The organism is Croceibacterium selenioxidans, assembly GCF_018599195.1.
Lineage (GTDB): Bacteria > Pseudomonadota > Alphaproteobacteria > Sphingomonadales > Sphingomonadaceae > Croceibacterium_A > Croceibacterium_A selenioxidans.
This window is the reverse complement of sequence record NZ_JAHFVK010000002.1, coordinates 400833-451785: the sequence shown is the minus strand read 5'-3', so window position 1 is coordinate 451785 and position 50953 is coordinate 400833. Positions and strand designations below refer to the sequence as shown.

The window sequence follows — 50953 nt, the reverse complement described above, 5'->3', positions numbered from 1 at the left end:
TGTCGTGCCGGTCTCGATGGGTTGGTCGGACATCGGCAACTGGCATGCCTTGCGAGATGCACGCGAGGGGGATGCGGAGGGCAACCGTACGCGCGGCAATGTCGAACTGGTCGATTGCCGCAATGTCCTGGCCGAAACAGACGGACCGCGGATCTCGGTGATCGGGCTTGAGGATGTGGCCATTGTCGTCGATGGCAATGAAGTGCTGGTGACGACGATGGCGGGCGCGCAAAAGGTCGGCAAACTTACCGGCGCGGTCAATCAATAGAGCGCGAGGCTGAAGGGGGGAACGTATGGGCACTGGATCGGGCTTGATCGCCCAGACCATTCAGCTGGCGCTTGCGCCGGTCTTCGTGCTGGTGGCTATCGGCAATATCATGAACATCCTCTCCACCCGTCTCGGTCGCGTTGTCGACCGGTCACGAGTGCTGCAACAGATGCACGCTACGACGAACGGCGTGGAACACGACCGGGTCGTGCGCGAAATCCGGACGGTCGACCGGCGGATCGCGATGATCAGTCGCGCGATCCTGCTGCTGGTACTCAGCGGCCTGACGATTGGCCTATGTGTCGCGCTGTTGTTCGTCGAGGAACTGTTCAGCATCAACCTTCAGCAAGTGGCTGCGGCGGCGTTCATGGTCGCGATCGCCCTGCTTATGTCCGCGCTGACGCTGTTCATGCGCGAAACCCGGCACGCGACGGCCGTTCTGAGAATTCCGGAAACCTACCTTGAGCCGGATCGCAAGTTGTAAGGATTTGAGCTGTTTACACCGAAGGATCAGGCCGACGGAGGAGCCAGCAACTTGTGGCTCTGCTGCCGGATCGCCCCCTCGACGATCGGCTGGATGAAGCCGAGCGCGGGGGGAAGGTCGACGTGAAACAAAACCTGTTGATCCTCGATATCGATGTGGGCGCGCAGTTCCTGGCCCATAGCCGCGATCGCCATGGTCATGCGGTCTTCGCTGGGCCATTGCGTCACGACCTCGGCCATGCCCCCTGGGATGCTGTCGGCGATGCGGTGGCTATTAGCCTGCAGACGGCGGCGAACTTCTTCCCGGCCCAGGGAATGGGGAATGGCGACTTCCATCAGATATCCTGCTTGTTCGGTTCGGGAAGGGCTGCCGGCTCGCCATCCGCACCATAGCGGTAGTCGAGATAGCGGGTGCGGATGGCAAGATCGTCGAGCGCGCCGTCGGCCAATTGCCGGGTGACGCGATCGATCTCGTTGCTGATCTTGCCCAGACTTTCCACGAGCTGTTTGTCGGGCGTCGAGCCCGCGCGCTCTTCCCGGCGAAGGCTCGCCGGAATCTTGCGATAGGCGTCGACCATGCCGGGCAAGGTCTCACCCACGAGCTTGCGCGTTTCGACGGCGGCTGGATGAACCGGATCGACATTTTCGAGTTGCAGGCCGAGCGCGTCCAACTGGACGCCGATCTGGTCGACAAGCGTGACCGCCGGCGGGGGCAGGGCGGGGCGCTGGTGCTCGAGCCAAAGCTCGGTGCGCGCCACCATGTGCCGCACGTCGCCGGTGTTGAGATCGCTACGGTTCGGTACCCTGACCTTGGGGAAGTTCGAGAACAGGAACGTCGCCGCCACCACCGCGAGGAAGGCGACCATGATCCCGGTGAACCCGATCCCGTCGATAGCGATCCCGAGCGCCATAGCGGCAAAGACGATCGCCAACAGCGAGGCACCGATCAGCTTGATCCGGGTCATCAGGTTGCGCTGGCGCAGCTCGGCCGAACCCCGCCCAATGGACTGTGTACGCCGATGGCGGCCGCCGGCCTGGTTGTCGGCCAGCAGGGCGCGCCCTTCATGCAGGAGGCGGTCGCTGTCTGGGGTCAAGTCGTTCGACATCACTCGGCGGTTAGCAGCGAAGGCTCGTTGGCGACCTTGGACGCCTGCGCCTGGCCTTCGGCGCGGGCGATGTAGCCCTTCGACTTCTCAACCTCGGTCGAAAGGGTGTCGACGGTCTGCTTCATCGAGGCGAGCGCCTTGACCTTGAAGTTATCGACCTCGTCCATGGTGTCGTAGATGTTCTGGAAGGCGCGTTGCAGTGTCTCCAGCGGGATCGTGCTGGCGGCGGCTTGCTCGTGGATTTTGGCAGTGTTCTCGCGCAGGAGCTTGCCCGTGGAATCGATGATCCCGGCGGTGGTTTCGTTGAGCGAGGTAATCTGCTGCAGCACCAGGCGCTGGTTGGTCATGGCCTGCGCCACAGTCACCGCCGTGCGCAGAGCGCCCACGGTGGTGGTGCTGGCGCGGTCGACGCCCTTTACCAGCTCGACGTTGTTCTTCTTGACCAGATCGAGCGCGAGGTAGCCCTGCACGCTGACCGCCATCTGCGTCAGGAGGTCCTGCGTCCGCTGGCGGACATAGAACAGCGCCGTCTCGCGGATCGCCTTGGCCTTGGCCGGGTCCACCGAATCGAGATTGTCGGCCTCTTCCTCTAGCCTCTGGTCGAGGGTCTTGGCGATGTGGGCCATCTGCTCCAGCTTGCCCATCGCTTCCCACAGCTTCTGCCGCTCGACGTCGATCGCGGCGTTGTCCATCAACAGCTCGTCCTTGCCGCTGGCAAGGCGGGCGAGGATCGCCTGGATGTGCCCCTGCGCCGAGGTGTAGCTGTCGAAATAGCGCTTCAGGGAATTGCCGAACGGGATGATCCCGAACAGCTTCCGGCTTGTCATCTTACCCTTGCGGCCGGGATCGAGGTCTTCGACCGTGCGGCGCAGCTCGGCAAGGTCTTTGCCGACGCCGCTTTCCTGATCCATCGCGCGCACCGGGCGGTCGAGGAAGCGGTTGGACATGCCCGCCGCGGTGGTGATTTCCTTGCGGCCCATGCCGGTGATCTGATCGACCTTCTTGCCGAATTCGGGCGACTGGGCATCGAGTGCGATCAGCTCGGAGACGAAGCCCTCGACCTTTTCTTCGAGCTTGGACTTCTTCTCGGCATCGACGGGCACGAGCCCCGCGGCCCGATCAGGCGCAACCATCGGCACCGGATCGGGCGCAGTCAGCTCGAGATCCGTTGCCGTCTTGGTCGTGGTTTCGTTGGTCGTCGCCATTCACCTGTCCCCTTCCGGTATTTGCTTACTGTATTAGGTAGGCAAAACACGCTGTTCAAGAGCGCGTGTTTTTCCGGCGGCAAAAGGGTGCCGCAAGCGGTGCGATTGCGGAAGGGGAAATCACGGCACGATGCCGAAATCCTCCCTGTCCTTGAAGCGGATGGGGAGGGGGACCGCGCGAAGTGTGGTGGAGGGGCGGGCGTTGTGCCGCTAGCCCCTCCGTCAGCCCTGCGGGCTGCCACCTCCCCATGACTGCTCCGCAGCCACAGGGAGGATTAAGCTTGACTCAAGCCGCGAGGTCGAAGGGTTCGATCTCACCCGACAGGTACAGCCGCTTGGCCTTCGCCCGGCTGAGCTTGCCCGAACTGGTGCGCGGCAGAGTGCGCGGCGGAACGAGTTCCACTACGCAGTTCATGCCGGTGATCGAGCGGACCTTGTCGCGGATGGTGTCGCGCAGCTTGATGCGCTCGTCAGGATCCGAAACCCGGCAGTGAACCAGGACCGCGGGCGCTTCCTCACCGTTCTCAGTCTCGACGGAGAAGGCGGCGATGTCGCCGTGGTTGAAGCCGGGCAATTGCTCCACCGCCCACTCGATGTCCTGCGGCCAGTGGTTTTTGCCGTTGATGATGATCATGTCCTTCGCCCGACCGACGATGAACAGGTAGCCCTCGGCCATGTAACCCATGTCGCCGGTGTCGAGCCAACCGTTGACCAGGCAGTCGGCGGTCGCCTCCGGATTCCGAAAATAGGAGTGCATGACGCTGGGGCCACGGCACCAGACCTTGCCGATCTGGTGGTCCTTCTTGATCTCGCCCTTCTCGCCGCGGATCTCGACGTCCATGTCGGGCAGGGCTTTGCCGCAATTGACGATCGCGCGGTAACGCGCCGGGCGCGAGAGGTCGCGCGGGGTGCCGGATAGGCGCTCTTCCTCGACCAGCTCGACGCGAATGCCTTCGCCCGGCGGCATCACGGTGACGGCCAGAGTGGCTTCGGCGAGGCCATAGCTCGGGGTGAAGGCGCTGGCCTTGAACCCGGCATCGGCGAAAGCGTTGACGAAGCTCTGCATCACGTCGGGCCGGATCATGTCCGCACCGTTGCCGGCAAGGCGCCAGCGCGACAGGTCGAAGCGTTCGGCGACGTTCGACTGGCTCGAGATGCGGCGCGCACAGATGTCATAGCCGAAGGTCGGCGAATAGGACATCGAGTTGCCCTTGTTGCGGCTGATCAGGTCGAGCCACGCCAGCGGGCGGCGGGCGAAATGTTCGGTCTTGAGGTAGTCGACCGAAATCTGGTTGGCGATCATCGACAGCAGGCAACCGACCAAACCCATGTCGTGGTACCACGGCAGCCAGCTGACACCACGGTCGCCGGTACCTAGGTTCATCGTCGCCGCATGGCCGTACAGATTGTGCAGCAAGGCGCTATGCGTGACAGCGACGCCGGTCGGAAAGCGCGTCGAGCCGGACGAATACTGCAAGTAACAGATATCGTCAGACCGGGCTTCGGGCAGTTCGACCTCGGGGGCGTGACGCTGCCCAAAGCTCTCCCAGTCGATCCCCTCGCAGCCCTGACGCGCGGCTGCAATGGACACCATCTCGGCGATCTCCGCCGGATAGAGCAACAGCTTCGGCTCCGCGCTTTCGAGCTGCACGCCCAACTGTTCGATGTAGTTGTCCTTGCCCCCGAACGTCGTCGGAAGCGGCAGCGGAACGGGCCAGGCGCCGGCATAGACGGCACCGCAGAACAAAGCGGCGAATTCAGGACCGGTTTCCGCGATCAGCGCCACGCGATCGCCCTTGCCGATGCCGGCATCGATCAGTCGCTTGGCCATATCGAGGGCGTCGACGCGCAGTTCGCTGTAGGGGTAAACCCGTTCGAGCGTGCCGCGCGCGTCGTAGAAGTTGAAACCCTTCTCGCTCTTCGCGGCGTAGTCGATCGCTTCGTTGAAAGTCGCGAAATCCGCGCGGATACGCGGCAGCGCGCAATCATTGGGTGTGGGAGTGAGTTCGGTCATTGCCTGGATATTTGCCCGTCTTCTCTACGCTCTGTTGGCGCTTCCCCATTGCCTCATGGCAGCGGGATCCTAGCCGCCACGCGACAAACTTTCTCATTTGTCAACGACTGTGGCACGAATAAGGCGAAGGAACCCTTATGGATAGCGACCGAAGAGCGCCACATCGAGAGCGAAAAGCGCCAAAGCCGCTCAACAAGACGCGTCTCGAGGAGATGGCGCTCGCCTATGTCGCAAGATTCGCGACCAGCGCAGCCAAGCTCGAGCGCTATCTTCAACGCAAGCTGCGCGAGCGGGGATGGGAGGGCGAGGCTCAACCAGACTTGCGGGCGCTGGTGGAGCGATATCAAGGGCTCGGTTACGTCGATGACGTCGTCTATGCCCGTTCCAAGAGCGGCAGTTTGCTGCGCCGGGGCTATGGCGCCCGCCGGGTGAGCCAGGCGCTGGGCGAGGCGGGGATCGCGGAAGAGATTCGCGACGAGACTCGCGCAAGTCCAGCGGAAGAGCGGCGCGCGGCGCTGACTCTGGCGCGTCGGCGAGGGTTCGGGCCGTTCGGAAAGTCGCTTCCCGACAGGGAAAAGCGCGAAAAACAAGTGGCCGCCATGTTGAGAGCCGGGCACCCGCTCGACAGCGCGCGCAAAATGGTCGATGCCCCCGACCCGACGGTGGCCGAGGAATGGGCGGCCGAACTGGACGACGAAAGCTGATTCGATGCGCGCGCTGCTCCTTGCCTTCCTGATTCTCGTTTCGGCTTGTTCTCCGCAAGCGGCCGGGGGTGCCACTTCCAGCGCTACGGCCACAACGGCTGTTCATCCAGCCTCCGGCCTGGAAGTCATTCCGCTGAAGATCACCACGCCGACCGGGAAGGCCCATTCCTTCCGTGCGGAAGTCGCCCGGACACCGCAGGAACAGGCGAAGGGCTTGATGTTCCGGACCGAGATGGGGCCGAACGAAGGCATGTTGTTCCCCTATGCCAAGCCGCAGCTGCTGAGCTTCTGGATGAAGAACACCGTCCTCTCGCTCGACCTGATTTTCATCGGGGAAGACCGGCGGATCATCAATATCGCCGCCAACGCGACCCCCTATTCCGAAACGCCGATCCCGTCCGACGGACCCGGCATCGCCGTACTCGAACTCAACGGCGGACGCGCAGCCCAGCTGGGGCTCGTCCCCGGCAGCAAGGTCGAATGGTGAGGCGGGACGAGCTTGCACGAAAAAGGCACAAGCCCTAACGCGCGGCCCATGGGATTCTTCTCCAAGATATTCACCTGGTGGAACGGCGCCACCATCGGTACCTCGCTGTTCAGCGCGATGAACGGCCAGAAGGTCGGCACCGACGCGCAAGGCAACACCTATTTCCGGTCGAACAAGAAGACCGTCGATGGGCGGGAGCGCCGCTGGGTTATCTATAACGGAGCCAACGATGCCAGCCGGGTTCCGGCTGAATGGCACGGCTGGCTGCATGGTTCGCTCGACGATCTCCCCGAAAGCCGGCTGCCTCCGCCGAAGATCTGGGAAGTAGACTACACCCCTAACGCCACCGGGACGGTCGCGGCCTATCGCCCGCAAGGCGCGCTCGAGCGCGGCGGCCGTCGCGCCGCGGCCACGGGCGATTACGAATCGTGGACGCCCGACGCGTGAGGTTGGTGGCCGCTACGGCTGGCCTGCTCCTGCTTGCCGGATGCACCGGCAAGGCGCCTGAGCCTGAGGCCGAGGCTACCGAAGTCCCCAAGGAACTGGCCCAGGCCGACGCCGCGCGTGCGGCCGCCGGTATCGGCACTCCGATGGATCAACGGGTCGCCGTCATCGGGCTGCTGAACAAGCGCAACAACATTTCGCAGGATCTTGAGATGAAGCCCGGCGAAGCTCGCCGAGTGGGTGACGTGGTCGTCCGCCTGTCGGCCTGCGAGCGCACGGCACCATGGGAAGAGCCGCCCGAAACCGGGGCCTTCGTCCAGGTCATCGTCCTTGAACGAGCCGACGCCGACTCAGAGCCAGCCTGGCGCCGAATCTTTTCCGGGTGGCTGTTCAAGAATTCGCCCAGCCTCAACGTGGTCGAGCACCCGATCTACGACGTGTGGGTCAAGGACTGCAGAATGAGCTTCCCGGGCGAAGAAAGCCCGCTTTCCGAGAGCACCGGCCCAGCGGCTGCGCGAACGGCCCCCGCGACCGGAGCCGAAGCCTCGCCCGAGCCTACGACTCCCGAACCTTCGCCCGCACCTGTCGAGACGCCCGCGGCGAACGACGCGTAGACTTCGGGCAGCGGGGGGGCCGGCCCTGCCATCACCGCTTTCGTCAGCATTTCGAGATAGCGTTCCCGGGTGACGGGCACCGCGCCGAGCGAGGCGAGGTGATCGGTCATGAATTGGCAGTCGAGCAGCCCGTAACCGCCGCGACGCAACAGCGCGACCAGCCATGCCAGGGCGACCTTGGATGCATCGGTCGCCCGGCTGAACATGCTCTCGCCGCAGAAGGCGTGGTCGAAGCCTACGCCATAGAGGCCACCGACAAGGCGCTCCCCGTCCCAGCATTCGATTGAATGAGCGTAGCCGGCGAGGTGGAGCGCCCGGTAGCTGGCGGCGATGCGATCGCTGATCCAGCTCTCCGGATGGCCCTCTCTCGGGGCGGCGCAGGCATCGATCACGCCATCGAAGTCGTAATTGCAAGTGACGCGGAAGCGATCCTGCCGAATGACTTTGGCCAGCGATCGCGAGCAACGAAATCCTTCGAGAGGAATCACCGCCCTGTCGCGCGGCTCGACCCAGTAAATGTCTTCGTCGTCCCGGCTGTCGGCCATGGGAAAGATGCCGCTGCGGTAGGCCATCAGCAGCAGGTCTTCGGGAATGATCTTGGTCGCGGGGGCGTGCATGGCGTTTCCGGGAAGATGGGACTGACCTGGCCGCTTGCCAAGCCAGTGCGGCGGCTATAGAGGCGCAACCCGCCCGCAGGAGTGTAGCTCAGTTGGTAGAGCATCGGTCTCCAAAACCGAGGGCCGTGGGTTCGAGTCCCTCCACTCCTGCCAATCACCTGTCTCAGTTGATCTCATCCCCTCTCACGGGGACCCCCAAACCCGCATAAACGCTAGGGTTTGTGTCTCATACTGTCTCACGGCTTCTCAGTGCAGCTTGGCACGATTGTTGGGTAAGTGTTGGGTAACCTAACAATTGCGTCGCAGACTGTGGCCCCTCCGCCGACGGATTTTTCTCCTGGACGTGTGGAACGATTTTGTGTATATACGTTGTGTCTACAGCAGTAGGGGATACTCGCCGCACATTGCGGTAGGGGGCGTAGACTGGAGTAACAGAATGCAATTTTATGTCGCCAAGTGGGGTAATAGCTTGGCGCTGAGGCTTCCAAATCATTTGGTTAGAGCAGCGAACCTGACGGAGGGCACGCCGGTTGAATTCTCGACAAGAGACGGCACCGTCGTGATCACGCCAGTTCGAAAGAAGTATAAGCTGGACGAGCTGCTCGCCCAGATGACTGAGGACCAGCGTCATCCTGAAACCGACTGGGGAGATCCTAAGGGAGACGAAGTTTGGTAAAAGCCGTTTACCAACCTGACAGAGGGCACTTTGTCGAGTTGGATTTCACACCGAATGCCGGAACTGAACAGGGCGGGCATAGACCCGCCCTGGTTCTATCGCCCAAGAGGTTCAACATCGCGACTGGTCTTATGATCGCTGTCCCGGTGACAAACCAAGTCAAGGGGAGCCCTTTTGAGGTAAAAATACCTCGCGGATGCGGTGTGACCGGCGTCGTGCTCTCCGATCATGTGAAGAGCGTGGATTGGATTGCGCGGAACACTAGATTTAAATCAGAAGCATCTGATGAACTGATGTGCGAAGTTCTGGGTCGTATTGAGGCGATCCTGGAAATAGATTGCTGATTGGAAGGCAGAAGCACGACACCTCTCTCTGCTGGCTGATTGCACAGGCAGCCAGCCAAGAAAGGAGGTGATGTTAAGTGAACAAGTCTTCCAAAATTGGCCGGGATGCCCGAACTGGGCGCTATATTCCGGTCGCCGTCGCCGAACGCTGCAAAAGCACTGCGGTTGTTGAAACGCGACAAGCGCCGAAGAAGAAGGGCCGCTAAACTCTAGCTTCTTCGACCAACGAGAGCCGTGGGGGCCTTAGAATCCCCGCGGCTCTTTTCGTCAATAGGGCACATCACGATTTTGCTGCCTTGGGAGGGCATCGGATTACCGTGCTCTCTAGGTGAAAAATCTCAACGACTACAAATCGGATGGCGTGCCACGATATCAAGAAGCGGTGGGTCCCCCCTTAGGACTCGAAGGATCTGCTCGATGAGGCGGTTCCCATAACTCACCAATACATTGAATTATTTAGCACATTTATATGTTGGGTAAGTTATTGGGTAAGTCGAGGAAATTAGGCGAAAATCCTCCTAATATCCTGATAAACCTCAACATTATGTGGAGCTGTTTGTCCCTCCACTCCTGCCAATTCCCTTGGCGTAAATTGACACCAAACCCGCCCGACGTTCCGGGTGGGGTGGTTCGTGGCGCCTGCCTCCCACACTCGTACAGCGTCGCTTGGGACGGTTTGCCGTGTACGTAATATCCCACATCGCCAGAACCGTAGCGTCGCGCTAGTCAAGCGCATGGATGTGGCAGCCGGTCTTCTTTGCGTCGAGTCTTTGCTTGAATAGGCCCGAATGAGTATCTTTTGGCGAAGAATAAGATGAAAAAACAAGGGAATGTGACGATGGTCGATGGGCCGGAAGTTCGAGGCTGGGAACTGGCGCAGATCAATGTTGGGCGCTTGATTGCTCCCAGCGATGATCCTCGGGTTCGTCCCTTTTTCGATGCGCTGGACCGAGTGAATGCGCTCGCCGATGCGGCTCCCGGGTTCATTTGGCGGCTTCAAAGCGAATCAGGCAACGCCACCGATATACAGTCGACGGCTGATCCGCTTTTCCTCATCAACATATCAGTATGGCGCGATGCGGATGCTCTCTTCCAGTTCGTCTATCAGAGCGCGCACACGCCGGAGATGGCTCGGCGTCGTGAGTATTTTGATCGGTTTGACGGTGCCTATCAGGCGCTTTGGTGGGTTCCAGCAGGTCATCGACCGAGTATCGACGAAGGACTGTCGCGCCTGTGGCGGCTGGATCGGCACGGACCGTCAGTTCATTCTTTCACATTCAAAGCTCGTTTTGCAGAACCCGGATCGCTGACGCTACCAGTCGATATGAAGCCCGATCCATGGTGCGTGGGGCGCGCATAGCCCGGTTCGCTCCTACGATCTGGGGTGTCCGCTTGGGCAGCTCTAAGTCAGTTCGACGTTCCTCGTCGCAACCTGTGACCCAAGATCCACATCGAGCGATAATCCAGGCGCAGGGGCCTGTATGTTCGGAACCACTGCGACGAGCGGTTCATTTATAGCGGCGGACGGGAGTTCATGAGGAGCACCCTATGGCAAGCCTGAGTTACCGCAGCAGCAAGCCCGACGGTTGGATCATGCCGCGGCCCTATCATGACGCCAGCCTGCGCTACATGAAGCACGGACCAATTCAGCCGATGGAAGAGCCCGGCTTCTTCGCGCGCCTGTTCGGCCGGGGCTGACGTGAGTCCATTGCCCAAGTCCAGAAGGTGCTGAGCCGAGCCGACCGGCACCTTCGGACTTCCAACCCAACCAATCGCCTCCCGCGGCGGTCTTGCGTTTACGCGGGCGCCTCGCTACATCGCCAGCCGACTTCCGACATCGGAGCCAGCATGCCCCTCCCGGATCCCTCGAATCGACGAGACCGGGGCGGCGATGGACCTATGGCGGATGCAGAGTGTCATTTTTGCGAGGTCGATTGACGATGGCCAAGACCAGTCCGAACGAATTCTTCCGCCAGGTCCGTTCGGAAGCGGGCAAGGTAGTGTGGCCGACGCGCCAGGAAACGGTGCGTACCGCGATCTTCGTTGCGATCATGATGCTGCTGCTGTCGGTATTCTTCCTTGGCGTCGACCAGTTGTTCGGGTTCGCCGTGCGCGAACTGCTCGCACTGGTCTGATCCGCGTCAGACAGACTTTACGGAAAAGAGATCCATGGCCCGCTGGTACATCATCCACGCTTATTCCGGCTTCGAGAACAAGGTCCGCGACTCGATCATCTCGGAGGCCGAACGCCTCGGCCTCGCCGAAGCCGTGGAATCGGTCGAAGTGCCGACCGAGACCGTCACCGAAGTCAAGCGGGGCAAGAAGGTCCAAGTCGATCGCAAGTTCATGCCGGGCTACGTGCTCGCCAAGCTGACGCTGACCGACGACGTCTATCACTTGGTCAAGAACACCCCGAAGGTGACCGGATTCCTCGGCGCCGGCGGTAAGCCGCAGCCGATTTCGGAGCGCGAAGCCGCCCGCTATTTCGGCGGCGTGGCGGAAGCCAAGGCCACTCCGAAGCAGCATGTCAACGTCGACTACGAGATCGGCGATCAGGTCAAGGTGCTCGACGGTCCTTTCGCCAGCTTCAACGGCGTGGTGGAAGAGCTCGACTTCGACAAGAACAAGGTCAAGGTCAGCGTCTCCATCTTTGGCCGCGCAACCCCGGTCGAACTGGACTTCGAACAGGTCGAGCTGGTCAAGTAAGGTTTGCTTGAATTTTGTGCCCCTTTCCACTAGGGGCGCGCCTTCCCAAAGCGACAGCGTCGGGAATCCATGCGGGAGGTGGCCCAGGCTACCGCTTGAACCGCTTACCATGAGCTCTTTGCCTTCGGGCATCGGGCGACAGTGAGAAAGGAGGCCAGCAATGGCCAAGAAGATCGAAGGCTATATCAAGCTGCAGGTGCCTGCGGGCGCCGCCAATCCGTCTCCGCCGATCGGCCCTGCGCTCGGTCAGCGTGGCGTGAACATCATGGAATTCTGCAAGGCATTCAACGCCGCCACGCAGGAGCTCGAAAAGGGCATGCCGATCCCGACGGTCATTACCGTCTACGCCGATCGCAGCTTCACGTTCATCACCAAGACTCCGCCGGCCAGCTTCCTGATCAAGAAGGCGGCGAACCTGAAGTCGGGCTCGAAGGAGCCGGGCAAGGTTTCCGCGGGCAAGATCGCGCGCTCCAAGCTCGCCGAGATCGCTCAGGTGAAGATGGCTGACCTGAACGCCAACGACATCGAAGCGGCGACGAAGATCATTGAAGGCTCCGCTCGCGCGATGGGCCTCGAAGTGGTGGAGGGCTGATAGGATGGCCAAGCTGACCAAGAAGCAGAAGCTGCTCGCCGACAAGGTTGATTCCGAAAAGCTCTATGGCTTTGACGAAGCGCTCGCCGTGCTCAAGGAATTCGCCAGCAAGAAGTTCGACGAGACCGTCGAAGTGGCGATGAACCTCGGCGTCGATCCGCGCCACGCCGACCAGATGGTCCGTGGCATGGTTTCGCTGCCCTCGGGCACCGGCAAGGACATGAAGGTCGCCGTGTTCGCTCGTGGCGACAAGGCTGACGAAGCGCTCAAGGCCGGGGCCGACAAGGTCGGTGCCGAAGACCTCATGGAAGACATGCAGGCCGGCAACCTGAACTATGACCGTGTCATCGCGACCCCGGACATGATGGGCGTCGTCGGCCGTCTCGGCAAGGTGCTGGGTCCCAAGGGCCTGATGCCGAACCCGAAGCTCGGCACGGTGACCCCGAACGTCGCGCAGGCGGTCAAGGACGCTAAGGGCGGCCAGGTCGAATTCCGCGTCGAGAAGCAGGGCATCATCCACTCGGGCATCGGCAAGATCAGCTTCACCGAAGCGCAGCTGAAGGACAACTTCCGCGCGCTGACCGAGGCGGTGGTCAAGGCCAAGCCGGCTGGCGCGAAGGGCAAGTACGTCCAGAAGATCGCGCTGACCTCGTCGATGGGTCCGGGCCTCAAGATCGACGTCACGGAAGTCGAAGGCGCCTGATTTTTGGCGCCACCGCCCTTCGCGCTACCTGAGCGCGGGGGGCGACCAGATCCGAGAGATCACCAAGGGGCCGGCGGAGCGATCCGCCGGCCTTCTTTTTGGCCGACCGACGAACCCGGCCCTTTGAACCTATGGCCTTTGATACGTCTCCGCCTCGCCTTCGACGGGCTTGTGCCGCCGCATGCTTTTGCGAGCCGTGAGGGAAAGCCGCTTCTTCAGTTTCACGCTGTCCAGCCCCCAATCGCCCAAATGAACACCGCTTAGCAGGGTAAAGATGCCCAAGATGAACAGGGTAAGTGTGAGTGGGAGGGCGAGCAGCACGTCGAGGATTCGCTCGGTAGGCGTTTCGACCGGTCCGGTTCGGTCCACGCCGAACAGCGCCAGGCCGTCCTCGAGGGAGTGGCCGTCCCACTCGCGCTGCAGCCACCATTCGCCGACTTCGATGGCGAGGATCGCCGGGGCTAGCAGCGCGGCCGCAAGCCCGATGATGACCATGGTTTCGGCCAGGAGCTGAATGCCGATCCCGCGACGACGCCCCGCCGCTTGCCGGCCCGCGGGACCCGATTGGGTCGCGAGCAAGAGCGACGGCTCTGAAACCTTGGCTTTGGGCAGTGGCTGCGGGCTTGCACCCAGTTCATAGCGGGAGAGAAGCAACCTCGCAGTTGCGTTCAGCTGAGAGCTGCAGGTTTCTTCGATGAGGTGCTTTTGGGCGGGTGACAGTTCGTCCTCGAAGCTGCCGACTTTGCCGCGCCTCATGCGCAACGCACTGGGATCTGCCTTGTCGTACTGGTGGCCCGGAATGCCTTTGTCGAGCTCAAGGGCTCTGAGCCTGTCGAAGGACGAGAGTTCCACCGCATGCTCAAGCGCGGCGCCATCGACGGGCTGGTCCAGGAACCGCAGAGCGCCCGCCATAGTTGAAACCGGGTCGGAAGTGAGGTTTTCGTACGACAGGACATGATGACGCCGCCGCTTCAGCTCGCGGCCCCAGCTGTTCATAAACCGAATATAATCGGAAAGTCCCTGCTCGTTATCGGCAAGGTAGGCGTCCATATCTCCCACAAACGAATGCTTGTGCCGGGTCACGTGATGGTAGCTTGAGGTCATCACGTCACGCGGGTCCCGCACCACGAACAGGATCGGAAGTTCGGGAGGGATGCGAGCCACAAAGCGGGAGTGCGTCGACGGAATGAGCGGAATCGACGTCGCATCGGCGCGCCTGATGAAGGCCGGAATGCCACGCTTGGGATCGAGGTCGAAGTTGGGCGCGAAGCCGAACATGGTTTCGGTGTCGATATCCGGAGTTCGAGCCGTGGCCGCGAAGTAGTGGGCCAGGATGAACCGGACCCACGTCCGACCGGACTTGGGATAAGAGACCAGAACCGCCGAAGCAGCCGCTGACGCAATCCGCAAATTGCGGTTCAGGTGGATCCGTCGGGCAATGGCAGATGGGGCCCTGCCGATCGAGTTCATTAGCGTATTCTCCTCAGGGGAGGATATCGGTTAGCGAGCCGGCTCCCGAGTACTCTTCCGGATGAGACGCGGCGCTCAGGGAGTAGTGCTGCAGTGCGAAACGGTCAGATGCCGCCCGGCGTAAAGTCGAAACCCGCCTCTGCCAGCGCTTCGCACAGACTGTCGACACAGCTGCGCAGGTCATTCGCGTCGGTTGAGCGAATCACGAAATTCGCGCCCACCTGCCCCTCGCGGAAGAAGGGATAGCTACCGATCTGGCAATTGGGATGGGCCTGCTCGACCTCACGCAGGATGTCGGCGACCTCGCTTTCCTTGATAAAACCGCCGACCGTTTCGCTCAGCAAGGGGGCGCCGCCTTCGAGGGTACCAGTGAGCGCGTCGAGCATCTGGGCGGCGATGTGCGGTACGCCGGCCAGCATGTGCACGTTGCCGATCTTGATGCCCGGCGCGCCGGACATGCGGTTAGGGATCAAGTCCGCGCCTTCGGGTGTCCTGGCCATCCTCAGGCGAGCCTCACTCACTCCGCCGCGGGTGGCGTAGTAATCTTCGAGGATGCGCCGGGCTTCAGGGTGGACCACGACCGGCACGCCCAGCGCCGCGGCCACGGCGTCGACCGAGATGTCGTCGTGAGTCGGGCCGATCCCGCCAGTGGTGAAGAGGTAGTCGTGCGTGGTGCGCAGCGCGTTCACGGCTTGGACGATGCGGACCTCGATATCGGGGACAACCCGTACCTCCATCAGGCGTATGCCCTGGACTTGCAGCCAGCCGGCCACTTGGGCAATGTTCTTGTCGTGCGTGCGGCCCGAGAGGATCTCGTCCCCGATGACGACTAGCGCGGCGGTCCAGATGCGGTCGGGCGATGGCATGGCTTCCGGTACGGGATTTGCGGACGCCGCGCCACCGCCGGATTTTTCAGCGTATCCGGAATTTTCCTGATGTTGGAACCCGGAGCAGGCCATATCCTGTGGCGCATATGGTGAAGCCCTCTCTGTCTCTTCTCGTCGCACTCGGAATGTTGAGCGGGTGCTCCAGCCTCCCACCAGAAAGCTCTGTCGAGTGCCTTGACGCGACCAGACCTCACATCCGCCTCTCGGAGGATGGGAAGACCGCGTTCACCGAAATCGACGTGCTGACCTACAATATCGAAGGGTTGCCCTGGCCCGCCCGCACCAACCGGGGACCTTACCTCGAAGAGATCGGCAAACGCCTCGCGGCGTTCCGTTCCTCTGGTGAAGGCCCCGACATTATCGTCTTCCAGGAAGTCTTCAGTGGAGACGCCGCCGACGCAGTGCTGAGCGCGGGCTACCGAAGCATCGTCGTCGGCCCGCGCCGGCGGTCGGAACAGGCACCCAACACCCAGGGGGCCCTTCCCGGCAGGCGCAACATCTTCAAGGGCGAAATCGGTCTCAACGTCATGTCGGCGGGGCTGGTGATCGCGACCGACTTCCCGATAGTTGCCGCGAACTACGTCCCTTACGCCAGTCGCAGCTGCGCAGGATTCGACTGCCTGTCGAACAAGGGCGTGCTCTATGCCGAGGTCGCCATTCCAGGGGTTCCCGGCGTGGTCGACGTCTTTACCACGCACATGAATTCGCAGCGCGCCTCTGGCGTTTCGGAGGAGCGGCACGCGGCGGCCCATGCCCGGCAGACCAACGAGCTGGCGGCTTTTGTCAGCAGGAGCAGTCCGTTGACCGATCCGATCCTGATCGGCGGGGACTTCAACATGCGCAATTCCGACGTCCGCCACTACACGTTCGATCGCATCTCCCCCCTGGGCAATGTGCACCGCTATTGCAGCGAGAACCGGGACAAGTGCGATGTGCGGCAGGACTGGGAGCACGAGGATCAATGGCGGCGGGTGCAGAACCTGCACTTGTACCAATCGGGCAACGTGGTTCAGGTTCGGCCCCTCCGGGTGGAGGGCATGTTCGACGGCGGGCCGAGCGGGCCCGTGCTGTCGGACCACAATGGCTTCCGCGTGGTCTACGAACTGAGCTGGCCGGCCTCCGAGACCGACCTCCCGCCGACATGTGCGTGGTCGCCGACGACGGCTCTGGCACTGTAGAGAGAGCCCGGCGGCTCCGGTTATTGGCGATTGCCAGCCGCGGCGGCCTCTGCCACCAATCCGCGCCATGACGATCGTCGCAGCACGCCGATATCGCGATGGCAAAGTGGTGGAACACGACTTGCTGCCGTGCCGGGAAAAGCCCGGTGAGGGCGAATTCGACTGGATAGGCCTGGTCGAGCCGAGCGGCGAGGAACTCAAGCTCATCCAGGACGATTACGGCCTGCACCCGCTGGCTGTCGAAGATGCCCTGACCCACCGCCAGGATCCGAAGACCGAGGCCTACGGCTCGCAACTTTTCGTCCTCGCCCGGACCGCGGCGATGGTCGAAGGCGAGAAGATCACTTACGGCCAGACTTCGATCTTCCTCGGCGAGCGGTTCATCATCACCGTGCGCCAGGGCAGCGAACGCGCCCACCTGAAGCTGCGGGCCCAGCTGGAAGCGACACCGGAGCGGCTGGCCGAAGGGCCCGACTTCGTGCTCCATGCCGTGCTCGATTACATCGTCGACGGCTATGGACCGCTGCTCGACCAGGTCGAGAAGGATATCGGCGAGATCGAGGACGAGGCGATCGGAGATTTTCCCGACAGCGCCCGCATCCGCCGGATCTTCCGCTTGCGCCGGACCTTGCGGCACTTCGAAGGGATCGCCGAAGCGATGGAGGAAGTGGCAGGCAAGCTGTGGGAGGTCGAGCAGCCCTCGATCGATCCGCGCGCGCGTCCTTATTTCCGCGATGTGTTCGACCACGCCCAGCGCGCCGCCCGACGCACGCGCTGGCTTAACGATACCCTGGGCGGGATCCTGCAAGTGGCCAGCCTGCTCGAGCAGAAGCGCACCGGTGCGATCACCCGCCAACTAGCCGCCTGGGCTGCGATCCTGGCGGTACCGACGGCGATCGCGGGTATCTACGGGATGAACTTCAAGTTCATGCCCGAACTGGGATGGCGCTACGGCTATTTCATCATCCTGGCCGTGACCGCGCTGACCTGCGCCGGACTGTTCTATCGCTTCAAGCGCATCGGCTGGCTTTAGGCTAACCTGACACTTTAGGGGTGACGGGGTGACACGGTCGTGCGGTGTCGCCCGAAAAGTGTCAACTTGCTGAAATTCGGCAGAAAACCGGCACATTTTTGTGGCAACTTGGCTGTACGAAGTCTCATCTTCGATGCGAAAGTGTCAACTTGCGCAGTTTGCAAGATGACACTTTGGCGCGGTCAGTCGCGTCGAGCGGGTAAGCCAACGATGGGAAAGAGCCGGTCTCACGATGGCTCAAGCAAGCGCTTGTAGGAAAGCTGTTTTTTGCAATTCTATCAGCCAGTCGGGCGCGACGCCCATTGCTCGCGCGATTGCCGCCACATCTCAACCGGCAGGTTGTCGAGCGGGGCGGGCAGGCGGGTCGGCCCCACGTTCTCCGCGCCGAGCGCCCTAGCCAGACGTTGCGACGGCAGGTTGTCCGGATCGATGGTGTGGATGACCTCGCTCCAATCGAGAGCGTCGAAGGCCCAGTCAATCGCGGCCTGCGCGCTTTCGCGGGCATAGCCTTTCCCCCACGCAGTCGGGAGCAGCGCCCAGCCTACTTCCCGGCCCGGCCATCCTTCAGGCTGCCATGGGCCGACCCGGCCGATCCATTGCCCGCTCGCCTTTTCGATGACGCTGAACATGCCGAAGCCCTTGAGTGACCATGACCCGGCCATCGTCGCCATCGCCCGCCATGCCGCGGAGCGAGACAGCGGTCCGCCGATGAATTTCGCCGCATCCTCGTCCGCCATGAGCGCCGCCCAGCCATCGAGGTCTTCCTCGCGCGGGAGGCGCAGTGTCAGGCGTGATGTTTCGAGGGTAGGTCCCATAGTTACACTCCGATTCAGGCGAGCCTTAATATAGGGCAAGGTCGCAATGTCTGCCTGCCCATAGCGGCGCTGCTGCGCGAGCCCGGGCATGCCAATCGCTCTCGCCCAACGGGCCTGATCGATGCTATGGAGGGGCGTCAGGGGAGAGATAACTGTGATCCAACCCATTTGGACATCAGCCGTGTTGATCGCCGCAACCTCGGGCGTGGCAGCGCCTCTGGCAGCCGCGCACCACACCGAGGATCCCTGGAAGGCTTGCACGGAGACGGCGTTGCGAAACTATGCCCTTACCAGCAATGTGCCGGCCCCCGCTGTCGTTGAGGCAGCCCTGGGCGCCTGCCAGGACAAATTTCGCACAGGTGCCGAGACACCTCGCACGCAGGATCGCCAGCCCCTGATCGATGAGGCGAGTCGCGACACCGCCTACAAGACGATGGTGGACCAGTGGCGCCCGCAACTCGTCGAAGGTGTGCTGAAGATCCGGAAAGACGACCAGGCTCGCCAGTAGGGGACAGGCGGCCATGCGGACCGTCCGCTAACGACCCATTGCGGTCATGGAGCCCAACTGCCAAAATTCCTCGATGTTTGTCCCCCCGCGTATCATCGCCGCTGCAGCCGCGGCGCTCTTCATCCTGGCGTGCTTCTACGTCGGCTATATAAACGAACTGCTCAAAGGCTCGCTTTCGCCTTGGCACCGAGCAATCGTCCTGATCGGGTTCATCATCGGCGCGGGAGCAGCCTCGCGTTACGTCGCCAACCTCGCAAGCAATCGATTGGCTAGGGGCGGGCAAGTCCGCCGCTAACGTCCGCTTTCCACCCTTCGCAGCCTATTGCGGACAGTCGGTTAGCGACCCATTGCGGGCATTCGGCGGGCCTCAGTTCTACGCTAGACATTTCCCGTCAGGTGCTGCGAAGATCGGGGCGTGGAAACGGTCAAGACCCTCACTAGCCGCGACGACAAGCATCGCATCGACATCGAACGGAGCGAGGCTGGCCTATATCGTTACGTCACCTTCAACGACCGGTATCGGACGGATGAAGACTTTCAAAACCCGCCCTACTGGATGATTGAAGCCTTCTCGGGGCTATATCAAACGGCCGAGGCAGCTGAGGCCGACGCAAGAGCGGAATGTGCTTGGCTCGGGAGTGAGAGCGCCGCAGGTTAAAGGATGTTGCCAACGTCCGCTTTCCACTCTCCGCGGCCAATTGCGGACGGAGCGCTCCCGACCCATTGCGGACCTTGCCGGAGCGATGCAAGTTTGAGCGATGCAATGAAGCACTGTGATGAGCGTCGGGGCAAATCGGTGAAGGCGAAGCCAGACGGAGAGGTACAATGAGCTTCGCCCTCGCGTTCGTCGCGGCCGCTTCGATTTATGGCACTAGCATTGAGGATTTACGCAAGGAGTTCCCCAACTCGCCTTATGACGATGCCATCGTTGCCGACGCCATCAACAGGGAAGTGTCTTCGAACGGCCCAGCCGCTGAGGGTGAGAAGTCGCTTAGGGAAAACGTAATTCCGATCGTCGTGCGTTTCCCCGACAAGTGCTGCGTGGTGCTTCGTCATCCAGCGTTCTCGACTGGCGGGGCTCCGATCTATTGCTATCGCCTGGACCGCGACACGCTGATCGAACATTTCAGCGGCGGTCAGTGATCGCGAGATGTCCGCTATCCACCCATCTCGGTCATTCCGACCAGCAAAAGCGCAAATCGTCGCTCGCTCCAAAGCGGTCCGTCTGCAAACGACCCATTGCGGACCTTACGATGGCCGGCTCAAAGAGGCACTCGCGCTGCCGGTCTGACACCATTGCCGAAATCGTTCGTTAGCCCCTGATGCGCCGACGATTTCATCTCCTCTCGAACCATCGCTTTGAAAGCCGCGTCCTGCTTCTATTCGTCGCCTTGTTGGCGGGTGCGATGATCCTTGCGAAGGCGGCCTCCGAAATCGTGGAAGGCGATACGATGGCGGTCGATCGCGCGATCGTGCTCGCCCTTCGCGTTCCGGGGGACTCGGCCCTGCCCATCGGGCCACCGTGGCTCACCCACGCCATAATCGACCTGACCGCGCTCGGAAGCGTTGCTGTTCTCTCGTTGATCACATGTCTGGCGACAGGTTACCTGCTGGTGGAGCGGAAGCCGACAATTGCGGCCTATATGCTGGCAGCTGTGGCCAGCGGTTTCGCCGCTGGAACCCTGCTGAAATGGGTCTACGCCCGCGCGCGGCCCGACATTGTCACCCACTTGGTGGGCACGCATTCTGCGAGCTTCCCCAGCGGTCACGCCATGAACTCGGCGATCGTCTATCTTACCCTCGCCGTGCTGCTCGCGCGGAGCGCGCAGCGGCGCTCCGTTCGAATCTACCTCATTTCCGCGGCGATTTCGCTCACAGTCCTGGTGGGGTGCACGCGGATCTATCTTGGGGTGCACTGGCCAACCGATGTCCTCGCCGGTTGGGTGGTGGGCGGACTATGGGCCGTGGGCTGTTCCCTAGCCGCAAAGCAGCTCCAATCGCGGAAGTCGATTGAGGGCGCTGGAACGAGCCCTTAGTCTGGACAGGCCTGCAGGAGACCGCGAATGGTAATCGACGCTCGCGACACGCTGACCAAAGTCCCCGCGGTCACGTTGGGTTTCTGGATCATCAAGATCCTTGCCACGACGCTTGGTGAGACCGGCGGCGACAGCGTCTCGATGAGCTGGCTAGGCGAGACCACGCCCCACGCCGGACAAGGCGGACTTAATGGCTATTTGATCGGAACCTTGATCTTCGGCGCGCTGTTCGCCGCGCTGGTTTGGGCGCAAATCAAGGCGCGCCGGTTCAATGCCTGGCTCTACTGGGCAACGATAGTCGCCTCGACCACTGCCGGCACCACACTGGCTGACTTCGTCACACGCTCGCTCGGGATCGGCTATCCGGGCGGTTCGCTGTTGTTGTTCGCCTGTGTGCTGCTCTCGCTACTGGCCTGGCACAAAGCAACCGGGTCGGTGTCGGTCAACTCAATCGTCAGCCCCCGCGAAGAGCTGTTCTATTGGATCACGATCACCTTCTCGCAGACGCTGGGCACCGCGCTCGGCGATTGGATCGCCGATTCCAGCATGGGCTACGGAGGTGGCGCCCTGTTCTTCGGCGCCCTGCTCTTAATATTGGCCGCGCTCTACTACGCGACCTCGATCTCGCGCGTGCTGCTGTTCTGGGCGGCGTTCATCCTTACCCGACCCCTGGGCGCGACGATCGGCGACCTGCTCGACAAACCGATCGGCAGCGGAGGCTTTGAGGTCAGTCGTCCGCTTGCCTCGGTCGTGCTGGCGTTGGCAATAGTGCTGCTGGTCTGGGCGGTGCCGCAGCGAGCCGGACAGCATCCCGGCGACTAGCCAGCGAAGAGTATGACTCTGTGAACCGTCCGCTTTCCACCACAGCGGACCTTACCGCCGGGTGGAGAGCAAACCGCTAGTTCTCAATCGAGCGAGGCGCCCTCGCCGTAGATCAGCGACCGGTCGGGCGCGTCACGATAGTCGCTGTCGCCGTTTGGGGCCTTGGCTTCGCTGATGGTCTTGGCGGCCTGGACGGTGTTGTGCAGCAGGCAGGCAATGGTCATCGGACCAACGCCGCCCGGGACCGGCGTTACCGCCTTGGCGTGCTGGACTTCGTCGAACTTGACGTCGCCAACCAGCTTCTCCTTGCCGTCCTCACCCATGATGCGGGTGATGCCGACGTCGATCACGACCGCGCCCGGCTTGACCCACGAGCCCTTGACCAGTTCCGGAGCCCCAGCGGCGGCGACGATGATGTCGGCCTTGGCGGCGATCTCGGGCAGGTTCTCGGTGTAGATGTGGGTGACGGTCACGGTGCACTCGCGGTCGAGCAGCAGCAGCGCGACCGGCTTGCCCACGATGTTCGACTTGCCGATCACCACCGCGTCCTTGCCGACGAAATCGTCGACCACGCTCTCCAGCAGCAGCATGATGCCGAGCGGCGTGCAGGGCACGATGCCTCCGGTGCCGGTGGAGAGGCGGCCGACGTTGACCGGGTGGAAGCCGTCGACGTCCTTCTCCGGGCTGATCGCGCCGAGCACCGTGCGGGTGTCGATATGCGCGGGCAGCGGCACCTGGCAGAGGATGCCGTGCACGTCAGGGTCGTGGTTGAGCTGGTCGATGAGCGCCAGCAACTCGTCCTGAGTGGTGTCGGCCGGCAGGCGGTGTTCGGACGAACGGATGCCGACCTTTTCGCAACCCTTGATCTTGCGGCGGACGTAGACCTGGCTCGCGCCGTCGTCACCCACCAGGATCACGGTCAGGCCGGGGCGGGGACCCCCCGCCGCGACCAACGCGTCGACTTCTGCCTTTGTCTGCTCGTCCAGTTTGGCCGCTACCTTCCGGCCGTCGATCACCTCTGCCATGCCGGGTCTCAGTGCTTCGCGTCGTACTGGTTGATCCACTCGGCCGACGGGGTCAGCGCACCGAACGGATAGAAGTGCAGGCGCACGCGGCCATGCTCTTCGTCGTTGAGCTTCTTGTCGAGCGAGTTGACCAGCTTGTCCGGACCGGCGCTGCCGATGAGGTTGGTCAGCGAGATGCCGTACTTCTTCATCACGCTGGCCGAGGCGCCGACGCCGCAGCGCTTGGCGAAGCCGAGCAGGCGCTTGATGCCGGCCGGGCCGGGGACGCCGAGGCGCACCGGCACGTCGATGCCGCGCTTGCGCATTTCGCCGACCCATTCGACGATCGCGTCGTCGTCAAAGGCGAACTGGGTGACGACCAGGGGAGTCATGCCGCCGGCGCGGATGGCGGCGATCTTGCGCTCCATCCAATCCCACAGCTGTTCGGGGGTGTTGTTCGGGTGGCCTTCCGGGTGGCCGCCGATGCCGACGATCTGGATGCCGTGCTTCTGCAACAGGCCGGTCTCGATGATCTGCAGTGAGTCCGAATAGGGGCCTTCGGCCTCCGGCGGGTCGCCCGCGATGATGAAGACGCGCTTCACGCCCGCCTTGGTGGTGATGTCTTCGAGATACTTGTCGAGCTGCTCTTCCGACAGGATGCGGCGGGCCGACAGGTGGACGATCGGTTCGAACCCGAGCTCGCGGACCAGAACGGCGGCTTCGACGCGCTGTTCGATTTCCTCACCGGGAAGGAAGGTCACTGCGATCTGCGTGCCGGGGCGAATCAGCGGCGCGGCTTCGCGCAGGCCTTCGATTTCCTTGGCCGTCATTTCCAACGAATAGCCGTCGGCCATATTGCGACGGGGCTTCTCCCAATCGGGGTGGATTGAGGCATAGGACATCGATTCAGCTCCTCTCGTGTGCGCGGCGGCGCCATAAGCGTTTCGCGCGCGATGACAAAGCCCCTAGCGCGACTGATTGTTTTCGGATAGACGAAATTTTCACACCTGCGAACAACATGACGAGAGCGATGCTGCTGTTCCTCCCCGGGCTGATCTGCGATGCGCGCACCTTTGCGCCGCAAATTGCTGCGTTTCCCGGGTCTAAGGCCGTCAACAGCTATGGCCTCGCCAATACGCTTCCCGAGATGGCGCAGATTGCGCTGGATCAGGCGCCCGAGCGATTCGACCTGTTCGGCCATTCGATGGGCGGCCGAGTCGCGCTGGAGGTGTTCCGCCTTGCGCCGCACCGCGTCCGTCGCCTGGCCATTTCGAGCACCGGCGTTCACTCGCTTCGCCCGACGGAGCCGGCCAACCGCCACGCGCTGCAGGCGCTCGGTCACGAACAGGGCTTCGAAAAGCTGGTCGACACCTGGCTGCCGCCGATGGTCGCCGAAGTTAACCGCGACAAGCCCGGGCTCTACGCCCCGATGCGGCAGATGTGCCTGAGCATGGGCCAGGACGTTTTCGACGCCCAGATCAACGCGCTGCTGACCCGGCCGGAACAGGAAAGCCTGCTGGCGGAGATCGCTTGTCCGACGCTGGTCATGACTGGCGAGCTGGACGGATGGAGCCCGCCGCCGCAGCACGAGGCAATCGCCGACCGGATCGCCGATTCCACACTGGTAATCGTAGAGGGTGCGGGGCACATGCTGCCGCTCGAGGCGCCCGACGCGGTCAACCAAGCCATCGCCGCCTGGCTCAATGAGCCGGCGAACGAGAAGAACCCTTACCCGTCAACCCGCCTTTAGGAGAGGCATAGAATGACTGAACAAACGCTGCAGCAGAAGCTGGACCAGGCAGGCGACGTCGTCGACTTCCTGCGCAACCAGCAAGTCGGCCCGAACGTCTATCCGGGCGTGCCGGCTGAATACTCGAACTGGCGCAACGAACAGCGCGCCTGGGCGAAGAGCGCCGTGCTCTTCAACCAGTCCTACCACATGGTCGAGCTCTACGTCCGTGGTCCGGACGCTTTCGCGCTGCTCGAATACACCGCGATCAACAGCTTCAAGAACTTCACCGTCAACAAGGCGAAGCAGTACGTTCCGGTGACCCCGGACGGCTACGTCATCGGCGACGTGATCCTGTTCTACCTGGCCGAGAACGAATTCAGCCTCGTCGGCCGCGCCCCGGCGATCGAGTGGGTTGAATTCCACGCTCAGTATCCGAAGCCGGATGGCAGCAAGTGGAACGTCACCGTCGAGCGTGACGAGCGCACCGCGCTGCGCACCGATGGCAAGCGCAAGAACTATCGCTTCCAGCTCCAGGGTCCGAACGCGATGAAGATCCTCAGCCAGGCGATGGGCCAGACCGCGCCGGACCTGAAGTTCTTCAACATGGCTCACGTCGACATCAACGGTAAGGACGTCATCGCCCTCCGTCACGGCATGGCCGGTCAGCCGGGCTACGAGCTGTTCGGTCCGTGGGAAGACTACCAGGCGGTTCACTCGGCCCTGGTCGAAGCCGGCAAGAACGACGGCCTGACCCTGGTCGGCGGTCGCGCTTATTCGTCGAACACGCTGGAATCCGGCTGGCTGCCTTCCCCGCTGCCCGCGTTCTACACCGGCGACAGCCAGATGATGAAGGACTTCCGCGCCTGGGCTTCGGGCAAGTCCTACGCTGGCGTCTGCTCGATCGGCGGTTCCTACGTTCCCGACAGCATCGAGGGCTACTACCTCACGCCGTGGGACATCGGTTACGGCCACATCGTCAAGTTCGACCATGAGTTCGTCGGCCGCGAGGCTCTCGAGCGCATGGCGAACGAGACCCACAAGACCAAGGTCACCCTGGCTCTCAACACCGAAGACGTGATGGCCGCCATCTCGTCGAACTTCGCCAAGGGCGACCGCGCGAAGTACTTCGAGTTCCCGAGCGCCGTCTACGCGATGCACCCGTTCGACCAGGTCAAGGTCGACGGCAAGGTGATCGGCGTTTCGACCTGGATCGGCTACAGCTCGAACGAGGGCGCCATGCTCTCGCTCGCGATGATCGATCCGGCTCACGTCGAGTTCGGCAAGGAAGTGACGCTGGTTTGGGGCGAACCCAACGGCGGCACCAGCAAGCCGACCGTCGAGCCGCACGTCCAGTTCGAAATCCGCGCGACCGTATCGCCGGTTCCGTACTCGGCCGTGGCGCGTGACTCCTACGCTGACTCCTGGCGCCAGAAGGGCGTCGGCGCGAGCACGCTCGTCAACGCGTAAGCGAGACAACCGAACAAGGAAGGGGCGGCCACCGTTGGGTGACCGCCCCTTATTTGTGGGTTCGGATGGGGTTTGCACAGGCCCACCCCCAGCCCCTCCCGCAAGCGGGAGGGGAGTTTGAAGTTGCATCCTCCCGCAGGCGGGAAGGGAGTTTGACGTTGCTTCCTCTCGCCGGCGGGAGGGGAGGTACCAGCGCTGCCAGTTCCCCTCCCGCTTGCGGGAGGGGTTAGGGGTGGGCGAAGGGGGCGGAGGCTAACGCCCGCTCAGCAGGTTTCGAGCAAGCCCGCGGTGCGTTCGAGTAAGTCCATCGCCCGGCGCTTCATGGCGTCATCGAAGCGGGCCTTCGGAATACCGAAGGACAGCGAACCCACGACGTCGCCGCCCATTGTCACGACGCGGCCAATGCCGCGGATGCCGAGCGAATATTCCTCGTTGGTCACCGCGAATCCCGTGCGACGTACCTCCGCGAGGTCCTTGCGCAGCGCCTTCTCGCTGGTCACGGTCGTAGGCGTAAACCTCGACCGTTCGACCTCTGCAAAGTAGCGCTCGAGATCCTCCGCCGGCAGTGCGGCCAGAAGCGCCTTGCCAGAGGCGAGCGCGTGCATCGGCAGGCGCCGGCCGATGTCGATCGAATAGCGCAGGGCCTGCTCGCTGGTCTCGGTGACGATTGCCTCGACGTCCCAATCGATGCGGACGAAGAAGCTGGTCGTTTCGTTGAGCTGCACGCGCAGCGTTCGCACCAGCGGCGCGGCGCGGTCGGCGAGGGTGAAACCGCCGGGGCGGGCCTGCAGCCGCTCGAGGCCGGGGCCGGCGGAATAGCGGCGGCCGTCCCGCGCGAGATAGTCCCGCTCGACCAGGGTGCCTAGCAGGTAGGACAGACTCGAAACCGGAATGCCGAGCGCGACCGCAATCTCCTGCGCCACAAGAGGCCGGTCATGCGCGACGACGAATTCGATGATGTCGAGCGTACGGGTCGCCGATTTGACCTGGCTGGACTGCGCAGCGGCTACAGACCCGTTCTCGACCATCGCTATCCTATCCGGTTGTCGGCAATATCCGCGCCCTCGCGCAGCGCCTTGAGTTTCTTCCATGCAACCGCGGGGTCGATCTTGCCGTAACCGGCGAAGGTGCCGAACCCACAGTCGGAACTGGCGACGACCCTGTCCTTGCCGACGAAAGCGGCGAACCGTTCGATCCGCTGGGCGATCAGCTCAGCAGTCTCGATGTAGTTCGAACAGGAATCGATGAAGCCGGGAGCGAGAATCTTGCCGGTTGTGTCGGCCGCCTTCCACACGACCCACTCGTGCTCGTGGCGCGGGTTGGCGGCCTCGAACAGGATCGTGGCGGGGCGGGCCGAGAGCACCACGTCGATGATCTTCTCGAGCGGAATGTCGAAGTCGTGCGGGCCTTCGTAGTTGCCCCAGCACACGTGCATGCGCAGCTTTTCCGGCGCGATGTTCGCGGTGGCGGCGTTGAGCGCCTCCACATTGGCGGTGATCGTCTTGAGGAACTCCGCCTCGTCCATGTCCTGGTAGCCGGTGTGGCGGCTCATCGCGAGGTCGGGACAGTCGAGTTGCAGCTGGAAGCCGGCGTCGACGATCGCCTCGTATTCCGGACGCATCGCGTCGGCGAGATCCGCCAGGTAGGCTTCGTGGGTGGGGTAGAACTGGTTCGGCTGGAACGCCGTGATCAGGCCCGGGCTGGCCGAATTAAGGAAGCCTTCGACGCCCTGGCCGTGCTTCTCCATCGCCGACTTGAAGCGGCGGATATCGTCGTGAAGCGGCTGCAGGTTGACCAGCTCGACCTTGTCGATGGCCGAGGCGCGAGTGAATTCCTGAGCGCCCATGATGTGGGCGAGCTTCTTCGACAGCTCCGGCACTGCGGCGAGGTCGAGCGCTGGCTTGCGCGGGGAATGGCCGCCGAAGCCGCTGAGGCGTTCGATGATGTAGGTCGAATAGCCGACCTTGCCGAGTTCGCCGTCGCTCACGACGCTGACGCCGGCGTCGACCTGGTCCTTCACCGCCTGGTCGACAGCCGCTTGCACCAGCGTGTCGAACTCGGCTTCGTCGTAAGCCTCCCCCTTGTCACGGGCGAGGAGCAACGGAACGAGTTCTGGGCCACGAGGTAGGCTGCCGACATGTGTAGTCTTGATCATGTCGGCAGCTATTTCAGATATGCGAAATTGCCGCAAGGGTGAAGAAGTTAGGTGTCCCCGGGTTGAAAAGTCATTCCCGAGAGGATTCGCCCGCTTCGCCGTCGCGCCTTCGCCAACGCCAGGGCGTCAGACCAGTGCGCAACCCACGCTTTCGATCTTACCGTCCTTGAGATGGTAGTGAATATATTGCCGCATCTCCTGGACCTCGCCCTTGGCGATGGGGAAGAAGGCCTGCATCCCGTTGGCGTCGAGAGTTTCGCGTGTGAGGTCTTCGATCCCCTCGATGCGGATCACCCCTTCGACTGCCGCCAGCTCCTCTGATGAGGCGAACTTCTCGATGGTTATCGTCTCCCGCACGAAGCGGTGGAGGAAGGTGTAGAAGGCTCGCAACTGCTCGCGCGTGGTGATCTCGATGCCGAAGAACGCCATGCGCGGGTTCTCGGCATAGAAGTCGAACACCGCGTCATAGTCGCGGGCGTTGAAAGCAGCGGCGTAGCGCTCGTAATCGTTTCGGGTCATGGCCTCTCCTTGCCAGTGATCCTAACGATCGTTAGCAATGCGGCAAGGCCCCCTGCGACGGGGCTCAAGGAGAGTGGTGCGTGACTGAAGAGGCATTCGATTACATTGTCGTGGGCGCGGGGAGCACGGGCTGCGTCGTCGCGGCACGGCTGAGCGAAGACCCGGGCACCAACGTACTGCTGCTAGAGGCCGGCGGGCGGGACGAGCACCTCTACCTCAAGATGCCGCTCGCCTTCCTCAAAGCGATGCCCGACCCGCGCTTCAACTGGACCTACTGGACAGAGCCCGAACCTCATCTCGACGGACGTCGCATGCCGCTGCCGCGCGGGAAGGTGATCGGGGGCTCGGGCTCGATCAACGGGATGTTCGCGATGCGCGGGCATCCGGCGGACTATGACCAATGGGCGCAAATGGGCGCGAACGGATGGTCGTTTGCCGATGTGCTGCCCTACTTCAAGAAGTCGGAAGACTCCTGGCGCGGCGAGGGCACCTACCACGGCGCCGGCGGACCGGTGCAGGTGCGGCCGATCGATTCCCCCTACCTGCTACATGAAGAGATGATGGCGACGGCCGAGGCCGCCGGGTTCTCGACCAGCGACGACCTCGCCGGCGACCACCCAGAAGGCTTCGCCCGCGGCGAACAGACGGTCGACCGCAACGGCCGCCGCGTCAGCGCCGCCACCGCTTACCTCAAGCCCGCGATGGGCCGACAGAACCTCGACGTCCGCTCGGGCGTGCTGGTTCGCAAGCTCGTGTTCGAAGGCAAGCGCTGTGTCGGCGTGGAGATCGACAACGGTGGTGAGCCCAAGATCGTGCGCGCCCGGCGCGAGGTGATCCTCTCGGGCGGCGCCTACAACTCCCCGCACTTGTTGCTGCTGAGCGGGATCGGACCTTCCGCGCATCTCAAGGACCATGGCATCGCCGTGGTGCACGAGAGCCCCGGCGTGGGGCGCAATCTGCAGGAGCATCCGACGGCAAGCCTCGAGTTCAACGCCAAGTACCCGGTCACCTTCCTCAACCAGTTGCGGTGGGACAAGATCGCGCTCAACGCCGCGCGCTGGATGGTAACCGGCAAGGGGCCGATGGCGACGCAGGTCAATTCCTGCAACGTGGTGATCCGCACCGCGCCGCATCTCGAGCGGCCCGACCTGCAGATCATGGTCAACCCGATCCGCTTCGACGCCATGCCCTGGTTCCCTGGCATCCGTGCGGTGCAGGAGCACGTGTTCTGGGCGGGGCTGGTCCAGCTCCATCCCGACAGCCGCGGCTGGGTCGAACTCAAGAGCGCCGACCCACGCGAGGTCGCGGCAGTCACGCTCAACATCATGGCCGAGGAATCAGACCGCGAGCAGATGCGCCGGGCGATCCGCACCGCACGCAAGATCTACAACACTTCCCCGATGGGCGACCTGCTCTCGGGCGAGCGCACGCCCGGCGTGCAGGTCGACAGCGACGACGAGCTCGACGCCTACATCCGGGCCAGTTGCTATTGCGCCCAGCACCCGACCAGCACTTGCGCGATGGGCACGGGATCCAACGCGGTGGTCGATCCTGAGCTGCGGGTGATCGGAGTCGAGGGCCTGCGCGTGGCGGATGCGTCGGTCATGCCGACCGTCCCCGGCGGCAATACCAACCTTCCGTGCATCATGATCGGAGAGAAGGCCGCCGACCTGATCCGCGGCCGCAGCCTTGCGCGGGCCGAGCTTCCCGCCCCTATCGACAGGCTCAGGACGAACGGAAGGGCCGCATGAGCCGGACCCCGCAGGAAGAGGCCAACCTCAAACTCGTGCTCGACATGTTCGCGCAGGTGTTGAACCCGATGGATTCGGGCGCGGTCGACCGGTTCATCTCGCCCGGCTACATCCAGCATAACCAATCCGTCGAGCCGGGCGTGGCGAGCCTGAAGGCGTTCCTCGACATGATCCGCGAGCAGACGCCCAAGGCGGTGCACGACGTAAAGCGCGCCTTCGTCGATGGCGACCACGTGACCGTCCATTACCACGTGCGCCGCTGGCCCGATGACCTGGGCTGGGCGGTGATCGACATCTTCCGCGTCGAGAACGGCCTGATCGCCGAGCACTGGGATGTCATGCAGGATGTGATCGAGGGCGGGCCAAACCCGAACTCGCCGTTTTGAGGGTTTAGACAATGCGTTTCGAGAACAAGATCGTCCTGGTGCTGGGCGGCAACAGCGGGATGGGGCTCGCGACCGCCAAGGCCTTCGCCGCAGAGGGGGCCAAGGTCCATCTGACCGGACGCGACCAGGCAACCATCGATGCCGCCGTGGCGAGCATCCCCGGCAGCAAGGGTTACCGGTCCGACATTTCGGACATCGACTCGACCGAAGAGATCGTGGCGAAAGTCGAGGCCGAGGATGGCCGGGTCGATGTGCTCTATATCAACGCCGGAGTGGGCGGGTTCGCACCGTTGCGCGGGATCACCGAGGAGGCGTGGGACCACGTCCACTCGATCAACCTCAAAGGCTGTGTCTTCGCCTTGCAGAAGGCGCTGAGGATCATGGGCAAGGGCGGCTCGATCGTGGTCACCGGCTCGATCGGGGCCCACGGCGCGCTAGAGGGCAACGGCGCCTATGCCGCAGCCAAGGGCGGGCTCTACATGGCGATGAAGGTCTTCGCGAAAGAGCTGGTCAAGGAAGGCATCCGCCTGAACATGGTCAGCCCCGGCCCGATCGACACTCCGTTGCTCTACCGCAACCCGGGCATGACCGAAGAACAGGTGGCGGGCCTCAAGGAGATGATGATCGCCAACATCCCGATGCACCGCATGGGCGAAAGCGACGAGGTGGCCAAGGCCGTCCTGTTCCTCGCCAGCGACGACGCCTCGTTTATTACCGCCGCGAACCTGTTCGTCGACGGCGGCCTCCTGGAGCTGCGCTAATGCCCGAATTCAACGACACCACACCGTTCGCGGCGCCGTTTTCGACCATCGACAATCCGCGTCTGGAGTTCGTGATGGAGGTCCGCCTGACCTTCCCGGAGGTCTACACCATGGCTCCGGTTCCGGCCGGCGGGATGCGCAGCGCCGTGCTGGTCCAGGGCGGCACGTTCGAAGGCCCGCGCCTCAAGGGCCGCGCGATCCCCGGGTCTGGCGGCGATTATGCCTACTTCCGGCCCGACGACGTGGCCGTGTTCGACGCCCGTTATTTGTTGGAGGAGGACGACGGCACCGTAATCCTGCTCAACAACAAGGGCTTCCTCTGGGGCCGCAAGCCCGACACCATGCAGCGCCTGCGCGACTGGGCCTTCAACGGCGGCGATCCCGTTCCGCACGAGGATTACTATTTGCGCGGCAACCCGACTTTCGAATGCCCGGTCGGCAAGCACGACTGGCTGACCAAGCATGTCTTTATCGGCGTGGGTGAACGGCGGAGCGACGGGAATTTGTTGCGGTACTACGCGCTGGTTTGAGGGCGTCGGGGAGCCCTTTGCGAGGATTGCGGTGAGACGCGCATCATGACGCCCGCTGACTGTGGGCGCGATTGTGGCGCCTTGGGATGACGGCCTACGACCCCTTGCGGACATCTGCTTGTTTGTCCGATGACAGCGGCCAGTTGAGATCCTACGAATATCCAATGGACTGGTTCGGGGAAATGAAAGACCTTTATCGGGTCATGGGTCCGTCGCGGTTCATCGTCTTTTTTGGCGGACTGACAGCGATCATTCTCGCGTTCGTAGCCCCTGGCATCTGGCTGATGCACGAAACCAGTTGGCCGGAGGCCTACGGATCTAACTGCCACGGACGGGGATGCTGGCTAAACTACCTTTACCATAGCCCAAAGCTGTTAAGTAACGGCCAAACCTATGAGCTTTTGCTCTTCGCTTGGTTATGGTTCCTTCCTCTGGTTCTCGGTTTGCTCATTGGTACCGTGCTTTTGCGACGGTGGCTTAAGCGACGCCGTAGTCGGATTCGGCCACTTGAATATTGAGGGACGTAAGCGCCCGCGGCCAACTTCCGCTTTCCAGCCAAAGCAGGCCGTCGCCTATCTCAGCAACACATAGACGCGCCCGGTGCCTTGCTCGCCGCTTTGATGGGTCACCCGGTAGTCGAAGTAGGCCGTGCCCTTGAAGCCTGGAACGGCATTCACCGTGATGGTGTCCCCCGTTAGGGTTGCGGTGATGCGCGCCGCGTTGGCTGTGGAGACGCTGATGGAGTCGATTCCCTGGAGTTCCGGATTGCCGAGCCCCCCGCCATCGGCCGCCGCGCGCCAATAGAGATCCTCGCCCAGAATGCTTCCGTTGGCAGTGGGCGTCCACTTAGTGTTGATAGGGAGCGGCGTTCCACTGACGCCGATGAAGAAGTCCGTTGTCGGGAAGAAGTAGCCGGTGGTCGGAAACGGCAGGTGCTCCCGGAAGATTTTCGTCTCTTCGGTTATCAGGAACACATTGGCTTGCAGGGCCTCCGTGGCGGCTGCGGCGGTGTTGGCCTTGAGCAAGGAGACGAGCCGGGGCTCCAGGTAACCCCTGATGCCGAGCATGAACTGCGCGGCGCTCTCGGTGTCGGACACCTGGACGCCGATGGTGGCGGCATAGACGTCGATGAGATGGGCGGCGGCAGAGAGCACGTCCTGGCGATACTTCCCCGCCGGGATAAGGCTGGTCAGGAGGTCCGTCATCCGCGAATTCTCGAACAGGTAACCATCGTCCGCGGCGAGCATAGCGCCCAGGTCCGAGTAGTAGATCGTCTCGTTGTAATAGATGTTCTGGAGCGGCGTATCGTCTCCATAATGCACCGTGGCGAGCGCGGCCGCGGTCGCGATGACACGCAAGTTGGAGGCCGCGATGCGCGCCCCGTCCTGCCGCAGGGCGGTGTCGCTCGAAGCCAGGGCGGCCGCAGGATCGAAGGCGGTCAGGTCGCGATCGGAGCCCAGGGCGAATGGGCCGCTATTGAGGCCGAAAGCACGCTTGACGCGGGCTTGGCTCCCTGCGCCCTCGATAAGGGACGTGAGTGGGGAGTAGATCTGCGACCCGAGCGGCCCGGTATAGCGGTAGACGGTGGCCGACGCGCTATCGATGCCTATCACCAGGACATAGCTCTTGTCGTAGTTCGCAATGTGCTTGGTGCCGCCCTCGTATCCCCGCAGGTAACCCGCGCCGGGACCAAAAGTCCCTTCCCGCGAACAGTCACCCACCCCTTCGGGGGCGCCGTCCCTGGCGGTTGTAGGATGCAGATAGACGTAGCAGGGGCCCGTGCTTGCCCCGAAAGCTCGAGCGGTCGGCGCCACGGGAGTGGGGGTGGGTGTCGGCACAGGGGTGGGGGCTGGGGTAGGTGTTGGCGTGCCTCCCGAGCCGGAGCCTCCGCCACCGCACGACGCGGTCATCGCAAAAGCAAGCACGGCGGTGGCGCCAAGCAGTCGGCTGCGCAGCATCGAAGGCCCCCTCCAACGATTAGATACGGTGCGACTTATCGTTGACGCCAGACACCGCCTTCGAGGCTTCAGAGTCAACTGCGAGAGTCTGCGGCACGCAGTTTCCTGTGCAAATTCCCTACGGGCGGAAACGCCTCACTGCGCGTTAATGTCGTAATCCAGCCTCGGCTGATACGTGGCCGCATATCGCTCTGGCAGGGCGCTGTCGGCGATCACGACGCGCTTGGCGATGAGCCACTTGCCGTCTTGTTTTACGAGCTTGTCGTACTCACGGCCATGCTCCGCGACTTGAGGCGGGGCCTTGGGATCGGGGTTGGAAATGCCGGTCCACAAGAAGGTGGCGGTGGCCTTGTCGCCCTGGACGTCGATCACCGGGTTCGACAGGACCATGTGGAACACGCCCTCGTTGGTGACATTGTCGGGCTCATCCTGTGTGCCGGCGTAGAGAGCCTCGATCTCTTTCTTGCCGGTAGAGATGATGCCGTTGACGTCGAACACCGCATTCTCGGTGTAGTAGTCCCCGAACGCGCTGGCGTTCTTGGTGCCGAAGTGGGCGTAATAGCGGGTAACCAAGTCCTCGATGGCGATGCGATCGGCGAGGGCGCTCTCGGCGGCTTCCGTGTTGGTGGCTGCAAATCCCGGTACATGCGGAACGATCAGCGCGCCCACTGCTATGCCGCCCATAGCCGCGGCGGCCACTACCCAGTTCTTTGCCATAATCCCCTCCGCCTTATTATTTGAAGGGAGAGTGCCCTGCGCTCAGGTTCTTCGCAAGCCGGTTTGCGAGCGCACAAAAGAATGGAGGGCGACGGTTAACCGTCGCCCTCCGGGTGCGGGCCTGGGCTGTGGGGATGGGGTAGAGAAGGCCCGCTGGGGACGTGTTTAGTCGTGCGTGTCCGCGTGACCGCTGGTCTGGGCGCCAGCTTCGGCACTCGGAGCTCCGGTGTCGGTGCTGACGTGTGCGCCAGCATCGGCCTCGGCGTGGGTGTCGGTGGCGTCCTCGGCCGTCTGGCGGGCCTGGTCGGCGCGCTCCTTGGCTTCGTCCGTGGTGGCGTCCGCGCTGTCGCGGGTGCTGTCCACGGTCCGTTCGGTGGTCGTGCGCGCACCATCGACCGTCCGGTCTACAGTGTCGCCAACTCCAGGCGTGGCGCCTTCCGCAGAACCGCGGACACCGCCGGCGACAGGGCCAGCTTCGCCGCGGACTGCGCCCGTAACGTCGCCTGCAACCTGGGCTTGCGCCGCGCCTGCAGTGACAAGCAGGCCCAAGGCCATGGTGGAAATCAAGATCTTACGCATCGCAACCCTCCTTAATTTGGTAATCGACATGATGCCGGGTGGATATGCGCGAGGGGCCAAGCGGTGCCCGGGAACACGACCGCACGAGCCGACGATGGGGCGGAACGACGCGGAGCCGCAGGTGTTTATCTGAGGTTCAGGCTGGCGGCGGGTTTTGGCGGCGCGGCCCGGGCTTACAGGAGGATGTCATGGCCACTCTCTCGAGCGTTGCGAAATTCCTGTTTCCACTGGCCGCGACCTGCGCGCTTGCGGCTTGCGGACAGGACAAGACCGAACGGACCTTCACCACCGACACTCAAGACAAGAGCGGCGGCGAGCTGATCGTCACCGAGCAGGATCCCAACGCGGTGCAGGTCAACACGCCCGATACGCCGATGACGAATGTACCGCCTGGTGAGACACCGTCGCCCACCGGCACGGCCTCTCCAATGGCGACGGCCTCGCCGAGCCCCAGCCCGACGCCTTAAGGGCTGAGCGTCACTTACCCACGAACAGAAACGCGACCCCGGCCATGATGCAGGCGAACGCGGCTGCGTGACGCCAGGTGACGGCTTCGCCCAGCACGAAGACCATGAACACGCCGAAAACGGTCAAGGCTATGGCCTCCTGGGCGATCTTGAGCTGTCCGGCGCTCCATCCGCTGGCGTAGCCGATGCGGTTGGCTGGCACGGCCAAGGTGTATTCGACGCCAGCCAGCAGCCATGAGATCAGGATGACCCATCCGAGCGGGCGGGCATTGGCGACTTCGGGCCCGCCCTTCAGATGCCAATACCAGGCGGCGGTCATGAACAGGTTCGAGAGCGTGAGCAGGATCAGCGTGGGCATGGCCGTTTCTGCGCGAGCGGGCCGCTTCCGGGCAAGAGGAATCGAGCAACTCATCCCGTCGGTGAAGGTCGCCAGGGCGTGCGGCAGCACCGAGCCTCGCTTTTGCGCGCTCCGGTACTTCACGAAGTAGGTTGAACCCGCACGCACAGCGCCTAGCTTGTGACCATGAAGCTGGTTCGTTCCATGACGGCGTCATTGGGGCTGCTCGTTGGCTTGGCGGCGATCCCGGCGGCGGCTTGTACGCCACGGGCCGGGTACGAGGTTCCTACCAATCTGGAGCTTGTCCGCGATGCCGAAGCCATCGTGCTGGCGCAAGTCGTCGGCGGGAGCATGGACGCAGCCAATCCGGAAGGGAGTACGATTACCGTTCGTCCGGTCGCGACGCTCAAGGGCGATGTTCCCCCCGGTGACATCACTTTGCGCGGCATGCTGCTCGCCGGCGACGTCGGGCGGGAATCGAGTATGCTCAGCAATCCCTACGAGTTCGAGGCGGCCCATCCGGTAAGCTATTGGGGCGCCTGCATCCGCTACGTCTTTCCGGAGGGCACGACGGCGCTGTTCTTCCTGAAGCGGGGCGAGGGCGGCGCGTGGGCGCCCGCGGGCGGTCCGTTCAGCCGTTGGGCCGAGGACGTGCCAGGAGAGGACGCCCCATGGGTCGAACTCTCGCGCCTCTACATTCGGGCCGCGAGCCTTCCGGATGCCGATCGCGTCGCCCTGCTCGAAAGCGAGCGTGACAGCCAGCGGAGCCGGCGGGGTGATCCGCTGGCGCAGCTCGTGGCGGCCGATATCGACAGGGTGCTCAAGCCACAAACGGCGAGCTCCGGACTGTTCGAGGACTCCGCGCAGACCGAAAACACGGTCGCCGCGGCGCTGGAGAAGATGCGCAAGGCCGCGATCGAAGCGGGAAATTGACCGCGTTCGGAGACGGTTGGCTCTTTCATGCGTTGTCGAGGCATGCCTTCGACCGCGATCCGCTCCCTTCAGTACGAGCCCGCCGCGAGAGCGCTCGACATCGAGTTTATCAGCGGGCGGCGATATCGGTACTCCGGAGTGCCGGAAGAGACCGCCCGCGCGTTTCGCTCGGCGTTTTCTAAAGGACGCTTCTTCAACGCGCGCATTCGTGACAGGTTCGCGTGCGTCGAATTGACTGCAGAACCAGAGGAATGGGGTGTGGAATGGGTTGACCGACGCCTTCCCGACACCACCTCCTCAGCACCAAGGAAAGAGAAGGGAGCCTGATGCGCACCGAATCCGAAGTCGCCGCGATGTCTTGCCCGGTTTGCCGTGTTCCACTCGCGATGAGCGACCGGCAGGGGATCGAGATCGACTACTGCCCGCAGTGCCGCGGGGTGTGGCTCGACCGGGGCGAACTCGACAAGATTATCGAGCGCAGCATGGCCCAGGCGCAGCCTTCCGCCGCGTCGGCTCCGCAACCTTCTGCGCCCCTTCATTCCGGCAGCCGGGAGAGCCCCTGGGCCGCGGACAGCTTGAGCCATGGCGGATATGGGCACGGTGGTCACGGACACAGCGGCCCCGGGTATGGCGGCAAGCCTCCCAAGCGGCGCAAAAGCTGGCTGGAAGACATTTTCGACTGAGGAGAAGGCCATGATCGAAACCACGATCGAAGACCGCGAACGCGAACTGCGCAGCTTGCTTGACCGCATCGCTGCCTATCCGGAGCGGGCCTGGACCGACGAGCGGCAGCGCGTGGCGGTCTTACAGCGCTTGCTGGCGGCGGAAGAGGCGTCGGCCACGGTGGGCTGACGCGCGAGGCTACTCGTCGGTGGGCGGATCAATCAGACCTATCGCGCGGGCAGTGCCGTAGCTATCGAACAGTTCCAGGAAGTTGACGGCAAATCCGTCACGCACGGTCCAGATATCGACTTTGGGACCCTCGACGACGCGCAAGGTCTTGAGGTTGCGCCATGCCGCGTGGCCGATCCAAACATAGGTATCGCCGCGAACGACGAAGCGGTGAGTGCTGGCCGACAGCATTTCCCATTGTTCGGCAATGGCGGCGAAATAGGCGATCGCCGCCGCCTTGCCGATGAAGGGACCGCGCATCCGGGCATCGAAGACCGAGGCTTCCAGGATCGAGTGAAGCTCGATGGTATCGGCATAAAGCGCATAGAACCTGTCCGGGCGGCGGCCCAGGCTTTCGTGCCACCCGGCATAGGCGGCTGCGAGGCGAGCCTCGAAATCGTCCATTTGCGGAGTTCCGCTTTCTGCCCGTCGGAGCGACCCTGTCGTACCCGGATTAACACGATTTCCGAGCACTAGCTATGCAGCCCATGAACAACTCGCTAATGCGCCGCACCATGACTGCGTCTCAGGACAAGCAAATGCTCGCCAAGGCGGAGACGCTGATCGAAGCGCTCCCTTATTTTCAGCGCTATGCCGGCCGCAGCTTCGTCGTGAAGTACGGCGGCCACGCGATGGGAGATCCCGAAGCCGCGCGCGACTTCGCCGAAGACATTGTGCTGCTGAAGGCAGTCGGCATCAATCCCGTGGTGGTTCACGGCGGCGGGCCGCAGATCGGCGCCATGCTCAAGAAGCTCGGCGTCGAATCCCAGTTCGTCGACGGCTTGCGCGTAACGGACAAGGCGACGGCAGAAGTCGCCGAAATGGTCCTGTCCGGGGCGATCAACAAGGAACTGGTCGGCTGGATCGCCCAGGCGGGTGGCAAGGCGCTGGGCATTTCCGGCAAGGATGGCGGCCTCGTTACCGCCACCAAGGTGACCCGCACCACCAAGGACCCGGACAGCAATATCGAGCAGGCGATCGATCTTGGCTTCGTGGGCGAGCCCGAGATCGTCGACATCACGATCCTCGAAACCGCCAGCAAGGCCGGCATGATTCCGATCGTCGCGCCCATTGCGGCGGGGGCCGACGGCCACACCTACAACATCAACGCGGACACCATGGCCGGCGCCATTGCCGCCGCCCTGGGTGCCGCGCGTCTGTTCCTGCTGACGGACGTACCGGGCGTACTCGACAAGCAGGGTGAACTGATGACTGACCTGACCCCGGCAGACATCGGCCGCTTGCGTGAAAACGGCACGATCAGCGGGGGGATGATCCCCAAGCTCGCGACTTGCGTCCAGGCGGTGGAGGCTGGTTGCGAAGCGGCGGTGATTCTCGACGGGCGTGTCGGGCATGCGATGCTGCTGGAGTTCTTCACCAGCCGCGGCGCGGGCACTCTGGTTCGCGCGGGATGATCTTCCGCGGCCTCTCTCTCGCGGTGGCAGGCACGATCCTGCTCGCGGGTTGCGGAGGTCCCGGCGAGCCTGCTCCCCAGGCGAGCGCTACTGATCGGCCTTCCGTCACCGATACCCCGTCGGAGCCGACACCGGTCCCCGCGACGTCCCGAGCGCCGGTCGTGGCCGATTATCCCGTTTTGTCGAGCAAGGATTGCGAGCGAGTCGTCGAACTCTACTTCGACGCGATCACCGACGGCAAATATGCGCTCGCCGCTCTCGTCTGGAACGACCCCGCCATCGACGCGGCTCGGCTTGGAGCCGCCTATCGCTCGTACCAGATGGCCGATTTCGATTGGCAGGACCCGGAGGTCGAAGGCGCGGCGGGCTCGCTCTACTGCACGGTCAAGGCAACCCTGACCGACGCCGACGACCGGTCGCGCTCGCCGGAGGAAGGCACAATGGTGCTTCGGCGGGTCAACGACGTGCCCGGCGCGACGCCCGATCAGCTGCGCTGGACCATCCGTTCGAGCACGTTCGTCGAAAATCCGGAGGACGCCCAGCAGCGCCAGCCTTGATACATTGCCTCACGCTCGGCTAGGCGTGTCAAACCTAGATGGAGGCCTGCCCGCCCGTGTTCTTTCTCACTCTTTCGCAGATCGTCGGCTACCTGATCTCGATCATCATTATCCTGGTGATCGTTCAATTCGTCATTAGCCTGCTGGTCGCGTTCAACGTCGTCAGCATGCACAATCACTGGGTCGCCGCGATTTACCGCGCCGTCAACGCGCTGCTGGAGCCGATCCTCCGACCGATCCGGCGACTGATGCCCGATACCGGGGCGATCGACTTCTCGCCGCTGGTGCTCATCGTGCTGTTGAATATCGTCAACATCATCCTCCGGAACCTGGCGATAAGCACGTTCTGATGGGGAAGCGGACGCGCCCGGCTCTGTTCACGGTGCTGGCAGGGACGATGCTGGCGGTGTTGGCCGCCGGTCCGGGGCCCGTGTCAGCTCAACAGGGTGAGGCCTTTCGGCTCGATGACAGGGGCGGGCGCCGCGACAGGGACCGTTACCTCCGGGCCAACCCGAGCAAGGTCATCGCCACCGAGCTCGCTTTTGCTCGCACGGCGCAAGAGAAGGGGCAATGGACCGCATTCGCTCAATTCGCGGCGGACGATGCGGTGATGTTCGTGCCCCAGCCGGTCCTTGCGAAGGAATGGCTCAAGAAGCAGCAGAACCCCGCACAAGCCGTGCGCTGGCAGCCGCACCAGGTCTGGTCGAGTTGCGATGGCTCGCTCGCCGTGACCAAAGGCGCCTGGCAGCGGCCGGACGGTTCGGTCGGCTATTTTACCACGGTGTGGGCACGGCAGAAGAACCACGAGTACAAGTGGGTCATGGACCAGGGCGACGTTTTGCAGCAGCCCCTGGAAGTGCCGGAGCTGATCGGGGCGTCGTCAGCCGATTGCGGCAGGGTCGATCCGTTCGCCTTTCCTGCCGCCGAGGGGGGGAGCAGGCGTGAGGGACGCTCGAAGGACAATTCCCTGGTCTGGTCGGCAACGGTCGACGCGGCCGGAGCGCGGACGGTCAGCGTGCGAATGTGGCAAGGCGGCGAGATGAAGGAAGTGTTCTCGGGAAGGGTCGCGGCCGCGTCCTGACATGATCGAGCTATTTCTCTCTGCTTTCGTTACCTTGTTCGTGGTGCTCGACCCGCCGGGTTGCGCGCCGATCTATGCCGCGCTGACCACCGGGGCGAGCCCGGCGCAGAAGCGCTCGATGGCGATGCGCGCCTGCCTGATTGCCGGCGTGATCCTGGTGATCTTCGCGCTGTTCGGTCAGGACCTGCTCGGTGCGTTGCATATAGAGCTCGACGCCTTCCGCGCCGCGGGCGGGGTCATGCTGTTCCTGATCGCGCTCGACATGGTGTTCGAGAAGCGCACCCAACGCCGGGAGGCTCGTGCGGAGAAGATTCGCGAGACGCCCGAGATCGAGGACGTCGCGGTGTTCCCGATGGCCATGCCGATGCTCGCCGGCCCGGGCGCGATTGCTTCGATCATGCTGCTCACCAGCACCGCGCAGGGCGTGCAGGGTACGCTCGTCGTGCTGGCGGCCCTGGTTTCGGTGCTGGTTCTCGTGTTGCTCGCGCTGCTGGCGGCGAGCCCGCTGATGCGGTTGGTCGGGGCGCAAGTCGAGGCGGTGATCACGCGGTTGCTCGGTGTGCTGTTGGCGGCGCTGGCAGCGCAGTATGTGATCGACGGTGTAAGGGGCAGCTTCGGGCTCTAGATCCTCCCGAGACATGCTCGAGGAGGGTTACTGCAGGGTCACCTGGCTCTCATCGGGATCGCTGCGGCCGAAGAATTGCATCAGCTGGACCAGCAGCTCGCAGCGCTCGCGCAAGTCTCCCGCCTCCAGCAGGGCTTGCTTGGCGGCGAGATCGAACGGCGCAATCTGGCTGACGCCGTTGATCAGCAGGACATCATCGAGCCGCTCGACCGAATCCCAATCGACGCTGTAGCCCTGCCGGTCGGCGAAATCGCGCGCCTCGCGCTCGAAACTGGCGCGTTCGGCGCTGCTCAGGACTTCGTCATCGGTCTCGTGAATGAGTTCGGCTTCGATCTGACGGAACGGTGTCGCCGCGTCGATCTCGCGCAGCATGCGGAACCGGGATTCACCTTCGAGGACGATATTGTAGCGCCCGTCGTCCAGCGCCTCGACCTCGCCGATCTTGCCAACGCATCCGATCGCGAACAGCGGTGCGCCTTCTTCAGCACTCTGCGGCTGAATCATCGCTATGCGGCGATCTTTGGCCAGAGCCGACCCGACGAGGGCGCGGTAACGGGGCTCGAAAATGTGCAACGGCAGCTGCAATCCCGGGAACAGGATCGCGCCAGGCAAGGGGAAGATGGGGAGCCGGATCGCTGCCACAGTCCTTACCCGAACAACAGCAGCGACAGGCGGCGACGCTGCGCTGCGACCCAGGCGTCCTCCAGCCCGACGGCTTCGAATATCTGCAGCAACTTGGCCTTGGCGGCGCCTTCGTTCCATTCGGGGTCGGTGCGAATCATCTGCAGCAGCGACTCTGCCGCCTCGTCCCGCTGACCGGCGGCGAAGGCGGCCTGAGCGAAGGCAAATTGCGCTTCCATGTCGGCTGGCCGCTCGGCCGCCGCAGCGCGCAGGGCCTGAAGCTCGCCAGTGTCGACTCCGTTTCCGGCCAGTTCCAGCGCGCTGGCGGCCTGGGCGATCAGCGGATCGTTGCGCAGAGTTTCGGGAATGGCGTCCAGCGCGGCCTGAGCCTCTGCCGTCTGTCCGATCGCGAGCAGCGAGCGGACGAGGCCGGAGATCACGGCGGGGTTGTCTGGCGCCATATCGGCGATTTGCGCGAAGATCGACACGGCGCGCTCGCCATCGCCTTCGGCGAGGACTTGCTCGCCCATCGCGATCAAAGGTTCGATTTCGGCGAGCTTCTCGGTCTCGCCATTCTGCACCGGTAGTTTTTCGAGCAACTGGTCGAGCATCTGCTTGAGCTGCGATTCGGTCCGTGCGGGAGTCAGATCGGCGATCGGCTGGCCCTGGAAGATCGCATAGACCGTCGGGATCGAGCGCACCTGGAACTGCGCCGCAATGAACTGTTCTTCATCGACGTTGAGCTTGGCCAGAATCACGCCCTTGTCGGCGTATTCGGCGGCGACCTTTTCCAGAACCGGCGCCAGCGCCTTGCACGGCCCGCACCACTCAGCCCAGAAATCGAGAATCACGAGCTTGTTGCGTGAAGGATCGACGACGTCCTGCCGAAACCGCTCGACCGCCTTCTGCTCGTCCAGGTTGAGGCCCATGCTTGCCACGTTCTAATCCCTCTCAGTGCTCTGTGCGTACGCCTGCCGGCGTTCAATGTGGCCCTTGCGAGGGAATTTTGAAGGGCGCAAGCAAAGAGGCGAGATTGCGCTTGCGGGGCACGAGACCCTTTGCTAACCGCGCGCCTCCCACCGGGACGCAGTGATGTTCCGGACGCCAGTGAGCGGGCGTAGCTCAGGGGTAGAGCACAACCTTGCCAAGGTTGGGGTCGAGGGTTCGAATCCCTTCGCCCGCTCCATTAGCGTTCCAGGGGCAACCCTCGAATGTCCAGTCGGCTCTCCGCGCGACAGCGCCGAGAGCGCAGGCTCCAATCCTTTCTTCCTCCATCTCTCCCTTGATCGAGTATATCGACACCCGCCTCGCGGGGAGTTAGCCCTTGCGCAAAAGCAAGGAGAGGAAATGGGGATTCTCGAAGGTCAGGTGGCTCTGGTGACCGGCGCCGGGCGCGGGTTCGGGCGGGCTATCGCGGAGCGCTTGGCTCAGGAGGGCGCTTCGGTGGCGCTCCTTTCGCGCTCCTTGGCGGAACTCGACGAAGTGGCCGACGCGATCCGCAAGGCCGGGGGCACCGCTCTGGCGGTGCGGTGCGATGTCACGGATGTCCATGCGATCGAGGTCGCCGCGGCCAAGGTCAAGGACCTGCTCGGTCCCGTCGACCTGCTGGTCAACAACGCTGGCGTTCCCGGACCGTTCGGACCGATCTGGCATGTCGATCCCGACGATTGGTGGCGCGCTCAGGCAATTCATATTCGGGCGCCGATGCTCTTTATGCATGAGGTGCTGCCGGGGATGGTCGAGAGGAACAGGGGCCGGGTGATCTGCGTCTCCGCAATTGCCAGCCGGATCGTCGCACCGAATCTCTCTGCCTATTGTACGGGGAAGATCGCGCAGAATCGGCTGGTTGCAGAGGCGGCGGCGGAATTGGCCGAAACCAAGGTCGCGGTCTTTGCCATCGATCCGGGCTTTGCCGCGACGCAGCTCGCGCGCGACACGGCCGCCGACCCGGACGCGCGGCGGTATTTCAAACCGCTGATCGAACGGATCGAAATGCACCCGCATGCCTACGGCGAGGATCCCGACTTGGCGCGCTGCGCGCAGCGCTGCCTCGACCTGGCTTCGGGCCGCTACGATGCGCTGTCAGGCGGATACTTCGAGCTGCCGGACGACCTCGACGCCAAGCTGGCGGAAAAGGCGGCTTAGGCCCTCTTCCCTTGAGAGAGGGGATAAGGCTCAGTTCGCGTGGTTGTTCAACTCGTCACCCGCGAGCGTCACTACGTGCAGCAGGTTGGTTGCGCCACTGACGCCGAAGGGCACGCCGGCCATCACCACCAGCTTGCTGCCCGCGCCGCCGAAACCGTGCCGCAGGGCCATGCGCTTGCCCTTGGCGATCATCTCTTCAAAGCTGCCGATCTCGCGGATCGTCACCGCGTGGGCTCCCCACAGCAGCGCCATCTTGCGGGCGACCGCCGAGTTGGGGGTGAGCACCATCAGCGGCACCGAAGGCCGCTCGCGCGCCACTCTGCGCGCTGACGAACCGGTCGAGGTGAACACGGTGATCGCGTTGATCGCGACCGTGTCGGCAATGGTCATGCAAGCGTGGGCCAGCGCATCTGCCGTCGTCGGATCGGGTTGCGTATCGAGCAGGCGCACGCGCTGACGATAGGCGTCGTCGCGTTCGACCTGCCGCGCGATCGAATCCATCATCATGACCGCTTCCTCGGGCCACTGGCCCGCGGCCGTTTCTGCCGAGAGCATGACCGCGTCCGCGCCATCGTATACCGCGTTCGCGACGTCGGAGACTTCGGCGCGCGTCGGAGCGGGGCTCTCGATCATCGATTCGAGCATCTGCGTCGCGACGATGACCGGCTTGCCGGTGAGGCGAGTAGCGTTGACGATCTTTTTCTGCAGTGGGGGCACTTCTTCGGGATTGAGTTCGACGCCCAAATCCCCGCGCGCCACCATCACGCCGTCGGCCAGTTCGATGATCTCGTTGAGGCGGCGGATCGCCTGCGGCTTTTCGATCTTGGCGCAGAGTGCGGCCTTACCGTCCATCAGCTTGCGTGCTTCGGCGAGATCGTCAGGCCGCTGGACGAAGCTTAGCGCGATCCAGTCCGCCCCCTGCTCGATTGCGAAAGCGAGATCACGCCGGTCCTTGTCGGTCAGCGCGGGGATCGGCACTTCCGCATCGGGCACGTTGACGCCCTTGCGGTCGGAAATGACCCCACCGACTTCGGCGGTGCAGACGATCTTGTCGACGGTGGCCTCGGTCACCCGCAGGCGGATCTTGCCGTCGTTGATCAGCAGCCGGTGGCCCGGCTCGAGCAGGCCGAAAAGCTCCTTGTGCGGCAGGCACACGCGGGTGCCGTCACCCGGCGCGGGGTCGCGGTCGAGCGTGAACTTGTGGCCATGCGGTATGATTGCCTGTCCGCCGGCAAACGCTCCGACCCGGAGCTTCGGACCCTGCAAGTCGCACAGCACCGCGATCGGACGGTTGAACTCCTTCTCGAGCGCACGGATCGCCGTGATGGTTTCGGCGTGCCCTTCATGCTCCCCGTGGCTGAGATTGACCCGGAAGGCGTCGACGCCGGCCTTGAACAGGCGACGGAGCATGTCGGGGTCGCGGCTGGCGGGCCCCACGGTGGCGAGAATCTTGACCTTGCGGCCGCGTGGTTCGAACTTTGTCATGCAGCCGCGCGTATGGCAGAGCCGTACGACAACACAAGGACATGAAATGCCCGAAAGTACCGATCCGCTCGATCAATTGCCCGATGACGTCGCCGCCGCGGCCTTTCGCCGGTTGGTGCGGCATCTTCGCCACCGTCACGACGCGGAGAACATCGAGCTCATGGGCCTCGCTGGATTCTGCCGCAACTGCCTCGCCGACTGGATTCGCGATGGTGGGTACGAAGGCGACAAAGGTTCCGCGCGCGAGCTGATCCACGGCATGCCGATGGACGAATGGAAAGATCGCTTCCAGTCCGAGGCGACGCCCGAACAGATCGCGCGTATGGAAGCCAGTCTGGCGCGCAACCAGGGGACCTGACGGAAAAGTTATCCACCCGGTTCACCGCCGCGTTCCCGCTCGCTATCGAACCGTGAACTGATTCTCACACACCGGAGTTATTTAAGATGGCCGAAGCCGCCGACGACCGCCTGCGCCTCCTGATCGAACGCGTCGAGCGTCTCGAGGAAGAGAAGAAGGGCATCGCCGACGATATCCGCGACGTCTACATGGAGGCCAAGGCGGTCGGCTACGACGCCAAGATCATGCGCCAGATCGTGCGCCTGCGTAAGATGAAGCCGGACGACCGAGCCGAGATGGAAGCGATCCTCGACACTTATAAGGCGGCGCTCGGTCTCGGCTGAGGCTCGCGGGCGGGGGCGTTTCGGGCTAAGGCACCCTGGTGCTGACGCAGATCCGCCCCGCCGATCCCAGCCTTGACGCCGCGGCTTGCGCGGCGATTTACGCGCCGTATGTGGCTGACAGCTGGGTCAGCTTCGAGATCGATCCGCCCGATGCGCGGGAGATGGCGCGGCGGATGACGGACTATGGCGACAGCCACTCCTGGATAGTGGCGGAGATCGAAGGCAGCCTCGCCGGTTATGCCTATGGCTCGCCGCATCGCAGCCGGGCTGCTTATGCCAGCTCTTGCGACGTCGCGGTCTACGTCGATCCGACCCATGCCAGGCAGGGGATTGGCCGCGCGCTCTACGCCGAGCTGTTCCCTTTGCTGGCCGGCAGGGGCTGCCACGCGGCGTTTGCGGGAATCGCCCTGCCGAACGAGGCGAGTGTCGGCTTGCACGAGACGATGGGCTTCACGCCTGTCGGCATTTATCGCGAGGTCGGATGGAAGCTCGGCGGCTGGCGCGATGTTGGCTGGTGGCAGCGGTTGCTCTGAGGCTTGCGGCCGGTGTAAGGCGCCGCATCGATTCAGCCACGAGAAAAAACCACCCATGGCCGGCCATTCCAAATTCAAGAACATCATGCACCGCAAGGGTGCGCAGGATAAGAAGCGCTCCGCGGCTTTTTCCAAGCTCTCGCGAGAGATCACCGTCGCGGCGAAATCGGGCATGCCCGATCCCGACATGAACCCGCGCCTGCGCCTGGCGGTGAACAACGCCCGCGCGGCCTCGATGCCCAAGGATAATATCCAGCGCGCGATCGACAAGGCGAGCGCCAACGAAGGCGATGACTACGAAGAGATCCGCTACGAAGGCTACGGCCCGGGCGGCGTCGCGCTGATTGTCGAGGCCTTGACCGACAACCGCAATCGCACCGCCACCAATGTCCGCACGGCGTTCTCGAAGAACGGCGGCAACATGGCCGCGACCGGCGCCGTGAGCCACGGGTTCGAGCGCATGGGCATGATCGAGTACCCCGCGAGCGTCGGCGGCGAGGAAAAGGTCCTTGAGGCCGCGATCGAGGCGGGCGCCGACGACGTCGAAAGCGACGAGGACGGCCACACGATCTGGACCGGGATGGATGGTATGCACGAGGTCGCCAAGGCGCTCGAAGCCGCGCTGGGCCAGGCCGAAAGCGTGAAGCTGGCGTGGAAGCCCAACCTCACTGTCGACGTTGGCGAAGGCGATGCGCAGACCCTGATGAAGCTGGTCGATGCGCTCGAGGACGATGACGACGTGCAGACCGTGTGGGGCAACTACGAGGTCTCCGACGAGGTGATGGAGAAGCTCTCCTGATCCCTCTCCCCTCCCGCCTGCGGGAGGGGCTGGGGGTGGGCCTGTCGAAAGCTCGCACCCACCCCCCGGCCCCCTCCCGCAAGCGGGAGGGGGAGACATGCTGATCCTGGGCCTCGATCCCTCGCTGTCATGCACCGGCTGGGGGATCGTACGCAGCGACGGTGCGAGGCTTAGCCATGTGGCGCATGGTCAGGTTCCGACCGACCCCAAGGCCCCGATGGCCGAGCGCCTGCATCACTTGCACGATGCCATCGCCGCGGTGATCGGCGCGCATTCGCCCGACCGGGCGGCGGTCGAGGAAGTGTTCGTCAACAAGAACCCGCAATCGACGCTCAAGCTGGCCCAGGCGCGAGGGGCGGTGCTAGCGGCCTGCGGACAAGCCTCTCTGCCGGTCAGCGAACACGCGGCGCGGCTGGTCAAGAAGGCGGTGGTTGGCACTGGCGCAGCGGAGAAGCAGCAGGTCCAGGCCATGCTCAAGATCCTGCTGCCGGGAGTGAAGATCGAAGGCGCAGACGCCGCCGACGCGCTCGCCGTCGCCATTGCCGACGCGCATTTGGGAGGTCGTTGATGTTCCTCGTCGTATTTCGAAACCGCAAGCGCGCCGACATCGACTACGCCGCCTACGAGGCCGACGCCGAGCGGATGCTGCAACTGGCGCAGGCCCAGCCGGGCTACGTTTCCTTCAAAAGCTACGTCGCTGACGACGGCGAGGTGATTGCGATGTCGGAATGGGCCGACGAAGCTGCCGCCCGCGACTGGCGGCGGCAGGTCGAACATCTCGAAGTCCAGGGCCGCGGCCGCAACGAATACTACGAAAGTTACACCCTGTTCGCCTGCGATAACCCGCGCATTCACGAATTCCAGCACAAGGCCTAGCAATGAGCATCGAGTTCTACGGGATCCCCAACTGCGACACCGTCAAGAAGGCGCGCGTCTGGCTCGACGCGCAGGGGATCGCCTACACCTTTCACGACTACAAGAAGGAAGGCGCCGATCCCGCCAGGTTGGCAAAGTGGGTCGAACAGGCGGGCTGGGAGAAAGTGCTCAACCGTGCTGGGACCACTTTCAAGAAGCTGCCCGAGAGCGATAAGCAAGACCTCGATGCCGCCAAGGCGGTGGCGCTGATGACGGCCAACCCGAGCTGCATCAAGCGGCCGGTGGTCGAGTATCCGGGCGGCTTGTTGATTGGCTTCAAGGAAGCCGATTGGGCGGCGGCGCTGGGTTAGTCCAGATAACGGGCAATCAGGTCGGCTTCGTTGCGCAAGCGCTTGGCCGGCTCATCTTGCCCGTGCCGTTCATAGTCCTCGGCCGCGCCAAGGCGCTCTTGTCGCTCCTTCGTGAGGATCACCTGCGTCGCGGAAGCGTCGAGCTCCAGCCGGGCGACCTCGCCGCTTGGGTCGCCGAACGCGCGTGAGCTGGTGTTGTCCTGCAAGCCGGGCACAGCCTCGGCGTTGTCGAGCGCTGCGATCAGCACGCGCAGCAACTTGGCCTCATCGGAGGCACGTGCTTGCATCGCCAGCTTCAGATCCGCGCGGAGGCGGTGCTTCAGGTCGGTCGCGTTCATCGTCTCAGCTCAGGTAGAACTCTTTGGCCTCCAGCGGCTGCGGTGCCTTTTCGCCCAAGTGCGGGGCGAGGCTGATCTCCACCAGGCGGCAGATTGCGTCGAGCGGTAGGGCATTGGGCGTGGTGCCGAAGGGGTGGCTCAAGTCTTCGGTCACTTCGGCGAGGCCGAGGAAGACATAGGCGACGATGCCGACGAACAGCGGCGTCATCCAACCCGCAGGACCGACCAGCGCCAGCGGAAACAGCAGGCAATAGAGGTAGGTCGTGCGGTAGATCAGCAGCGAATAGACGTAAGGCAACGGCGTGGTGGCGATGCGCTCGCAGGCGGTTTGTTGCTGCGTGATGCTGCCCAGCCGCTCCTGCAGGGCCTTGGCGCCAAAGCCATCGACCTGAGCGGCGCGATAGGCCCAGGCGGCTTCCTCCGCGATCGCGTCCAGCGCGGCGTTGGGCGGGTGGGGCGCGTTGGCCAGGGCGCCGCCCAAGGCCTTCGCCTGCGGGTCGTTGGGCAGCTGGCGCAAGTTGGCGCGGTGCAGGTGGATAAAGGCCAGCGAGAGCCGGATCATCTTCTCCTGGCTCGCCCGATCGCTGACGAACAGCTGCACTTCGCGCGCGAAGCTGCGCAAGTCCGCCAAGAGACCGCCGAGCAGCTTGCGGGCTTCCCACCAGCGGTCATAGGCGGCGTTATTGCGGAAACCGAGGAACAGCGAGAGCGCGATACCGAACACGGTGAAGCCGATCGCGTCGATTTCGGGAAAGGTCGGGAGAGTGTTGTGCAGCAGGACCATCACCGCCGAAAATACCATCAGCACGGCGATGCGCGGGGCGATTGCGGGAACGATTGAGCCGCGGACGGCGAAGGCAAGTTCGAGCTTGGTGGGTTTGTCACGGACGATCATGGTGGACGGCCTTTAGGGGCGGATTGGCCGATAGGGGAAGGCCTGTTTTCCCCTCCCCTTGCGGGAGGGGAGCTAAGGCTATCAATCGACGAGCTTGCCGCCTTTCACCACGGCCGAGACGTTGGTCAGCACTGTGACGTCCGCCAGGGGATCGCCGTCGACCGCCACCAGGTCCGCCCAGGCACCGGGCGCCAGCGTGCCCACTTCACCCTTCTGGCCCAGGGCATCGGCGGCGTTGAGAGTCGCGGCGCGGATCGCTTCGAGCGGGGTCATGCCGTAATCGACCATGATCCGAAACTGCCCCGCTGCACTCTCGTGCGGCATCACTCCGGCATCGGTCCCGAAGAGCATCTTTACCCCCGCCTGGTGCGCCCGGCGGAAGTTGTCGCGCTGGATCTGCGCGACCTGACGATCCTTGGCGAGGTTCTCTTCAAGCACGCCGTTCCGCTGGCCCTCGGCCTGGGTGTACTCGGTGTTAAAGATATCCATAGTGAGCCAGGTGCCGTGCTGCAGGGCGAGACGAATGCCCTCGTCATCGATCAGGCTGGCGTGCTCGATCGTATCGATCCCCGCGCGGATAGCGGCCTTGATCCCGGCGGCGCCATGGGCGTGGGCGGCGACCCGCAGGCCCCAGAAGTGCGCTTCGTCGGCGA

71 protein-coding genes, 2 tRNA genes and 1 pseudogene (2 of these 74 only partly in view) are annotated in these 50953 nt (G+C 63.5%); 49 read left to right on the top strand and 25 right to left on the bottom strand.

The genetic code is table 11. The features are described from left to right. Both KK137_RS11035 and KK137_RS11030 read left to right on the top strand, forming a co-directional pair. Positions 1-268, top strand: partial view of a mannose-1-phosphate guanylyltransferase gene (locus KK137_RS11035; protein WP_214536480.1) — the 3' end only. Its footprint begins 767 nt before the window's first position; only the last 268 of its 1035 coding nucleotides appear in the window; the start codon falls outside the window, past its left edge; it ends in the stop codon at positions 266-268. A 25-nt stretch (positions 269-293) separates the two neighbouring features. Continuing rightward, a complete protein-coding gene (locus tag KK137_RS11030; RefSeq protein WP_250893827.1) occupies positions 294-752 on the top strand; it encodes a DUF2721 domain-containing protein in 459 nt (152 codons plus the stop codon). A 26-nt stretch (positions 753-778) separates the two neighbouring features. Here the strand turns inward: KK137_RS11030 and KK137_RS11025 are convergent, their stop codons facing one another. From KK137_RS11025 to KK137_RS11010, 4 genes are all read right to left on the bottom strand, one after another. Then, a complete protein-coding gene (locus tag KK137_RS11025) occupies positions 779-1087 on the bottom strand; it encodes a polyhydroxyalkanoic acid system family protein (protein WP_214536479.1) in 309 nt (102 codons plus the stop codon). Next, entirely contained in the window at positions 1087-1857 is a 771-nt protein-coding gene (locus tag KK137_RS11020) for a hypothetical protein (protein ID WP_214536478.1), read from the bottom strand. Before KK137_RS11020 ends, KK137_RS11025 begins: the two co-directional genes overlap by 1 nt. After that, on the bottom strand, positions 1857-3062 hold the full coding sequence (locus tag KK137_RS11015; RefSeq protein WP_214536477.1) for a toxic anion resistance protein: 1206 nt from the start codon (positions 3060-3062) through the stop codon (positions 1857-1859). Before KK137_RS11015 ends, KK137_RS11020 begins: the two co-directional genes overlap by 1 nt. A gap of 286 nt (positions 3063-3348) precedes the next feature. Further along, a complete protein-coding gene (locus tag KK137_RS11010; protein WP_214536476.1) occupies positions 3349-5076 on the bottom strand; it encodes a fatty acyl-AMP ligase in 1728 nt (575 codons plus the stop codon). 212 nt (positions 5077-5288) lie between these two features. On the opposite strand from KK137_RS11010, the gene KK137_RS11005 reads away from it, so the two are divergent. From KK137_RS11005 to KK137_RS10995, 3 genes are read left to right on the top strand one after another with little or no spacing between them, the layout of a single operon-like run. Then, positions 5289-5780 (top strand): regulatory protein RecX, encoded by a 492-nt coding sequence (locus KK137_RS11005; protein WP_250893826.1) that lies wholly within the window; start codon positions 5289-5291, stop codon positions 5778-5780. Between the two features lie 4 nt (positions 5781-5784). Further along, the gene (locus KK137_RS11000; RefSeq protein WP_214536474.1) at positions 5785-6267 is read left to right on the top strand and encodes a DUF192 domain-containing protein; all 483 of its coding nucleotides are present in this window, start codon (positions 5785-5787) and stop codon (positions 6265-6267) included. A 48-nt stretch (positions 6268-6315) separates the two neighbouring features. After that, positions 6316-6714: an NADH:ubiquinone oxidoreductase subunit NDUFA12 gene (locus KK137_RS10995; RefSeq protein WP_214536473.1), complete on the top strand. Its 399-nt coding sequence runs from the start codon at positions 6316-6318 to the stop codon at positions 6712-6714. Here KK137_RS10995 and KK137_RS10990 read toward each other — a convergent pair. After that, complete coding sequence (locus KK137_RS10990) at positions 6687-6866, bottom strand: hypothetical protein (RefSeq protein ID WP_214537590.1); 180 nt, start codon at positions 6864-6866, stop codon at positions 6687-6689. The genes KK137_RS10995 and KK137_RS10990 overlap by 28 nt on opposite strands. On the opposite strand from KK137_RS10990, the pseudogene KK137_RS16625 reads away from it, so the two are divergent. Then, a pseudogene (locus tag KK137_RS16625) lies at positions 6858-7106 on the top strand (DUF2155 domain-containing protein); the annotation flags it as partial. The gene KK137_RS10990 and the pseudogene KK137_RS16625 overlap by 9 nt on opposite strands. 35 nt (positions 7107-7141) lie before the next feature. Here KK137_RS16625 and aat read toward each other — a convergent pair. Continuing rightward, the gene (aat, locus tag KK137_RS10980) at positions 7142-7942 is read right to left on the bottom strand and encodes a leucyl/phenylalanyl-tRNA--protein transferase (protein ID WP_214536472.1); all 801 of its coding nucleotides are present in this window, start codon (positions 7940-7942) and stop codon (positions 7142-7144) included. 77 nt (positions 7943-8019) lie between these two features. Here aat and KK137_RS10975 point away from each other — a divergent pair. From KK137_RS10975 to rplA, 10 genes are all read left to right on the top strand, one after another. Further along, positions 8020-8095: transfer RNA gene (locus KK137_RS10975), tRNA-Trp, on the top strand. Between the two features lie 283 nt (positions 8096-8378). After that, positions 8379-8618 (top strand): AbrB/MazE/SpoVT family DNA-binding domain-containing protein, encoded by a 240-nt coding sequence (locus KK137_RS10970; protein ID WP_214536471.1) that lies wholly within the window; start codon positions 8379-8381, stop codon positions 8616-8618. Next, complete coding sequence (locus KK137_RS16890) at positions 8612-8962, top strand: type II toxin-antitoxin system PemK/MazF family toxin (RefSeq protein WP_214536470.1); 351 nt, start codon at positions 8612-8614, stop codon at positions 8960-8962. Before KK137_RS10970 ends, KK137_RS16890 begins: the two co-directional genes overlap by 7 nt. Positions 8963-9039: 77 nt before the next feature. Continuing rightward, complete coding sequence (locus tag KK137_RS16765) at positions 9040-9168, top strand: hypothetical protein (RefSeq protein ID WP_275950702.1); 129 nt, start codon at positions 9040-9042, stop codon at positions 9166-9168. A gap of 593 nt (positions 9169-9761) precedes the next feature. After that, positions 9762-10322, top strand: a complete 561-nt coding sequence (locus KK137_RS10960; RefSeq protein WP_250893825.1) for a DUF3291 domain-containing protein — start codon at positions 9762-9764, stop codon at positions 10320-10322. Between the two features lie 188 nt (positions 10323-10510). After that, entirely contained in the window at positions 10511-10660 is a 150-nt protein-coding gene (locus KK137_RS10955) for a hypothetical protein (RefSeq protein ID WP_214536469.1), read from the top strand. A 242-nt stretch (positions 10661-10902) separates the two neighbouring features. Continuing rightward, the gene (gene secE / locus KK137_RS10950) at positions 10903-11097 is read left to right on the top strand and encodes a preprotein translocase subunit SecE (protein ID WP_214536468.1); all 195 of its coding nucleotides are present in this window, start codon (positions 10903-10905) and stop codon (positions 11095-11097) included. A 34-nt stretch (positions 11098-11131) separates the two neighbouring features. Continuing rightward, positions 11132-11668 (top strand): transcription termination/antitermination protein NusG, encoded by a 537-nt coding sequence (gene nusG / locus KK137_RS10945; protein WP_214536467.1) that lies wholly within the window; start codon positions 11132-11134, stop codon positions 11666-11668. Positions 11669-11828: 160 nt separating this feature from the next. Next, the gene (gene rplK / locus KK137_RS10940; RefSeq protein ID WP_214536466.1) at positions 11829-12260 is read left to right on the top strand and encodes a 50S ribosomal protein L11; all 432 of its coding nucleotides are present in this window, start codon (positions 11829-11831) and stop codon (positions 12258-12260) included. A gap of 4 nt (positions 12261-12264) precedes the next feature. Next, the gene (gene rplA / locus KK137_RS10935) at positions 12265-12963 is read left to right on the top strand and encodes a 50S ribosomal protein L1 (RefSeq protein WP_214536465.1); all 699 of its coding nucleotides are present in this window, start codon (positions 12265-12267) and stop codon (positions 12961-12963) included. A gap of 129 nt (positions 12964-13092) precedes the next feature. Here rplA and KK137_RS10930 read toward each other — a convergent pair whose 3' ends face one another. Together KK137_RS10930 and KK137_RS10925 are read right to left on the bottom strand one after the other, a co-directional pair. Next, positions 13093-14433: a sulfotransferase domain-containing protein gene (locus tag KK137_RS10930; RefSeq protein WP_214536464.1), complete on the bottom strand. Its 1341-nt coding sequence runs from the start codon at positions 14431-14433 to the stop codon at positions 13093-13095. 104 nt (positions 14434-14537) lie between these two features. Continuing rightward, positions 14538-15299, bottom strand: coding sequence for a competence/damage-inducible protein A (locus tag KK137_RS10925; protein ID WP_214536463.1), 762 nt, complete (start codon positions 15297-15299; stop codon positions 14538-14540). Between the two features lie 107 nt (positions 15300-15406). Here KK137_RS10925 and KK137_RS10920 point away from each other — a divergent pair, with 107 nt between their 5' ends. Beyond that, positions 15407-16498 carry an endonuclease/exonuclease/phosphatase family protein gene (locus KK137_RS10920; RefSeq protein ID WP_214536462.1) on the top strand — a complete coding sequence of 364 codons (1092 nt, stop codon included), beginning with the start codon at positions 15407-15409 and terminating at the stop codon, positions 16496-16498. A gap of 67 nt (positions 16499-16565) precedes the next feature. Further along, the gene (locus KK137_RS10915; protein WP_214536461.1) at positions 16566-17531 is read left to right on the top strand and encodes a magnesium and cobalt transport protein CorA; all 966 of its coding nucleotides are present in this window, start codon (positions 16566-16568) and stop codon (positions 17529-17531) included. Between the two features lie 278 nt (positions 17532-17809). Here the strand turns inward: KK137_RS10915 and KK137_RS10910 are convergent, their stop codons facing one another. Continuing rightward, a complete protein-coding gene (locus KK137_RS10910) occupies positions 17810-18346 on the bottom strand; it encodes a GNAT family N-acetyltransferase (RefSeq protein WP_214536460.1) in 537 nt (178 codons plus the stop codon). 154 nt (positions 18347-18500) lie between these two features. Between KK137_RS10910 and KK137_RS10905 the strand changes: the two genes are divergently transcribed. The 6 genes from KK137_RS10905 (at position 18501) to KK137_RS10880 (ending at position 21712) form a co-directional block, all read left to right on the top strand. After that, a complete protein-coding gene (locus tag KK137_RS10905) occupies positions 18501-18854 on the top strand; it encodes a hypothetical protein (protein ID WP_214536459.1) in 354 nt (117 codons plus the stop codon). Between the two features lie 73 nt (positions 18855-18927). Next, positions 18928-19149, top strand: coding sequence for a hypothetical protein (locus KK137_RS10900; protein ID WP_214536458.1), 222 nt, complete (start codon positions 18928-18930; stop codon positions 19147-19149). Between the two features lie 120 nt (positions 19150-19269). Beyond that, entirely contained in the window at positions 19270-19512 is a 243-nt protein-coding gene (locus tag KK137_RS10895; protein ID WP_214536457.1) for a hypothetical protein, read from the top strand. Between the two features lie 167 nt (positions 19513-19679). After that, complete coding sequence (locus KK137_RS10890; RefSeq protein ID WP_214536456.1) at positions 19680-19997, top strand: hypothetical protein; 318 nt, start codon at positions 19680-19682, stop codon at positions 19995-19997. Positions 19998-20176: 179 nt separating this feature from the next. Beyond that, on the top strand, positions 20177-20890 hold the full coding sequence (locus KK137_RS10885; RefSeq protein WP_214536455.1) for a phosphatase PAP2 family protein: 714 nt from the start codon (positions 20177-20179) through the stop codon (positions 20888-20890). Between the two features lie 27 nt (positions 20891-20917). Continuing rightward, the gene (locus KK137_RS10880; protein ID WP_214536454.1) at positions 20918-21712 is read left to right on the top strand and encodes a COG4705 family protein; all 795 of its coding nucleotides are present in this window, start codon (positions 20918-20920) and stop codon (positions 21710-21712) included. 83 nt (positions 21713-21795) lie between these two features. Here KK137_RS10880 and folD read toward each other — a convergent pair whose 3' ends face one another. Continuing rightward, positions 21796-22737, bottom strand: coding sequence for a bifunctional methylenetetrahydrofolate dehydrogenase/methenyltetrahydrofolate cyclohydrolase FolD (gene folD / locus KK137_RS10875; protein ID WP_214536453.1), 942 nt, complete (start codon positions 22735-22737; stop codon positions 21796-21798). Between the two features lie 8 nt (positions 22738-22745). Then, positions 22746-23618, bottom strand: coding sequence for a methylenetetrahydrofolate reductase (locus KK137_RS10870; RefSeq protein WP_214536452.1), 873 nt, complete (start codon positions 23616-23618; stop codon positions 22746-22748). Between the two features lie 116 nt (positions 23619-23734). Between KK137_RS10870 and KK137_RS10865 the strand changes: the two genes are divergently transcribed. Next, positions 23735-24466, top strand: a complete 732-nt coding sequence (locus KK137_RS10865) for an alpha/beta fold hydrolase (RefSeq protein ID WP_214536451.1) — start codon at positions 23735-23737, stop codon at positions 24464-24466. A 12-nt stretch (positions 24467-24478) separates the two neighbouring features. After that, entirely contained in the window at positions 24479-25915 is a 1437-nt protein-coding gene (desA, locus tag KK137_RS10860; RefSeq protein WP_214536450.1) for a syringate O-demethylase, read from the top strand. 263 nt (positions 25916-26178) lie between these two features. Here desA and KK137_RS10855 read toward each other — a convergent pair whose 3' ends face one another. From KK137_RS10855 to KK137_RS10845, 3 genes are all read right to left on the bottom strand, one after another. After that, positions 26179-26943, bottom strand: a complete 765-nt coding sequence (locus KK137_RS10855; RefSeq protein ID WP_214536449.1) for an IclR family transcriptional regulator — start codon at positions 26941-26943, stop codon at positions 26179-26181. Between the two features lie 2 nt (positions 26944-26945). After that, positions 26946-28070: a cobalamin-independent methionine synthase II family protein gene (locus KK137_RS10850; RefSeq protein WP_214536448.1), complete on the bottom strand. Its 1125-nt coding sequence runs from the start codon at positions 28068-28070 to the stop codon at positions 26946-26948. Positions 28071-28196: 126 nt separating this feature from the next. Continuing rightward, positions 28197-28589: a nuclear transport factor 2 family protein gene (locus tag KK137_RS10845; protein WP_214536447.1), complete on the bottom strand. Its 393-nt coding sequence runs from the start codon at positions 28587-28589 to the stop codon at positions 28197-28199. An 80-nt stretch (positions 28590-28669) separates the two neighbouring features. Here KK137_RS10845 and KK137_RS16835 point away from each other — a divergent pair, with 80 nt between their 5' ends. Genes KK137_RS16835 through KK137_RS10825 form a run of 4 tightly spaced genes read left to right on the top strand, consistent with a single transcriptional unit; the run spans position 28670 to position 32017 of the window. Continuing rightward, positions 28670-30340: a GMC family oxidoreductase gene (locus KK137_RS16835; RefSeq protein WP_214536446.1), complete on the top strand. Its 1671-nt coding sequence runs from the start codon at positions 28670-28672 to the stop codon at positions 30338-30340. After that, positions 30337-30726 (top strand): nuclear transport factor 2 family protein, encoded by a 390-nt coding sequence (locus KK137_RS10835; RefSeq protein ID WP_214536445.1) that lies wholly within the window; start codon positions 30337-30339, stop codon positions 30724-30726. Before KK137_RS16835 ends, KK137_RS10835 begins: the two co-directional genes overlap by 4 nt. A gap of 11 nt (positions 30727-30737) precedes the next feature. After that, positions 30738-31487, top strand: coding sequence for an SDR family NAD(P)-dependent oxidoreductase (locus tag KK137_RS10830; RefSeq protein WP_214536444.1), 750 nt, complete (start codon positions 30738-30740; stop codon positions 31485-31487). Continuing rightward, the gene (locus tag KK137_RS10825; protein WP_214536443.1) at positions 31487-32017 is read left to right on the top strand and encodes a DUF3237 domain-containing protein; all 531 of its coding nucleotides are present in this window, start codon (positions 31487-31489) and stop codon (positions 32015-32017) included. The genes KK137_RS10830 and KK137_RS10825 overlap by 1 nt, the downstream gene beginning before the upstream one ends. A gap of 572 nt (positions 32018-32589) precedes the next feature. Here the strand turns inward: KK137_RS10825 and KK137_RS16620 are convergent. The 3 genes from KK137_RS16620 to KK137_RS10810 form a co-directional block, all read right to left on the bottom strand. Then, positions 32590-33975: a hypothetical protein gene (locus KK137_RS16620; protein ID WP_250893824.1), complete on the bottom strand. Its 1386-nt coding sequence runs from the start codon at positions 33973-33975 to the stop codon at positions 32590-32592. Between the two features lie 135 nt (positions 33976-34110). After that, positions 34111-34692, bottom strand: a complete 582-nt coding sequence (locus KK137_RS10815) for a nuclear transport factor 2 family protein (protein ID WP_214536442.1) — start codon at positions 34690-34692, stop codon at positions 34111-34113. 165 nt (positions 34693-34857) lie between these two features. Further along, positions 34858-35271 (bottom strand): hypothetical protein, encoded by a 414-nt coding sequence (locus tag KK137_RS10810; RefSeq protein WP_214536441.1) that lies wholly within the window; start codon positions 35269-35271, stop codon positions 34858-34860. Between the two features lie 188 nt (positions 35272-35459). Here KK137_RS10810 and KK137_RS10805 point away from each other — a divergent pair, with 188 nt between their 5' ends. Continuing rightward, positions 35460-35738 (top strand): hypothetical protein, encoded by a 279-nt coding sequence (locus KK137_RS10805; RefSeq protein ID WP_214536440.1) that lies wholly within the window; start codon positions 35460-35462, stop codon positions 35736-35738. A gap of 10 nt (positions 35739-35748) precedes the next feature. Here KK137_RS10805 and KK137_RS10800 read toward each other — a convergent pair whose 3' ends face one another. Continuing rightward, complete coding sequence (locus KK137_RS10800; protein WP_214536439.1) at positions 35749-36096, bottom strand: DMT family protein; 348 nt, start codon at positions 36094-36096, stop codon at positions 35749-35751. 165 nt (positions 36097-36261) lie between these two features. On the opposite strand from KK137_RS10800, the gene KK137_RS10795 reads away from it, so the two are divergent. The 4 genes from KK137_RS10795 to KK137_RS10780 are packed head-to-tail and all read left to right on the top strand — an operon-like array spanning position 36262 to position 37860. Continuing rightward, positions 36262-37008 carry a hypothetical protein gene (locus tag KK137_RS10795; RefSeq protein WP_214536438.1) on the top strand — a complete coding sequence of 249 codons (747 nt, stop codon included), beginning with the start codon at positions 36262-36264 and terminating at the stop codon, positions 37006-37008. Positions 37009-37035: 27 nt separating this feature from the next. Next, positions 37036-37335: a KTSC domain-containing protein gene (locus tag KK137_RS10790; protein WP_338028048.1), complete on the top strand. Its 300-nt coding sequence runs from the start codon at positions 37036-37038 to the stop codon at positions 37333-37335. Then, positions 37335-37691, top strand: coding sequence for a TFIIB-type zinc ribbon-containing protein (locus tag KK137_RS10785; RefSeq protein ID WP_214536436.1), 357 nt, complete (start codon positions 37335-37337; stop codon positions 37689-37691). Before KK137_RS10790 ends, KK137_RS10785 begins: the two co-directional genes overlap by 1 nt. Positions 37692-37701: 10 nt before the next feature. After that, on the top strand, positions 37702-37860 hold the full coding sequence (locus KK137_RS10780) for a hypothetical protein (RefSeq protein ID WP_214536435.1): 159 nt from the start codon (positions 37702-37704) through the stop codon (positions 37858-37860). Between the two features lie 9 nt (positions 37861-37869). Here KK137_RS10780 and KK137_RS10775 read toward each other — a convergent pair whose 3' ends face one another. Continuing rightward, the gene (locus tag KK137_RS10775) at positions 37870-38304 is read right to left on the bottom strand and encodes a nuclear transport factor 2 family protein (RefSeq protein WP_214536434.1); all 435 of its coding nucleotides are present in this window, start codon (positions 38302-38304) and stop codon (positions 37870-37872) included. 110 nt (positions 38305-38414) lie between these two features. Here KK137_RS10775 and argB point away from each other — a divergent pair, with 110 nt between their 5' ends. From argB to KK137_RS10750, 5 genes are read left to right on the top strand one after another with little or no spacing between them, the layout of a single operon-like run. After that, positions 38415-39314 (top strand): acetylglutamate kinase, encoded by a 900-nt coding sequence (argB, locus tag KK137_RS10770; RefSeq protein ID WP_214537476.1) that lies wholly within the window; start codon positions 38415-38417, stop codon positions 39312-39314. A 23-nt stretch (positions 39315-39337) separates the two neighbouring features. After that, positions 39338-39871, top strand: a complete 534-nt coding sequence (locus KK137_RS10765) for a hypothetical protein (protein ID WP_214536433.1) — start codon at positions 39338-39340, stop codon at positions 39869-39871. A gap of 38 nt (positions 39872-39909) precedes the next feature. Then, positions 39910-40221: a YggT family protein gene (locus tag KK137_RS10760; RefSeq protein WP_250893823.1), complete on the top strand. Its 312-nt coding sequence runs from the start codon at positions 39910-39912 to the stop codon at positions 40219-40221. After that, positions 40221-40952: a hypothetical protein gene (locus tag KK137_RS10755; RefSeq protein ID WP_250893822.1), complete on the top strand. Its 732-nt coding sequence runs from the start codon at positions 40221-40223 to the stop codon at positions 40950-40952. Before KK137_RS10760 ends, KK137_RS10755 begins: the two co-directional genes overlap by 1 nt. 1 nt (position 40953) lies before the next feature. Further along, positions 40954-41577 (top strand): MarC family protein, encoded by a 624-nt coding sequence (locus KK137_RS10750; protein WP_214536432.1) that lies wholly within the window; start codon positions 40954-40956, stop codon positions 41575-41577. Positions 41578-41604: 27 nt separating this feature from the next. Here KK137_RS10750 and KK137_RS10745 read toward each other — a convergent pair whose 3' ends face one another. Together KK137_RS10745 and KK137_RS10740 are read right to left on the bottom strand one after the other, a co-directional pair. Then, a complete protein-coding gene (locus KK137_RS10745) occupies positions 41605-42210 on the bottom strand; it encodes an LON peptidase substrate-binding domain-containing protein (RefSeq protein WP_338028111.1) in 606 nt (201 codons plus the stop codon). 14 nt (positions 42211-42224) lie between these two features. Continuing rightward, the gene (locus KK137_RS10740; RefSeq protein WP_214537473.1) at positions 42225-43127 is read right to left on the bottom strand and encodes a tetratricopeptide repeat protein; all 903 of its coding nucleotides are present in this window, start codon (positions 43125-43127) and stop codon (positions 42225-42227) included. A gap of 182 nt (positions 43128-43309) precedes the next feature. On the opposite strand from KK137_RS10740, the gene KK137_RS10735 reads away from it, so the two are divergent. Both KK137_RS10735 and KK137_RS10730 read left to right on the top strand, forming a co-directional pair. Beyond that, positions 43310-43384 (top strand) — tRNA-Gly (locus KK137_RS10735). A 161-nt stretch (positions 43385-43545) separates the two neighbouring features. Then, positions 43546-44343 carry an SDR family NAD(P)-dependent oxidoreductase gene (locus KK137_RS10730; protein ID WP_214536430.1) on the top strand — a complete coding sequence of 266 codons (798 nt, stop codon included), beginning with the start codon at positions 43546-43548 and terminating at the stop codon, positions 44341-44343. A gap of 30 nt (positions 44344-44373) precedes the next feature. Here KK137_RS10730 and pyk read toward each other — a convergent pair whose 3' ends face one another. Beyond that, complete coding sequence (gene pyk / locus KK137_RS10725) at positions 44374-45828, bottom strand: pyruvate kinase (protein WP_214536429.1); 1455 nt, start codon at positions 45826-45828, stop codon at positions 44374-44376. Between the two features lie 46 nt (positions 45829-45874). Between pyk and KK137_RS10720 the strand changes: the two genes are divergently transcribed. The 7 genes from KK137_RS10720 to KK137_RS10690 all read left to right on the top strand — a co-directional run bounded on the left by KK137_RS10720 (position 45875) and on the right by KK137_RS10690 (position 49067). Then, on the top strand, positions 45875-46186 hold the full coding sequence (locus KK137_RS10720; RefSeq protein ID WP_214536428.1) for a DUF1244 domain-containing protein: 312 nt from the start codon (positions 45875-45877) through the stop codon (positions 46184-46186). Between the two features lie 86 nt (positions 46187-46272). Then, entirely contained in the window at positions 46273-46509 is a 237-nt protein-coding gene (locus tag KK137_RS10715; RefSeq protein WP_214536427.1) for a DUF2312 domain-containing protein, read from the top strand. A gap of 38 nt (positions 46510-46547) precedes the next feature. Then, the gene (locus KK137_RS10710; protein ID WP_214536426.1) at positions 46548-47042 is read left to right on the top strand and encodes an arsinothricin resistance N-acetyltransferase ArsN1 family B; all 495 of its coding nucleotides are present in this window, start codon (positions 46548-46550) and stop codon (positions 47040-47042) included. Between the two features lie 55 nt (positions 47043-47097). Beyond that, on the top strand, positions 47098-47841 hold the full coding sequence (locus KK137_RS10705) for a YebC/PmpR family DNA-binding transcriptional regulator (protein ID WP_214536425.1): 744 nt from the start codon (positions 47098-47100) through the stop codon (positions 47839-47841). A gap of 97 nt (positions 47842-47938) precedes the next feature. Beyond that, positions 47939-48409, top strand: coding sequence for a crossover junction endodeoxyribonuclease RuvC (gene ruvC / locus KK137_RS10700; protein ID WP_214536424.1), 471 nt, complete (start codon positions 47939-47941; stop codon positions 48407-48409). Then, positions 48409-48717, top strand: coding sequence for an antibiotic biosynthesis monooxygenase family protein (locus KK137_RS10695; protein ID WP_214536423.1), 309 nt, complete (start codon positions 48409-48411; stop codon positions 48715-48717). Before ruvC ends, KK137_RS10695 begins: the two co-directional genes overlap by 1 nt. 2 nt (positions 48718-48719) lie before the next feature. Beyond that, complete coding sequence (locus KK137_RS10690) at positions 48720-49067, top strand: arsenate reductase (RefSeq protein ID WP_214536422.1); 348 nt, start codon at positions 48720-48722, stop codon at positions 49065-49067. On the opposite strand, the gene KK137_RS10685 is transcribed toward KK137_RS10690, so the two are convergent. The 3 genes from KK137_RS10685 to KK137_RS10675 form a co-directional block, all read right to left on the bottom strand. Next, complete coding sequence (locus KK137_RS10685) at positions 49064-49405, bottom strand: GatB/YqeY domain-containing protein (protein WP_214536421.1); 342 nt, start codon at positions 49403-49405, stop codon at positions 49064-49066. The genes KK137_RS10690 and KK137_RS10685 overlap by 4 nt on opposite strands. Before the next feature lie 4 nt (positions 49406-49409). Then, positions 49410-50300 (bottom strand): bestrophin family protein, encoded by an 891-nt coding sequence (locus KK137_RS10680; RefSeq protein ID WP_214536420.1) that lies wholly within the window; start codon positions 50298-50300, stop codon positions 49410-49412. Between the two features lie 81 nt (positions 50301-50381). Next, positions 50382-50953: the 3' portion of a Xaa-Pro dipeptidase gene (locus tag KK137_RS10675; protein ID WP_214536419.1), read on the bottom strand. It continues 682 nt past the right edge of the window; the window shows 572 of its 1254 coding nt (coding positions 683-1254); its start codon lies off the right edge, out of view; the stop codon is at positions 50382-50384.

Bases quoted from the DNA above. Each gene is read 5' to 3' on its own strand.
- KK137_RS10870 (WP_214536452.1), bottom strand. From the start codon at position 23,618: ATGTCCTATGCCTCAATCCACCCCGATTGGGAGAAGCCCCGTCGCAAT.
- KK137_RS11000 (WP_214536474.1), top strand. From the start codon at position 5,785: ATGCGCGCGCTGCTCCTTGCCTTCCTGATTCTCGTTTCGGCTTGTTCT.
- KK137_RS10730 (WP_214536430.1), top strand. From the start codon at position 43,546: ATGGGGATTCTCGAAGGTCAGGTGGCTCTGGTGACCGGCGCCGGGCGC.
- nusG (WP_214536467.1), top strand. From the start codon at position 11,132: ATGGCCCGCTGGTACATCATCCACGCTTATTCCGGCTTCGAGAACAAG.
- argB (WP_214537476.1), top strand. From the start codon at position 38,415: ATGACTGCGTCTCAGGACAAGCAAATGCTCGCCAAGGCGGAGACGCTG.
- folD (WP_214536453.1), bottom strand. From the start codon at position 22,737: ATGGCAGAGGTGATCGACGGCCGGAAGGTAGCGGCCAAACTGGACGAG.
- KK137_RS10835 (WP_214536445.1), top strand. From the start codon at position 30,337: ATGAGCCGGACCCCGCAGGAAGAGGCCAACCTCAAACTCGTGCTCGAC.
- KK137_RS10885 (WP_214536455.1), top strand. From the start codon at position 20,177: ATGCGCCGACGATTTCATCTCCTCTCGAACCATCGCTTTGAAAGCCGC.
- KK137_RS10890 (WP_214536456.1), top strand. From the start codon at position 19,680: ATGAGCTTCGCCCTCGCGTTCGTCGCGGCCGCTTCGATTTATGGCACT.
- KK137_RS10925 (WP_214536463.1), bottom strand. From the start codon at position 15,299: ATGCCATCGCCCGACCGCATCTGGACCGCCGCGCTAGTCGTCATCGGG.
- KK137_RS10795 (WP_214536438.1), top strand. From the start codon at position 36,262: ATGAAGCTGGTTCGTTCCATGACGGCGTCATTGGGGCTGCTCGTTGGC.
- KK137_RS10825 (WP_214536443.1), top strand. From the start codon at position 31,487: ATGCCCGAATTCAACGACACCACACCGTTCGCGGCGCCGTTTTCGACC.
- KK137_RS10775 (WP_214536434.1), bottom strand. From the start codon at position 38,304: ATGGACGATTTCGAGGCTCGCCTCGCAGCCGCCTATGCCGGGTGGCAC.
- KK137_RS10750 (WP_214536432.1), top strand. From the start codon at position 40,954: ATGATCGAGCTATTTCTCTCTGCTTTCGTTACCTTGTTCGTGGTGCTC.
- KK137_RS11015 (WP_214536477.1), bottom strand. From the start codon at position 3,062: ATGGCGACGACCAACGAAACCACGACCAAGACGGCAACGGATCTCGAG.
- desA (WP_214536450.1), top strand. From the start codon at position 24,479: ATGACTGAACAAACGCTGCAGCAGAAGCTGGACCAGGCAGGCGACGTC.
- KK137_RS10705 (WP_214536425.1), top strand. From the start codon at position 47,098: ATGGCCGGCCATTCCAAATTCAAGAACATCATGCACCGCAAGGGTGCG.
- KK137_RS10810 (WP_214536441.1), bottom strand. From the start codon at position 35,271: ATGCGTAAGATCTTGATTTCCACCATGGCCTTGGGCCTGCTTGTCACT.
- KK137_RS11010 (WP_214536476.1), bottom strand. From the start codon at position 5,076: ATGACCGAACTCACTCCCACACCCAATGATTGCGCGCTGCCGCGTATC.
- KK137_RS10900 (WP_214536458.1), top strand. From the start codon at position 18,928: ATGTTTGTCCCCCCGCGTATCATCGCCGCTGCAGCCGCGGCGCTCTTC.
- ruvC (WP_214536424.1), top strand. From the start codon at position 47,939: ATGCTGATCCTGGGCCTCGATCCCTCGCTGTCATGCACCGGCTGGGGG.
- KK137_RS10865 (WP_214536451.1), top strand. From the start codon at position 23,735: ATGACGAGAGCGATGCTGCTGTTCCTCCCCGGGCTGATCTGCGATGCG.
- KK137_RS10845 (WP_214536447.1), bottom strand. From the start codon at position 28,589: ATGACCCGAAACGATTACGAGCGCTACGCCGCTGCTTTCAACGCCCGC.
- KK137_RS11030 (WP_250893827.1), top strand. From the start codon at position 294: ATGGGCACTGGATCGGGCTTGATCGCCCAGACCATTCAGCTGGCGCTT.
- KK137_RS10760 (WP_250893823.1), top strand. From the start codon at position 39,910: ATGGAGGCCTGCCCGCCCGTGTTCTTTCTCACTCTTTCGCAGATCGTC.
- KK137_RS10790 (WP_338028048.1), top strand. From the start codon at position 37,036: ATGCGTTGTCGAGGCATGCCTTCGACCGCGATCCGCTCCCTTCAGTAC.
- KK137_RS10930 (WP_214536464.1), bottom strand. From the start codon at position 14,433: ATGAACTCGATCGGCAGGGCCCCATCTGCCATTGCCCGACGGATCCAC.
- KK137_RS10970 (WP_214536471.1), top strand. From the start codon at position 8,379: ATGCAATTTTATGTCGCCAAGTGGGGTAATAGCTTGGCGCTGAGGCTT.
- KK137_RS10915 (WP_214536461.1), top strand. From the start codon at position 16,566: ATGACGATCGTCGCAGCACGCCGATATCGCGATGGCAAAGTGGTGGAA.
- KK137_RS10830 (WP_214536444.1), top strand. From the start codon at position 30,738: ATGCGTTTCGAGAACAAGATCGTCCTGGTGCTGGGCGGCAACAGCGGG.
- KK137_RS10695 (WP_214536423.1), top strand. From the start codon at position 48,409: ATGTTCCTCGTCGTATTTCGAAACCGCAAGCGCGCCGACATCGACTAC.
- aat (WP_214536472.1), bottom strand. From the start codon at position 7,942: ATGCACGCCCCCGCGACCAAGATCATTCCCGAAGACCTGCTGCTGATG.
- KK137_RS10800 (WP_214536439.1), bottom strand. From the start codon at position 36,096: ATGCCCACGCTGATCCTGCTCACGCTCTCGAACCTGTTCATGACCGCC.
- KK137_RS10780 (WP_214536435.1), top strand. From the start codon at position 37,702: ATGATCGAAACCACGATCGAAGACCGCGAACGCGAACTGCGCAGCTTG.
- KK137_RS10910 (WP_214536460.1), bottom strand. From the start codon at position 18,346: ATGGGACCTACCCTCGAAACATCACGCCTGACACTGCGCCTCCCGCGC.
- KK137_RS11020 (WP_214536478.1), bottom strand. From the start codon at position 1,857: ATGTCGAACGACTTGACCCCAGACAGCGACCGCCTCCTGCATGAAGGG.
- KK137_RS11005 (WP_250893826.1), top strand. From the start codon at position 5,289: ATGGCGCTCGCCTATGTCGCAAGATTCGCGACCAGCGCAGCCAAGCTC.
- KK137_RS10685 (WP_214536421.1), bottom strand. From the start codon at position 49,405: ATGAACGCGACCGACCTGAAGCACCGCCTCCGCGCGGATCTGAAGCTG.
- KK137_RS16620 (WP_250893824.1), bottom strand. From the start codon at position 33,975: ATGCTGCGCAGCCGACTGCTTGGCGCCACCGCCGTGCTTGCTTTTGCG.
- KK137_RS10815 (WP_214536442.1), bottom strand. From the start codon at position 34,692: ATGGCAAAGAACTGGGTAGTGGCCGCCGCGGCTATGGGCGGCATAGCA.
- KK137_RS10690 (WP_214536422.1), top strand. From the start codon at position 48,720: ATGAGCATCGAGTTCTACGGGATCCCCAACTGCGACACCGTCAAGAAG.
- pyk (WP_214536429.1), bottom strand. From the start codon at position 45,828: ATGACAAAGTTCGAACCACGCGGCCGCAAGGTCAAGATTCTCGCCACC.
- KK137_RS10850 (WP_214536448.1), bottom strand. From the start codon at position 28,070: ATGATCAAGACTACACATGTCGGCAGCCTACCTCGTGGCCCAGAACTC.
- rplA (WP_214536465.1), top strand. From the start codon at position 12,265: ATGGCCAAGCTGACCAAGAAGCAGAAGCTGCTCGCCGACAAGGTTGAT.
- KK137_RS10805 (WP_214536440.1), top strand. From the start codon at position 35,460: ATGGCCACTCTCTCGAGCGTTGCGAAATTCCTGTTTCCACTGGCCGCG.
- KK137_RS10920 (WP_214536462.1), top strand. From the start codon at position 15,407: ATGGTGAAGCCCTCTCTGTCTCTTCTCGTCGCACTCGGAATGTTGAGC.
- KK137_RS10880 (WP_214536454.1), top strand. From the start codon at position 20,918: ATGGTAATCGACGCTCGCGACACGCTGACCAAAGTCCCCGCGGTCACG.
- KK137_RS10955 (WP_214536469.1), top strand. From the start codon at position 10,511: ATGGCAAGCCTGAGTTACCGCAGCAGCAAGCCCGACGGTTGGATCATG.
- KK137_RS10995 (WP_214536473.1), top strand. From the start codon at position 6,316: ATGGGATTCTTCTCCAAGATATTCACCTGGTGGAACGGCGCCACCATC.
- secE (WP_214536468.1), top strand. From the start codon at position 10,903: ATGGCCAAGACCAGTCCGAACGAATTCTTCCGCCAGGTCCGTTCGGAA.
- KK137_RS10680 (WP_214536420.1), bottom strand. From the start codon at position 50,300: ATGATCGTCCGTGACAAACCCACCAAGCTCGAACTTGCCTTCGCCGTC.
- KK137_RS10740 (WP_214537473.1), bottom strand. From the start codon at position 43,127: ATGGGCCTCAACCTGGACGAGCAGAAGGCGGTCGAGCGGTTTCGGCAG.
- rplK (WP_214536466.1), top strand. From the start codon at position 11,829: ATGGCCAAGAAGATCGAAGGCTATATCAAGCTGCAGGTGCCTGCGGGC.
- KK137_RS10855 (WP_214536449.1), bottom strand. From the start codon at position 26,943: ATGGTCGAGAACGGGTCTGTAGCCGCTGCGCAGTCCAGCCAGGTCAAA.
- KK137_RS10720 (WP_214536428.1), top strand. From the start codon at position 45,875: ATGCCCGAAAGTACCGATCCGCTCGATCAATTGCCCGATGACGTCGCC.
- KK137_RS10715 (WP_214536427.1), top strand. From the start codon at position 46,273: ATGGCCGAAGCCGCCGACGACCGCCTGCGCCTCCTGATCGAACGCGTC.
- KK137_RS10785 (WP_214536436.1), top strand. From the start codon at position 37,335: ATGCGCACCGAATCCGAAGTCGCCGCGATGTCTTGCCCGGTTTGCCGT.
- KK137_RS10755 (WP_250893822.1), top strand. From the start codon at position 40,221: ATGGGGAAGCGGACGCGCCCGGCTCTGTTCACGGTGCTGGCAGGGACG.
- KK137_RS11025 (WP_214536479.1), bottom strand. From the start codon at position 1,087: ATGGAAGTCGCCATTCCCCATTCCCTGGGCCGGGAAGAAGTTCGCCGC.